Raw genomic sequence first — 43,050 nt, 5'->3', positions numbered from 1 at the left:
TTTACCGAAGGTATTTATACAATATCTGATTTTATTCCTTCAAAAAATGATATTTATGTATTTTCAAACGTTTCTGCAACAGATGATATCTACATGATTATTATGGATGAAAATAAAACTATACATCATTCTATAATACTACAACCAAATTCAGAAAAACACACTACAGTACCTGTCCTTCCTAATTACAGAGTTATATTATTTGGTAAAGGACAAATGTATTTTTATCCGCAGGAACCTAAATAGTGATTTTGTTTCATTATTGAAGTAGTAAAATAAATAATAAGTATAAAATATCGCATTATTTTCACTGTCTACTTGACAGGGTGCAGTTCAAAGTGAATTTGCGATATTTTTTTCTACGTAATTTTCGTAAGAGGTGTAACTTATAAGATTTTGTTGTTGTTATAACTCAAGCAATTATCCTCAATGTAAAAGATAAGAAAGATAAGAAAACTTTGATTAAGCTTTTTGTAGAGTATAACGTTAAGAATAAAGAGGCAGAGTCTAGGATAATAATGGTTCTGCATCCGTTTGGAAGAGATTTAAAAACAAATATGCATGTTCATATGTTATGACAGAAGGTGGATTAATAAAAGATCAAAACTTGATAAGCATGCCATATATTTACTATAAAGTTATAAGAAAGAAATGAAAGTATGAAACATTAACAGCAATTTAGATTGTGCAACTGAATAAAAAAATATCAAATAAACAATGTTGTTTTGTAGAAAAGAGGAGTATAATTTAACTCGTAGGTGGAAAATGTTAGCGTTACATAATCAAAGGTTAACAAAATTATTTAATGAGGAGGAATAGAAATGCCAGTAATTCATTGGATTGGAGCGGTAATTGGACTTATAATTGCGATAGTATTAATTTTTAAAAAAGTAAACCCTGTATATGCGCTTTTTGTCGGAGCAATTTTAGGAGGAGTTGTTGGAGGTGCATCGGTTGGACAGACAGTAGATATTATTATTGATGGTACTAATAGTGTTATGGGGGCAGTAGTTCGTGTAATAGCAGCAGGTGTACTTGCCGGTATCTTGATCGAATCGGGAGCTGCTGAAAAAATTGCTGAAACTATTGTTGAGAGTTTGGGAGAAAAGAAAGCTCTTATAGCAATTGCTTTGGCAACTATGATTATAACTGCAGTAGGTGTATTCATTACAGTTTCTGTTATAATAGTTGCACCAATTGCTATATCTGTAGGTAGGAAAGTAGGAGTTTCTAAAACTGCCATTTTCATTGCCATGGTAGGTGGGGGTAAGGCTGGAAATATGATTTCTCCAAACGCGAATACAATTTCAGCTGCAAAAGGATTTAATATAGATTTGGCTAGTGTAATGATTGCTGGATTTATACCTGCTGTTGCGGGATTGATAGTAACTTTTATACTTGCAAGTTTATTAAGTAATAAAGGTGTTCAGCTAAAGGAAATATATTCAGAAGTGGCTGCAACATCTACAAAGGAAAGACCAAGCCTTTCAAAAGCTATAGTTGCTCCAATTGTTGCAATTGTATTATTGGGAATAAACCCTGTTAGTAATATCCTTCATGTAAAAGCACTTATGGCATTTAATATAGATTCAATGATTATTCTTCCTGTGGCAGGTATAGTAGGATTATTGGCAATGGGAAAAGCGAATAAAATTATTGCATATACAACATCAGGCTTAAACAAAATGACAGATACTGTAATGCTATTAATTGGAGGTGGAGCAATAGCTGGTATTGTATCAAAATCAGACCTGGGTAATATTATTGTAGCGAGCATAAAAGCTGCAGGTATCTCGGGAACATTCCTTGCACCTATAGCAGGTATATTTATGGGTGGGGCTATGGCGGCAACATCGACTGGAGTTGTTGTAGCATCAGGTACTTTTGGAAAAGCGATCCTTTCAATGGGGATATCACCATTAGGTGCAGCAGTTATGGTGAATACAGGTGCAACTGTACTTGATCATTTGCCTCATGGAGGTTTTTTCCACTCAACAAGGGAGGCAGTTAAAATGAATATAAAAGAGAGTATGAAGATGATTCCATTCGAAAGCATTGTTGGACTTACTATGACCATAGTTGCAACAATCATTTATGGATTTTTAAGATAAAAAGTATACCCAAAAACTGCGTACCCAACGTCGTGAACTTAAGAAATAAGTAAAAAAAGAGAATTTTGAAAAAAACACTTGACAATAGAAGAAAAATTTGAAAGGGGCTGTTGCAAAATAGAAATATAAATTTTATTTTGGACAGCTCACTTTTTTTATTCTTTAGAAAATTATAATCAAGTCAAATCTGTGAATAACTTTTGAAAGTAGTATAAATACATGATTAGTAAAGCAATTTTAAATATGAATAAATTATTAACAAAAATTATTGCTAAAGAAAATAAGCAGACTCTTAGAAATGATTATTATTTAAAAATAGCATTTACACTTTATGAAGTATAAATAATAGGATAATATATACATTGACAATATACATTTCGATTTTTATGCACTCATTAATCCATTTTTATCTAAAATTTCAACATAAATGAATGTTATTCAATTCTATATCTCCTTATTATTGAAAAAAATACATCTTTAGTTATATTTTTTAATATATTGAATTTAACTGTCCGTAAGTCAGATGCTAAAGGTGAATGTAAATAAATATGAAAGAAGCAGAAAAGCAAGAAAAATATGTTTAGATCATTATGGATATAAATGTGCAGTTTGTGGATTTGATTTTGAGAAGGCTTATGGTGAATTAGGAAAAGGAATAATTGAAGTGCATCATAAAAAGGCCTTAAGTGAGATAAGAGAAAATTATAAGATTGATCCAATAAATGGTTTAATTCCTTTATGTTCCAATTGTCATACTGTAATTCATAGTAAAAATGATGATTTATCAGTTGAAAAATTGATAGAAGTAATTAAAAGATAAGTAAACAAGGGCTAAATTAATAGATTATTTAAATGTTACACTAATAACAAAGATCATTTAATATGAAAAATAGATGAATGCTTTTTCTCATACAGATAAAGCATTCAGAATATGAAAAATCTATATGTAATTAAGTTAAAGTTAGATTATGTAAAAATAAATGTTATAATTATAATAAAATATATAGTAGATAAATACAAAAGTTATACATAATGTATGAGTGGAGGAAACAAAATGGCTATTAAAAAGAGTGAATTATATAGTTCGCTATGGAAAAGTTGTGATGAATTAAGAGGTGGAATGGATGCCTCACAATATAAAGATTACATATTGACTTTACTTTTCGTAAAGTATGTTTCAGATAAAAGCAAAGTAGATGAAGATTTTTTAATAGAAGTACCTGAAGGTGGTAGCTTTGATGATATGATTTCTGCAAAAGGAAAGAGCAATATCGGAGAAGAAATGGATAAGATTGTTGCAAAACTTGCTGAAGCTAATGATTTAAGAGGAGTAATTGATTTAGCTTCATTTAATGATAGTGATAAGATTGGAAAAGGAAAAGAAATGGTTGATAAATTGACTAATCTTATTGCTATATTTCAAGATGATAAAATGAATTTTAGTAGCAATAAAGCAGAAGGTGATGATTTATTAGGTGATGCTTATGAATATTTAATGCGTAACTTTGCTACTGAATCAGGTAAGAGTAAGGGACAATTTTACACTCCTGCCGAGGTTTCAAGAGTACTCTCAAAAGTAATTGGAATTGGAAATTTAAAAGAAGGTTCAATTACAGTATATGATCCAACTTGTGGAAGTGGTTCATTACTTGTAAAAGTAGCAGATGAAGCTAATTGTAATGTTACAATCTATGGTCAAGAAATGGATAATGCAACTGCAGCTTTAGCTAAAATGAATATGATTATGCATAGTAAGGAAACAGCTGAAATATGGCAAGATAACACATTATCAACTCCATATTTTAAAGATGAAAATGATTCAAGTAAATTAAGAAGATTTAATTTTGCTGTGGCCAATCCTCCATTTTCTACCAAATCATGGAGTAATGGAGTAGATGTTGGTGGGGAAACATATGAGAGATTTAAAGAATTTGGAGCACCACCAGATAAAAATGGTGATTATGCATTTTTATTACACATAATTAAATCATTGAAAGCTGATGGAAAGGCTGCTGTTATATTGCCTCATGGTGTACTTTTTAGAGGTAATGCAGAGGAAGCTATAAGAACTAATATAATTAAAAAGGGTTTAATAAAAGGAATCATAGGATTACCTGCCAACCTTTTTTATGGAACAGGTATACCAGCATGCATAATTGTAATTGATAAAGAAAATGCAGAATCACGTAAGGGCATTTTTATGATAGATGCTAGTAAAGGATTTGTTAAAGATGGAAATAAAAATAGATTAAGAGATCAAGATATTCATAAGATTGTAGATGTATTTGAAAAACAATTGGAGATTCCTAAGTATAGTCGTATGGTAACTATTCAAGAAATAGCAGAGGATAATGAATATAATCTTAATATCCCAAGATATATAGATTCAAGTGAAGAAGAAGATCTTCAAGATATTTCATCACATTTATTAGGAGGAATACCTAATAGAGACATTGATAAGTTAAATGATTATTGGGAAGTATATCCGACCTTAAGGAAAGTTTTATTTTCTCAAGGCAATAGAGAAAATTATTCAAAATTGAATGTTTTAGAAGATGATATAAAAGAAAGTATATTTACACATAATGAATTTATAGAACATCAGGAAAAAGTTAATGATGTTTTTAATAATTGGAAAACAAATAATACTCATATATTAAATAACATTTGCGATGATAGTAAACCAAGAGAAGTTATAAAGGCTATTTCAGAAGATATATTAGAAAACTTTAAGAGTGTTAAATTGATAAATGAATATGATGTATATCAAGCATTAATGTCATATTGGAATGAAACTATGCATGATGATATTTATTTAATTGTTTCAGATGGTTGGAAAGCTGGAAATGAATTTGAGTTAATTTATACAGAGACCAAAAAGAAAGATGGAACTATAAAACGTTCAGACAAACCAAAGGATTATGAAGGTAAATTAATTCTAAAGAATTTAATTATAAATAGATATTTTGATGATGAACAAGAAAAAATAAATTGCTTAGAAGCAGAAAAAGATGAATTAGTCAGAAATCAAGAAGAAATGATAGAAGAACATGGCGGAGATGAAGGGTTACTTTCTGAAGTAATTAATGATAACAAAATTTCAAAGGCTAATCTTACAAAAAGAATTAAAGAAATTAAAAAGTTACATGGTTACGAAGACGAGCTTGAAGTTTTAAACAAATATTTAAAGTTTGTAGAAGAAATTTCAGGAAAAGATAAAAAAATTAAGGAATTAAAAGAAGCATTAGATAAAAAAGTTATGATTAAATATAAGGAGTTATCTGAAGAGGAAATAAAAGAGATTGTTATACAAGATAAGTGGATGAAAGTATTATCAGAAGCTATTGAAGAATTATTAGATGGCATATCACAATCTTTAACAGGAAGAATTGTTGAACTTGCTGAAAGATATGATGAGCCAATGTCACAAATAGAAGCAGAAGTAGAAGAATTAACAAGCAAGGTAGATGAACATTTAAAAAGGATGGGATTTCAATGGTAAGAGAAAAGAAAATTCCGGATGGATATAAGGAAACAGAAGTAGGGATCATACCAAGTGATTGGGATATTAGAAATGTGGATCAGTTTGCTGAAATAGATACAGGTAAGAGAAACACTGAAGACAAAGAAGATAGTGGAAAATATGATTTTTTTGTAAGATCCAAGCAAATCGAGAAAATAAATTCATATTCTTTTGATGGTGAGGCGGTATTAACAGCAGGAGATGGTGTAGGTGTTGGGAAGGTATTTCATTACATTAGTGGAAAATTTGACTACCATCAAAGAGTATATAAAATAAGTAACTTTAAAAATGTTAATGGTAGGTATTTTTATGAATATTTTAAGAATAATTTTTTAAACCAAGTATCAAAATATACAGCAAAATCATCAGTAGATTCTGTTAGACTTGAAATGATTTCTAAAATGAAAATTCCTATACCATTAGAAAAGGAGCAAAAAGCTATAGCAACAGCACTTAGCGATATAGACGATTTGATTTTATCTCTTGAAAAACTAATAAATAAAAAGAAGTTAATAAAACAAGGCGCTATGCAAGAACTTTTAACAGGGAAAAAGAGATTAGATGGATTTAGTGAAAAATCAGGAAGAAGATATAAAGAAAATAAAAATACTGAAGGATACAAAAAAACAGAGGTGGGAATTATTCCTGAAGATTGGAATTTAATGAGTTTAAGTTCTATATGTGTTCCAAATGGTCTTGTAAGAGGACCATTTGGTGGTAGCTTAAAGAAGGAGTTTTTTGTAAAAAAGGGATATAAGGTGTATGAACAAAGAAATGCTATATATAAGGATTTAAATATAGGAAATTACTATATTAACCAAGAAAAATATAATGAACTTATTAGATTTGAAGTGAATGTAGGTGAGTTTATTGTTAGCTGTTCAGGAACAATAGGCAAGATATATAAAATTCCTAATAATGCGCCAAAAGGTGTTATTAATCAAGCATTACTAAAAATTAAAATTGATAGTACTATAGTAGATGATTCTTATTTTAATTCTTATTTCAGTTGGTACAAATTTCAAAATAGAATAATAGATAGTACACAAGGTGGGGCAATGAAAAACTTAGTTGGAATGGATGTATTTAAAAATACACTAATACCAATTCCAACGATAGAAGAACAAAAAGCAATAGCAAACATCTTATCAGATATGGATAATGAAATAGAAAAACTAGAAACAAAGCTTGATAAATACAAGAATATCAAAAGAGGAATGATGGAAGAATTATTAACAGGAAAGAGGAGATTAGTTTAGATAAAGAAATAGAAGGAGAAGACTTTATGAATATTAAAAGTGTTAATATAAAGAATTTTACTGTATTTGATGATTTTGAATTAGATGTATCTTTAGGCATTAATATCATAATTGGAAATAATGGTACTGGAAAAACTCATTTATTAAAGGGGGTATATGGAGTTTGTGAAAGTGCAAATAATGTGAATAAAAGTAATGGAGCATATGATATATCTCAGCCTTATTTCAAAGTAAATTCAATGGATTTAGTTAGAGATAAAAGCAGTATAGATAAAGAAACATCGATAACAGTAAATTATTTAAAAGATAGTTATGCAAAATATGTGATTATAAAACATGAAGGTATGAAATTAGCCGGTGATGGTTCAGGATATAAGGACATTGATTTTGCTATTAATGATATTTTTATACCAGCAAAAGAAATACTATCTCATTCAAACGGATTTTTAGCATTAAATAATAAATACGATATGCCATTTGATAAAACTTATGTAGATATTATTACAAATGCTGAATTGCCAGAAGCTAAGGATGTATCTGAAATTAATAAGAAAATTTTAAAAATACTTTCAAAAGTAATTGATGGGGAAGTAGTTTGTGAATATGATAATTTTTATGTAGTTAAGAACGATGGCAGTAAAATAGATTTTTCAATTGAAGCTGAAGGTATTCGTAAGTTTGCTCTTTTGTGGAAGCTTATACGAAATGGATTAATTGATAATGAGACAATTTTATTTTGGGATGAACCGGAGGCTAATATTAATCCAGAATTAATGCCAATATTAGTTGATATATTGATAGAATTGCAGAGATGTGGCGTACAAATCTTTTTGGCAACCCATAGTTATAATTTTGCTAAATATTTTGAAATAAAGAGAAATTCCAATGATAAAGTTTTATTCCATAGTTTATATAAAACAGAACAAGGTGTTAAGTGTCAAAGTGAAGAGAATTTTGGTGAGCTTAAAAACAACTCAATTATTGAAGCTGATGCAAAGCTATTAGATGAGGTAATTGAGGGAAACTTTGAGGAGTAAATTTTATGGAATCAAAAATAGTAACTGATGAAAATAATCAATTTAAGTTTGATTTTACTAATTGCAAATATGTTATGGAATTACATGATTTGGCTAATAAAATGAAATTAAATGACGTAGACTTTATAACAGAATACAATAATAACATAATTTTTTTAGAATATAAGAATGCTAATATTAAAGATGCAGTTAATCCTAATGCATTTGTTGATAAAATAAAGAGAGATCCAGAGAAGTTTTATAAAAATATCGCAAAGAAATATTATGATAGCTTAATGATGCTTTGGGCAACTGGTGGAAATAAAGATGAATTTCCAATAATATATGTGCTATTAATAGAAGCACCAATTATGGATGCTAAAATAAGAAAACAATTAAGAATAAAAATAGGAAAGCAATTACCATTGAATTTAAAAGAGGATAGTATTGTTAGAGAAATGCTTTCAAAATTTGAAGTGCTTAGTATTGATGAATGGAAAGAAAGATTTAAAGAAATCAATATAGACGAAATATAAGTTGAAAGAAGCGATGAATATGAGTGGGGTAGGGGAAAGAGAACGTGTTACTCAAAATAATGTTATTAACTTGTTTGTTGAAAAGCTAGGATATAGTTATTTAGGTAACTTGAAAGAGTTTGAAAATACTAATATTAATGAAAAGTTATTGAGATTATATTTAAATAAAAAAGGTTATGATACTGAACTTATAACTTTAGCTATAGCTGAATTAATAAAAACAGCGGGAAATCAATCTAAAACTTTGTATGAAGTTAATAAAGAAGTTTACACATTGCTTAGGTATGGAGTTAGAAAAAAACTTAGTAGTAGTGATAAGCCTAAAACAGTTGAGTTTATTGATTTTGATGAACCGCTTAACAATGATTTTTATATAGCAGAAGAGGTTACTGTAAAAGGAAATAATATTAAAAGACCTGATTTAGTTTTATATGTTAATGGAATAGCTTTAGGAATCATTGAGCTAAAGCGCAGTACAGTTTCTATATCTGAAGGTATCCGTCAAAATCTTGATAATCAAAAAGATACTTTTATAAAATCATTTTTTAATACTATTCAGTTAGTTATGGCGGGGAATGATACTCAAGGGGTAAAATATGGAGTTATAAAAACTTCTGAAAAGTATTTCCTTACCTGGAAAGAAGATAAAGAAGCTGAAGATAATGTTTCTGTTCACGTGAAAAAACTTTGCGAGAATACCGAAAATTTATTACACAAACATTTAATTGGATTGTGCAATAAAGAAAGGCTTCTAGAAATAATTCATGATTTCATTGTTTTTGATAGAGGTATAAAAAAAGCATGTAGACCTAATCAATATTTTGGTGTAAGGGCAGCTCAAGCTAATGTTAAAAAACGTGAAGGTGGTATCATTTGGCATACTCAAGGTAGTGGTAAGAGTTTAACTATGGTTTGGCTTACAAAATGGATAATGGAAAATAAGAATAATGCCAGAGTTCTTGTTATTACAGATAGAGAAGAATTGGATGAGCAAATAGAAAAAGTATATAAAGGTGTAGAAGAAGATATTTATAGAACCATAAGTGGTGCAGACTTAATTGAAAAATTGAATGCTACAACACCAAGATTAATATGCTCCTTAATACACAAGTTTGGTAAAAAAGAAGACAAGGCTTATGATGATTTCTTAGAAGAAATGAAATTAAATTTACCTAAAGACTTTTCAGCTAAAGGAGATTTATATGTTTTTGTAGATGAATGTCATAGAACCCAATCAGGAAAATTGCATGAAGCTATGAAAAAGATATTACCTAATGCATTATTTATTGGTTTTACTGGTACTCCTCTTTTAAAAGAAGATAAGCAAAGCAGCAGAGAAGTATTTGGAGATTATATCCATAAGTATAAATTTGATGAGGCAGTTAAAGATAAAGTAGTATTAGATTTAAGATATGAAGCAAGAGATGTAGATCAAAATATAACATCACAAGCTAAAATTGACCAATGGTTCGATTCTAAAACTAGTGGACTTACAGATGTTGCGCTTGCCCAGCTTAAAAAACGTTGGGGTACATTACAGAGTGTTTTTAGTTCTAAATCACGACTTGAAAAAATTGCAGCAGATATAATTTTTGACATGGCAACAAAAGATCGTTTGCAAAATGGAAGAGGAAATGCAATGCTTGTAGCAGGTAGTATTTATGAAGCATGTAAATACTATGAAATATTTTTAAGCCATGGATTTAAAAAATGCGCAATAGTAACTTCATATACACCAAATATTAATGACATAAAAGGTGAAACTACTGGAGATGAAGGTGCAACAGAAAAACTAAAAAAATATGATATATATAATAAAATGCTCAATGGTAAAAAAACAGAAGAGTTCGAAAAGGAAGTAAAAGAAAAGTTTATTAAAGAGCCTGCTCAAATGAAACTATTAATAGTAGTAGACAAACTATTAACAGGATTTGATGCACCTCCAGCAACTTACTTATACATTGATAAAAGTATGCGAGATCATGGATTATTCCAAGCTATATGTAGAGTAAACAGATTAGATGGAGAAGATAAGGAATTTGGATATATTATAGATTATAAAGACTTATTTAATAGCCTTGAAAGTGCAATGGGTGATTATACTACAGATGCATTTGATAAGTATGAAAAGTCAGATGTAGAAGGATTACTTAAAAATAGATTAACACTCGCAAAAGAAAAACTAGATGAAGCATTAGAAAGTGTACAAGCTCTTTGTGAACCAGTTGAATATCCAAGGGAAACACAACAGTTTATTAAATATTTCTGTGCTAGAAATACTGAAAATAGGGAAGACTTAAAAGAAAATGAATCTAAAAGGGTTGCATTATATAAAATGGTATCTTCACTTATAAGAGCATATTCCAATATAGCTAATGAAATGATTAAGGCAGGATATACACCAGATGAAGCTAGGATGATAAAAACTCAAGTTACCTATTATGAAAAAATACGTTCTGAAGTCAAATTAGCAAGTGGTGATTATATAGATTTAAAAGCATATGAGCCAGCTATGAGACATTTAATCGATACTTATATTGATGCAAAGGAAAGTGAAGTTATATCAGCTTTTGATGATATGTCGCTTATAGATATTGTTGTTAGTAAAGGTGCAGAGTTTGTTGATAGCTTACCAAATGATATAAAGAAAAATAAGGAAACAGTTGCAGAAACAATTGAAAATAACGTTAGAAAATTAATTATAGATGAAACACCAACTAATCCAAAATATTTCGAAAAAATGTCGGAGTTATTAGATGAAATAATAAGAGAAAGAAAAGAAGCTGTAATTAACTATAAAGAATACCTTGATAAAATAGCTGATCTTACTAAGAAGTCTAAGCATCCTGAAAATTCATCACAGTATTCTGAATCAATGAAAAAATCTCCTGCACTAAGAGCACTTTTTGATAATATTGGAGATGAAGAAATTGCCGAAAACTTACATGAAGATATTGTTTCATATAGTCCTGATAGTTGGAGAGGCAATACAATGAAAGAAAGAAAAGTTAAAAAGTTAATAAAAAAACACATAGAAGATGATGAACTATTTGAAAAGATTTATGAAATTATAGTACAGCAAAATGAGTATTAGGCATATGAAGGAAAATAATAAGTCTATGATGTGATGTATATTTCCTGTCAGACAAGGAAGTATTTTTGCCTCATAGCGAGTCTATTAGGTAAAAATGCTGATAAGCAGAGAGCCAAAAGTGAGAGTCCAAATTTTATATTTGGCTTCTCGAACTTTCACACAGTGCAATCTGTGATTCTGAGTGAATCGCTTACTCAGGAAGTGTATGCGAGTCGAGCTTCCATGACGGGAAATAGACTATCATGCTGACTTATTATTTTTTGAATATACCTTAATAGAAAGGCATAACTTTATGATAGTAAATGGTATAGAGATACAGGTTTTAAAAAAACATATTAAGAATATCCATCTAGGAGTATATCCTCCTGATGGAAGAGTAAGGGTGGCAGCACCTATTCATACTACAGATGAAAATATTCGTTTACTAATTGTGTCTAAGCTTAGTTGGATAAAAAAACAAAAAGAAAAATTTATTTCCCAAGAACGACAATCGAAACGTGAATATGTTTCTGGTGAAAGTTACTATTTATGGGGAGAAAGATATTTGCTTAGAATAATAGAACACAATGGATATTCCAAAGTAGAAATAGAAAATAAAAGATATATAAATCTCCATGTAAAAAAAGAAACTACATTAGAACAAAGAGAAAGAATATTAAATAGGTGGTATAGAAATCAAATAAAAAACAGGATTCCAGAATTAATAAAAAAATGGGAGCCAATAATAGGTGTAGAAGTTAAAGCATGGGGTGTACGAATCATGCGAACTAAATGGGGAACCTGTAACCAAGAAGATAGTAGGATTTGGTTAAATCTACAACTTGTAAAAAGACCACCTAACTGCTTGGAATATGTTATTGTTCACGAGATGATACACTTAATTGAAAGAACACACAATGAAAAGTTTAAAGAACTAATGGATAAATATTATCCTAATTGGAGAATTGTTAGAGATGAATTAAACAAATTTATACTTGAGTCGTTAGGATAATGGAAGCTTTAATTGATAAAACTTCTGATTCATTATATAATCTTTTTATAAAATATTTTTGGTTTGCATAAAAAATATTTTATCATAAATCTCAGATTTATAGAATCTGGGATCTATTTTTTTGCACAAAAATGAGCTGTGCACTAATTGTTTAGTGCGACAGCCCCTTTGATATTATCATTCTATAGTATTTATTCTAAAGTATAATCAAAATAGCAGTTACCTAAGCCTCTAGAACCAGTAGTTGACATATGTCCTTTCCCAGCACCTTGTCCATTACCTCTTCCAGCACCGTGGTCAGTTCCTACTATACTTCTTCCTTGTCTTGGTATTCCTGTGCAATTATCAAGATTATTTTTTAAAGTTTCTTTTAGTGAAACACCTTCTTCATTTGTTATAGTTCCATCTGCAACTGCCTTATCAACAGCTTTATTTCTTTCTTCAAGTAGAGCTGCTTTAAATTGATCTTCTGTCATTCCTTTTTCTTCTGCTAAAGTATACATTGTTTTTCCAGAATTAAGCCCCGCTGTTATTTCTGCATCTGTCATACCAAGGTTATTCTTTAATATTGATTCTACATAATCATAACCTCTTACTCCTGTAATTCTTCCAAGTCCAGCTCTTTGGTGAGTAGCAGTTGATGATGTTGTTGTTATTTCTGTACTAGCTGCATAGGCAGTCACACCTAATCCCATTGTAATAGCCATAGTAAGTCCTAATATTAATTTCTTTGATTTCATTATATATTCCTCCTTGAATTTTAAGTTAATGTAAAAGTTTGTTAGACTGTTTTTTTAGTTTGATGTTGTCTACACCCTAATAATAAATCATTTCTAATATGTAAAAGTGTCTTAATTGTGAAATAAAAGTACACAAATAGGACACAATTTTAGCTACAGTTAATGATATAATTTTGCCATGGGCACATCAATAAAAGATGCGAGGTGATGAAAATGAGTAAAAATATTCTGATTGCTGATGATAATATGGAAATAATTAAAATTTTAAAACCTTATATAGAAAAGGAAGGTTTTAATGTGATTTTTGCTCTAGATGGAGAAGAAGCACTATTAAAATTTAAACATTATAAGCCGGAGTTAATTCTACTTGATATTATGATGCCATTAATGGATGGAATTGAAGTCTGCAATAGAATCAGAAAGGAATCAAATACTCCTATTATAATGATAACTGCTAAAAGTGAGGATGCAGATAAGATACTAGGATTAAATTCTGGTGCTGATGATTATATTATAAAACCTTTTAGCCCTGGGGAAGTAGTAGCAAGGATAAATGCAGTCCTTAGACGTATTACTCCAGTTCTAAATAATAAGTTGTCAATAATTAAATATTCAACACTTGAATTAGATATTAATAATTACTCTGTTAAGTTAGATGGAGTATCTATGAATCTTACCAAAAAGGAAATTGAAGTTTTATGGATGCTTGCAAGCTCTCCTAATAATATTATTAAGCGTGATGATCTTCTAGATAATGTATGGGGAATAGATTACTTTGGAGATCCTAGAACAGTAGATACTCACATAAAAAGGATAAGAGCTAAACTTGACCTTGAGGGTCAGTATAACTGGGATATTAAAACTGTTTGGGGCATGGGGTATAAATTCGAGGTGGAAGATGAAGATTAAGAAAAATATTACTTTTAAATTAACACTTGGCTTTTTAGCTATTGTTGTAGTTTCAACACTTTTTATAGGAATTATTGCCTTAAATATATTTAGAAATAATATTTATGAAGTTAAAAAGAATAATATGAAGAAACATGCTTTAGCAATTTCAGAAACGATTAAACCATATGTAGGTAATAGTTCAAATAATATAGAGTTTGTGAAAATTGTACACTTATTAAATGATATTGATAATGCAAAACTTTGGATACTTAATCCAGATAAAAGTATTATAACTGCATCAGATACTAATGATAACATTAGTTACGTTAATAATGTAGAGGTAAAGGATTTATATAATGATGTTAATAGCAAAGTATTAGAGGGAACAGAAGCATATGATGAAGGCTATAATCCTTATTATAATGAGGACATGATGACAATAGCAGTGCCGATAAAAGAGAATAAAATCATAATAGGAGCTGTAATTCTTAATTCTTCAATGACTGATTTATTAAATTCTATGAACAAATTCTTTATAAGTTTAATTTTAGCTGTTTTAGGTGAAATAATTATTGTAGGATTATTAGGATATTATTTTTCTAGGAATATTTCTAGACCAATAAAGAAAATTAATTCATCTGCCTTGGAATTAGCAAGAGGTCACTATGGAATAAAAACAAACATATATCAAAAAGATGAAATAGGAGAATTATCAAGCTCTTTTGATTTATTATCTTTAAAGCTTAAGTATATTATTAGTGAGCTTTTTGAAGAAAAAAATAAATTAAGTAATATTATAACGAGTATGAGCGAGGGAATTTTAGCTTTGGATAGAAGTTCTGAAATTATAAATATAAACGAAGCGGCTATAAATCTTCTTTCAAATAAAAGGGTAAAAGATAATATGGAAATAATTAAAATATTATCAGAATTAAATATAATTCAAGAATTTAATTCTGCTATATCCATCAATGATAAAAAATTAATTATAAGGGAGCATGAAGGAAAAATATTGGAATTCTCAGTGTCTCCCATAAAGAGTAACTTAAATGAGATTATAGGTGGTGTAATTCTTATTCAAGATATAAGTGAAAAAGAAAAACTTGAGCAAATGAGAAAAGACTTTATTTCAAATGTTTCTCATGAGTTTAGAACTCCTTTAACAATTATAAAAGGTAATTTAGAGTCAATTTTGGATGGAATGACAAAGCCAGAGTATATACCTGATACCTGTACTACACTTATTAAAGAAACAAATAGACTTGAAAGAATGATTAAAGATTTGCTTAATTTAAGTAAATTGGAATCAGGAAAATTAGAGGTTGAGTTTAATAAAATGGATGTTAATATGCTCATTAATGATACTACTAGAAGCCTTAAACCTTTAATACGTGGTAAGGCTATAGATTTGCAATTATCTTTGGAAAGTAATTTACCTACCATATTAAGTGATTATGATAAATTAAAACAGCTAATCATCATATTTTTAGATAATGCAATTAAGTTTTCTGAAAATAAAGGTGTTTTAGAGGTAACAACATATACGGATAACAAAAATATTTATATAGCTATAAAAGATAATGGAATAGGTATACTTAAAGATGAAATTCAGTATTTAGGTGAAAGATTCTATAAGGCAGATAAAGCAAGAGTTTCCAATGTAGGTGGAACTGGACTTGGACTTTCGATAGCAAAAAGGTTAGTAAAAGTTTTAAATGGAAATGTCTCAATAGAAAGTGATTTAGGAAAAGGCACAACAATAACTATTTCATTTTTAATTATATAAGCGGAGGTGATTTTAGTGAGACATGGATATCATATGGGAAATGGGTATGGTTACAATAATAGATATGGATTTTATGGTTCAGATATCTTAATATTTATTTTAATAATTTTTGTTGCCTTAGTATTTATATTAATAAGAAATAAGAAAAGAGAAAATCCATTTGTAATAAGTTTAATTGATATTCTTAAAGAAAAATATGCTGTAGGTATAATTAATGCTGATGAGTATATAGAAAGAAAAGCTATTATTGAAGATACAGAATACTCCAATACTTATACAACTATACTTCTTAAAAGATATGCTAAGTGTTCCATAGGCACCAAGGAATTTTTAAATATTAAAAATGAAATTGAAAGTAATAATATTAACAATTCATTGCAAGAAAAACTTGCAAAGGGAGAACTATCCTATGATGAATTTAAATCTAGAATGGGTAGCAAAATATAATAGAGAGCCTATAAAGTTATAAAAACAGATAAATTGAAATAAATTAAAAAGTATTAGGGGGAAGATACATGAAAAATAATAAATTATTAAAAAATATACGTTATGTTTTACTAGCAATATTTTTGATACATAGTACTGTAGAAGCATATCTTCATCAGCTTCTAGGAGGCGGAAAAGTTCCATCCATACATGCATTATGTCCTTATGGAGGCTTGGAATCATTATATGGCTTAATATTTGGAGGAACATTTATACAAAAGATATTTTCAGGAACTCTCATTATTCTTATCATAACATTGATAATAGCATTAATTTTTAAAAGAAGTTTTTGTGGACTTATTTGTCCTTTCGGAGCTCTTCAAGAATTCTTTGGACTTATAGGGATAAAATTATTTAAGAAAAGATTTACTGTACCGATAAGTGTGGACAAGCTATTGAGATATCTCAAATACGTTATATTTATACTTACAATATTTTTGGCTTGGAAGACTGCTGGATTATGGGTGAATCCATATGATCCTTGGGCTGCATATGGGCATATGTCTGCAGGAATGGAATCACTTATTGAAGAATATTCAATTGCACTTATTATACTAATAGTTACTATAGTTGGATCTTTGTTATATGATAGATTTTTTTGTAAATATCTTTGTCCTATGGGAGCATTTTATGGGATGATTTCAAAATTAAGTCCATCAAAGATCACAAGAAATGAAAATACGTGTATTAATTGTGGTTTATGTAATAAAAACTGTCCTGTTAACATTAAAGTTTCAGAGCTTAAAGAAATAAAATCTGCTGAATGCATTAATTGTCAAAGTTGTATACTTTCTTGTCCTAAAAATAATACATTAGAATTTAAGGTTAAAAGTAAATCAATAAAACCAGTATTTATTGCACTATTTGTATTTGTAATATTCTTTGGAGGAATAGGAATTACAAAACTTATGGGAATATATGAGCTTACACCACCACCTATAACTTCTGAAACAAAAATTACAACGGAAGAAATAAAAGGTTATATGACTTTAGAGGAATTATCAATAGGCTTAAAAATGGATTTAAATGAAGTGTATAAAAAACTTGATTTACCTACATCTATTCCAAAAGAAACTAAATTAAAAGAGATCAATAATACCATTCCTGATTTTGATGTTGAAGGAGCTAGAGAAAAATTAAAATAATTCAAAATGTCAGGGGCTTTTTTTGCTTGAGCTAGGGATGTTAGCATCTGAACGCACCCGTAATAAGTTCCTATCATAACAGAAAAGGTAGATATTAATATGGCTACATTTATTAAAGAGGAAGCCCAGCTGTAGCCTATATTATTAAAACTTTGAACAAAAGGGGATACACCAGTATTGATTGAATTCCAATCAACTGTACAAATAATAACAAACATAGAAAGTACATATAAGGATACAATTCCAAGTGTCATAAGTATTGTTGCTTTAGGTATTTCAAGGCAAGGCCGTCTTACTTCAGAGGTGGCCATAGCAACTGTGCTAATTCCGCCATAGGTAAAGATTACTATTAACATTGACTGCAAGAAACTTGAAATTTTATTTGGAAAAAATGAAGCAAAACTACTAAAGGGATTTTGTTTTATAGAAATATTAGTTTTAGTAATTATATAAATTCCTAAAGCTATAAAAATAATTAGAATAATAATTTTTATAACAGATATTACAGATTCTATGTATCCAAAATGCTTAGTACCAAGTCTATTTATTCCTATTACTATAATTAAAGAAATTAAGGCAAATAAAGATAATGAAATATTAGGAATCCAGTATTTTAAAAATATCCCTGTTGCAATTGCTTCAGAGCCTAATGATAAAATTCCAGAAGTAAATAATGCCCATCCTAGTAAGAATCCCATGAATTTACCAAGATATTGTTCTGTGTATACACGAAAAGAACCTTTCACAGGTCTATTTATACTTATACTTGTCATTGCACCAAGTACCTGAGACATAATCAAACCACCAAATAAAAATGCCAATATTACCGAAGGACCTGCTTGATTAATTGCCAAGCTTGAACCAAGAAAAAAACCTGCTCCAATTATCCCTCCAATACCAATGCCTGCCAAACTATATGCATTTAAATGATTTTTAGATGCATTTTTAGTATCATTTATGCAATTTTTTTGTTTCAAATAAATCCCTCCTAAGTACAAAATCATCTCTCAGCAATCGTCAAGGTTTGAGTTTCAAGGCTTTCCTCAAAACTCTTTTATATCAATCCGCCTACTTTTGTAGGAGGATTTTTGATTTTATGAAAGTGATTTGAGTTCTATTTTAACTAGAGGAAGTATAAATTGCCAAAGTACGTCAGTAGCAAATGTTATATCAAATAAATATAATATCTTAAGAAAAAATATAAAGAGGGAAAATATGGAGAATGAAAGTAATGTAAATCTCATGAACAGAACAGGTAGATTAAAAATTCAATGCTTTAGAGGTAGTGATTATATTCCAATTGATAGAGCCAAGATAACTGTAAAGGCAACAGAAGGAGCTGAAAGTTTAAGAATCATTGACTTAGTTACTGATTCGGTAGGATTAACACAGGAAATAGAGTTAGCAACACCACCATTGGAGTATTCCTTAAATATATATAACGATAAGATGCCGTATAGTTTATATGATATAACTGTTGAAAGGAATGGATTTAAACCAATATTAATAAGGGGATGTCAAGTGCTTCCTACACAAACTGCATATCAAATATGTAATTTGGAGGTTAGCCTAGGAAGAGGAGATATGAGGCAGGAAGTTATAGATATACAGCAGAATACGCTATACGGAAATTTTCCACCTAAAATACCAGAAGAGGTAGATAAACCATTACCACCGCCAACTTCAGGTGTTGTATTGCCTACGCCTATAGTTCCAGAATATATTATTGTGCATCAAGGCGGACCAAATGATCCATCAGCGCCAAACTATAAAGTACCATTTAAAGATTATATTAAAAATGTTGCTTCATGCGAAATATATTCAACTTGGAATAATTCAGCATTGAGGGCAAATATTTTTTGCATTGTATCTTTTACATTAAATAGAATTTTTACTGAATGGTACAGAGGAAAAGGTAAAAACTTTGATGTTACGAGCTCTACTGCTTATGATCAGGCATTTAGTTATGGTAGAAACATTTATGATAATATAAGTCAAATTGTAGATGAAATTTTTTCTACTTATATAAGAAGAATTGGGAAGAAACAACCGCTTTTTTCTCAATACTGTGATGGAAAGAGTGTTACCTGCCCGGAATGGTTAAGTCAATGGGGAAGTCAACAATTAGGAACTCAAGGTTTGGGACCATATGATATATTAACACATTATTATGGAAATGACATTGAATTAACTACAGCTGAAAAAGTTGCTGGAAGTCCAATGTCATATCCCGGAGAAGAGCTAATTATTGGATCATCTGGACCAGCAGTAAGGGCAATTCAAGGTCAATTAAATAGGATTGCAAGAAATTATCCATTAATCCCTAAAGTTGTTGAAGACGGAATATATGGACCAAAGACAGAAAAGGCAGTAAAAACATTTCAGCAAATATTCACATTGCCACAAACAGGCATAGTTGACTATGCAACATGGTATAAGATATCAGATGTTTATGTTGGAGTAACTAAACTCGCAGAACTTAAAACTACTGAATCAAGTAGGGCTAAAGGAAGACGTGAATTTATACCGCCAATTATACAAGGATTAGATGATAAAAGGAATATTCCAAAGTTTTATTATTAGATAGTTTTAAAAATAGTAGTTCGATTAGAATGAGCTGCTATTTTTGTTCACATATTTATTTTGAAAACATGTGGAAAGAATTCAGTATCATCGTTTTAAGGACTAGTTTATGCAGTAAGTTTAATATATTTAAATTTAGAATATATATGTTTTGTGTTATATTTTTAAAATAGAAAAATGAACATAAAAATATTAAATTAATATAATATAAGTGAGTTAATTATTTTTAGGAGAATCAATAGGAGTTATGGAACAAAAAAATAAGCCAATGATTAATGACGAGCAGTTACAGATTGCGCTTAATGACATTAGAAAAGCAGTTCAAGGAGAACGAGAAGATGAATTGTTTTATGATTACCTTATTAGGCAGGCACCTACTACTGATGAAAAGACAATAATATCATCTATAAGAGATGATGAGCGTAGGCATAATAGAATATTTAGAATGATTTATGAAGATTTGACAGGAGAGAATCTTCCAGCAGGTGAAGAAGAAGCTTTTGAAAAACCTGAATCATATTTAGATGGTATTAAAAGAGCTTTATTTGGAGAATTAGCAGCAGTAGAAAGGTATAGAACTATTAGAAGAATGCTTCCTGGTCCATATAGAGACGTATTATTTGATATAATTACTGATGAATTAAGACATGCTTCAAAATATAATTATCTATTTACATTAAATAGTACCATGAAAAATTCATCTATAAATGGAAGTTTAATGAGACAAAATGCAACAACTACAACTGATACAAGTAAATTTACTCCAGACGATTGGGTTAAATATATTGCACCACTAGTTAATCGTGCTTTGGCGGAAGCTAAAGTAGGTATTAATCCTGAACATTTATATCAAGAATTTATACTTTCAGGTGTACTTGTTGGCTTGGGAAAAAAACCTCAAGAAGCCATTGAACAAGTTGAAGAATGGGAGCAAAATGGAACTTCTAAGCTGCTCGCTATGAGTAAAATGAGTAGGTATTTTAATTATTAAGATAATAGTAAAATAACTTGAGGTTATAGATAATAAAAAATAAGAGATATTATTTAAAATACTAAAAGCTAATAATTATGCTGACAATGATTTGAATAATATAAGATAAGTATATGCTAAATAGTTGTGATTAGTTGAAAAAGAGGGGAGACTAGAAAGTAGTTTATCTCCTCTTTTTGGTTGAATCATATGAGAAGTTTTCAACGAGAAATTGAATATATATTAACGTTGAGGTAAATATATATATGAAAATATTAACATAGGGAGTATATAATGAAATGATAGGAAAAATAATTGAAATAGTTCTTAGAAGTACTTCTACTTACATTATTCTATTAATATTAGGACGATTAATTGGAAGAAAACTAATATCAAGGATAACTTTTTTTGATTGACTGTATTACCCAAAGTAAATAAACAACCAGTTACAACTGGCGACTTAAATATTGCAGCAAAATATAATGGATTAATAACAGACATAATTATTGATGGCAAAATAATGTATGATAATTTACAAAATACAAATCATGATGAGCAATGGGTTAAAAAGCAACTCAATACTCATAATGTTTCTGATGCAAAGGAAGTTTTCTATGCTGGTTTAAATTCGGCAGATGTTTTTTATGTCTCAAAAAAAACAAAAAAGAAAGATTGAGTATTACAACAAATTATCATGAAGATATAATAAAATTCTTTAAACTAACAATGCTATATATTTATAAATAGGTAACATTTCTAATTTGAAGAAAAGTAAATAGTTGAACATTTTTTTATTAATATAGTCATACACTTTATAGATAGAAATATTAAGGGGTATTTATGTCCATGCGTTTTGAATTCAAAACTATTAGTGAAGTTATAGGAGATAATTATTGCAGACAAGAAAAGCAATTTACATTAGAGGAATTATCACAATATGATGGAAGTAATGGAAAACCTGCTTATGTGGCAGTTGAAGGTATAGTTTATGATTTGAGTAAAGTAGCAGCTTGGTCTGGAGGAACTCACTTTGATCTTAAAGCGGGTAAAGATTTAACAAATGAATTTAATTCCCATCATGGAGTGATTAAAAAACTCAGTAGTATACCAAAAGTTGGAATACTTACAGTAACTAAAGATAAGAATATTGCATCTGTAACTAGAGTTGCGTTAGTAGATACATATGATTTTAGTCCTGATGATTGGATTCAGTATATTACTCCATTAGTTAATAGTGCATTAGAAGAAGTTAATTCTGGAATAAAATTACAACATGTATTTCAGAAATTTATTTTAATAAGTATATTTGTAGGGCAGGGAAGAACTTTTCAGGAAGCTACTAGTCAAGTGGAAGATTGGGAAAGGACTGGTATATCTCAGTTATTAAATGAGAGTAGGTAAATTAAGATTATTATCAACATAATTGATCATAAATAAACCACCTTTCTTATGTAGATTGGCTTTGCAAATCAATTTTACACTAGAAATGGTGGTTTTTCATTATTTTTAAATCGAATTTTTCCTTAGAATTGATTTTGAAAATTATATGGTTATTAACTGTCCGTAGGTCAGGTCTTGTAGCTACTTTATGTTAAGGATTGCCTATATGAGAAAATTGATATCAAGGATAATATTTTTTGATTTTATAGTAGGAATTACCATGGGATCTATTGCAGTAAGAATAGCATTATAAATAAATTAATGGCGCAATTAAGAGAAAAAGATATATTTAGTTTTGATGATGTAGCAGTTGCAATTATAGAGAGTGATGGAGAATTGACTGTGTTACCAAAAGCAAATAAACTTATTACTTAGAATTCCTTAATGAATTCTCATCTACTATTGTAATAGAATATGCATCATATTCTATTAATTCATCTTTACGCATTTTATTTAATTCACGAGATAGAGAAGGTCTTTGTACTCCAAATTTTTCTGCCAATTGTTTTTTAGTTAAGGTTAATTTTATAACATTACTTTTTTGAATATATTTTTCGTATAATAAAAAATCAACAATGCACTGTCTAATGGATTTTAAGGATAATGTTTTTATTTTATCTGTTAGGATTAGAGTTTTATCTGAAATTTCCTGAAGAAATCTAAAGAGGAAATTAGCATTATATTGGCATAGTTTTAGAACTAGGTCTTTTTTTAGTTTTAATACAGTCACATTAGTTTTAGATAAAATCATCATTGGATAGAAGTTATTGCGGGAAAATATCAGGTTGCCACCAATGATATCGCCAATATTGAAATCACTTATAGAAATATAATTTCCCTTGTCATCAATTCCGTGTACAGTAATAACTCCGCGAATTACTATATCTAATGTTACGCACTTCTCATTTGGAAAGTATATTACAGAGTTTTTCTTATAATTTTTTATTTCATAAGAATCTTTCTTAAGTACAGTATCAATATCTTCTGTAGTAAATTCTTTAAACAAATCGATACTTTTTAGAAGAGGAATGAAATTAGGCATATATAATGTATCTCCTTTTTGAAAATTAGTAACCTAGGTAACTTATTATAATATTAAAACCAATTATAATTCAAGTAAAGATACTGAAAGGAGAAAATGATATGAATATTTTTATTCTAAGTATTTGGATGATCACAATAATTTGTTTTGTGATATCTATAGTTAAAAATAGAAAGAAAATCTATAATGCTATTAAAATGTCAAGCACATCATTAGAGATATGATAGAAGAAATTATATAGGAATTAAATAAGATAAGGAATGATAGACAGATGAATACTATAAAGAAAGAATCTTTTTTTAAGAAAATATTATTTATGCCTTCTCGGAATACTGCTTCAGTTATACCAATAGTCTTAATCGTAGGATTTATAACAGGTTTGATATTAGATACTTCTGGTTTGAAGAACTTTATTCTTCCAGTGACAGTACTTATGATTTATCCAACAATGATTGGCTTTAAGCTAAATGAAGTTTTTAATCTTAGTCATGGAAAGCTTCTTTTAACATCAGAATTTATAAATTTTATAATAATACCTTTAATAGCCTATATATTAGGAAAAACCTTTTTAATGAATAATCCTCAATTTTTTGCTGGTTTAATTATTACCTCGCTGCTTCCTACTAGTAACCTTACAATTGCTTTCACAATGTTAGCTAAAGGTAATGTGCCAGGAGCTGTTAAACTTACTACCATAGGATTGATTTTAGGATCTTTGCTGACACCAGTATATCTTTCAGCATTAATAGGAAAGTACTTACCTGTAGATATTTTAGGTACATTAGTAACAATATCACAAGTAATTTTAATTCCGCTAATTTTAGGGATACTATCTTATAAATTTTTGTTAAAAAAGTATTCTGCAGAAGAATTTCAAAAAAATATAAAACCTTATCTGCCAGCTGTAAGTTCATGGGGGATGGTCTTTATAGTTTTTAGTAGTATTAGTATGAATGCTTCACGTATAGCTTCCCACTTGGATGTTTTTGCAGTTGCTCTATTGGTTCAAGTATCTTTTTTCTTCATTAATTACATAATTTCAGCATTCGTTGGTGGTGTTTTATTTAAACCTCAAGATGCTATAGCCTTTGTATTTGGTACGGCTTTACGTAACCTTGCAATTGCTATGGGACTAGCAGCTACTGCATTTGGGCCAAATGCAGCTCTGATGGTTTCTTTAGCATTTATTATACAACCTCAAGCAGCAGCATGGTTTGTTAAGTTAAATGAAAAATATAAATTTTTTTATAAGAATGCTACAGTATAAATCAAATAAATTAGTAACCATATTTACTGTTAATTAGTATTAAACAAATTATAATATAACCCAAATTAATATTGAAAGGAATTTTATATATGATTGAAAAGACTTATAAATTTAACAAAACAAATGAAAAACTAATTGAGAAAGTAGTAGATAACGATAATTTGGCTTTAAATCACATGATTCTTACTAAGGGAACAGGACTTCCTGAACATTATTCAAATTCAAATGTATATATGATTATAGTTAGAGGAACAATGACAATAAAATTAGGAGAACAAGAGCCTCAAAAATATAAAGAAGGTCAGACTTTAAATATTCAATACAATATAAAAATGAATGTTAATAATTTTGATGATGAAATATTAGAGTTTTTTGTGGTAAAGGCACCAAATCCAAGGTATTTTACAGGTAAATAAAAGGGTTGGAAAATTAGGCACAGATATTATTAAATCAACAAATACAAAGCTTAGAGATATCACAATACAAGCAGATTAGATATGATGGTAGAAAATGAGTATAAATCTCAAGTTCTACCATCTATAAATTTATAATTTTTTATATTTAAAATTTATGATAGTTCGTGATAAAGTTACAGAGAATTATAGAATAATTTAATAGAATAAAGAAGAAGTGTTCGAACAATATAAAATTTATATGAAATAATTATAGTAAATTCAGGGGGATAATAATGGAAAAAGTTTTGAAATTATGGAAGAAGTATTCATTTACACTATTAATCGCTTTTATAGTATTAGGTATGTTTGATTTAAGATTTGCAGTGGTAGCAGCTATTTGTATGATAGCACCAGTAATTGTATCTATCTTTAAGGGGAGATTTTGGTGTGGAAATCTATGTCCAAGAGGAAATTTTTATGATAATGTAGTTTCTAAATTTAGTAATAAAAGAATACCACCTAAGTTTTTTAAGTCCTATTATTTTAGAGCTATAATACTAACAATTATGATGACAGTATTTATTTCAGGAGTAAGTAAAAACTGGGGTAATCTTTATGGTATAGGAATGGTATTTTATAGATTAATTGTTGTAACAACTATAATTGGTATAGTATTATCTTTATTCTATAATCATAGAACTTGGTGTAATTTCTGTCCTATGGGAACTATGGCATCAGTTATATCAAAATTTAGAAAAAATAAAGATGTATTACAAGTATCATCTTCATGTATTTCATGTAAAGTTTGTGAAAAGAAGTGTCCATTAGGATTAGTTCCTTATGATTACAAAGGTAATATATTAAGCCATCCAGATTGTATACAATGTGGTAAATGCGTAACTGCATGTCCTAAAAAAGCAATAGGATATAATAAAATCACTATAAAATAGTTATGATTAGTTGAAAGAGAGGAGATTAGAAAATAGTTTACCCTCTCTTTTTGTTATATTATATGCATATGTAACTAAGTCGCATAACTTTGCAAAAGATTAATCTATAATAAAGGAAACAGGAAAAATAGATATTAATTTGAATAATCTCATATTAAAAATAGAATGAATTTTTAGTAAGTGCCCATTTTTTATATTATTTTAACGTGTACATAGGCACTTAACAGAACAAATTTTAAATTGCTGTTTTTTATTATTATGCTAACATAAATTGTTATATTTTTCGTACTCCTGAGTAAATAATTTAAGATGAAGTTCTTCATCAAGAATTATTCTTTCAAGTAATCTAATGATATGTCTATCTTGTATCAAAGTAATATGATATCTGTAATTTTCTATTGCATTCTTTTCAGCTTTAATATCTTCCTTAAGCATTGCCATTATATAAGTAGTATAGTTAACATACATAGGACTCCAAAGCTTTCCATGAGGTGAAGCATTATCAATATACATCGGTTTAATTCCTTCTAATTTAATAGTCTTACCTAGAAGTTCCAAATGTTTCATTTCTGTAACAGAGACTCCACCGATAAGTTCTGCATAATCCTTATATTGGCCTTCGCTAACAAAATGTTGATACACATATAAACTAATAGCAGTAAATTCACTAACTGCTCCAGCATAGTCCTTTAAAAGAAGGTTAGCGTACTCTATATTTTGCATCTCTATCATTGGTTCTGGATATGGTAAATTTATGGAGTATTTATTATGTTTTGATATATCACTGTGCATATTTATCTCCTAAATAATTTAATACACAATATTATATTTATTATATATATAAATATGCAGCCAAAATAATAATGATAGTACAAGGATAATTTATGTTTCTACAACTTATTTTATTTAAGTCTGCAAATCATAAATATACTTTAAGGAACTTTTTCGAAGAGCAATTTTATATATTTTATACGTGCAAATGATTAAGAGGTATCTATGGTAATAAATGCAAAAGATTAATCTATAATAAAGGAAATAGGAAAAATAGATATTAATCAATATTATTAGATTATATATTAAAGCATTTTTATACTATTATAATCATACACTTTATACATAGAAATATTCGAGGGGGTTATGTCTATTTATTTTGACTTTAAAGCTATTACAGAACTTATAGGCGATAATTATTATAGGTAGCCAAAAGAGCTTAATTATTAATAAGTTGCAATACTTGCAGTAAAGTAATATCTATTGGAGGAATTAAGTTGACTAGTGAGGAAGGATGTCCACTTACAGAAGTTAAAATTCATACCTCAAAGAGAATTGCGGATGATGTTGTTGGAATGGTTAAAAATAAAAACACTAAAAAGATGAATGCTATATGGCTAGAAGTAACAGGCTGCTCGGGAAATATAATTTCTTTACTCAATAGTCAAAATCCTGGACTTTATGGCATTTTAACCGATATTGTGAATTTTACTTTTAATAATACACTTATGGGGGGAGAAGGAGATTTTGCTTTTGAAAAGTTTTTAGATACATTAGATACAGAATTTATATTACTTATTGATGGTGCAGTTTCAACAGAAGAAAATGGACGTTATAACATTGTAGCAAATTATAAGGGGAAAAAGATTACAGCTTTAGAAGCAGTACAATTGGCTGGAGGAAAAGCAAAATATGTGGTTGCAGTAGGAACTTGTGCTTCCCATGGTGGAATTTCAGCGGCAAAGCCAAACCCTTCAGAAAGTAAGAGTGTGCAAGAAGTATTAAATAGGCAAGTAATTAAATTACCAGGGTGTCCTTGTCATCCAGATTGGGTAGTTGGTACTTTATCGCATTTGGTTGGCTATGGTATTCCTGAATTAGATGAGGAAGGAAGACCATTGCTTTTTTATGGAGTTACAATTCATGACAATTGTACAAGAAGAGGATTTTTTGATAAAGGTATTTTTGCACAAAAGTTTGGAGAAGAAGGATGTATGTTTAAAATAGGTTGTAGAGGGCCAGTTACAAAAACTGATTGTCCTAGACGAAAGTGGAATGGCTATGTGAATTGGCCTATTGGAGATAATACTAACTGTATTGGTTGCGCACAATCACATTTTCCAGATGGAATGGAACCTTTTGTAAGGTACAAGGAGGACTCATGAGTAAAACAATTACTATTGATCCAGTTACAAGAATTAGTGGGTTTTTAGAAATAAAAGCAAAAGTAAAGAAGAATACAATTGTAGAAGCAAATGCAAGTGGATTGCTTTTTAGAGGATTTGAAAAAATGTTAAAAGGAAGATCACCTTTAGATGCTGTATATTTTACAGAGAGAATTTGTGGAATATGCTCTACAGCTCATGCCATGGCTTCCACCTTAGCATTAGAAGATGCATTAAAAATAACAGTTAGTTTAAATGATAGTTACATTCGAGATATTATGCATGGTTTTGAATTCGTACAAAATCACTTAAGACATTTTTATCTACTTTCTATGCCAAGTTATGTGAAAATTTCTAATGTAAAATTGGTAGGAGCAGAGCAGTATAGTGATTATAGACTTTCAGAAAAAATAAATAAAAAAATAGAAGAACATTATGTTAAAAGTATTGAGCTTAGTAGATTAGCTCATGAAGGACTTGCAATTCTTGGCGGAAAAGCTCCTCACAGTCATGGCATTTTTGTAGGGGGAGTTACAGTAAATATAGATGCATATAAATTAGAAAAGGTAAAAAGCATCATTAAAAATATACAATCTTTTGTAACAACTACAATGAAAGAAGATGTAGAAATCATCTCTAAATATTATCCTGATTATTTTAAAAAGGGAATATCTTATCCATATTTCATGAGCTATGGTGTTTTTGATAAATATGAAGATCCAGAGATTACTTATGTTAAACCAGGAGTAATCAAGGATAATGTTAAATATCCTTTAGAACCAGATAAAATTACAGAACAAATTCATTATTCATGGTATAAGAAAGATGAAGAACTAGAGGAAGTGGATTTATCTAAATTAGATGCATATACTTTTATAAAAGCTCCTCGTTATTTAGGTATGCCTATGGAGGTTGGTCCTTTAGCGCGGTTAATCATCAGTGGAGAATACACAAATGGACATTCCTGTATGGATAGAAATATTGCAAGGGTGTTAGAAACAGGAAAGATACTAGAAATAATGAAGAATCTTACTGAGAGAATAGAGCTAAAACCCAATAATCAAAAGGTCTATGATATTCCAGAAAAGGCTTATGGGATAGGTCTCATAGATACTACTAGAGGTGCCCTTGGACATTGGATTGCAATTGAAAATAAGGTTATTAATCATTACAATATCATAACACCTACTGTATGGAATTTATCGCCTAAAGATCAATCAAATCTTCCTGGAACTATTGAAAGAGCTTTAATTAGAACTAAATTAAATAATATTAAAGAACCCATAGAAATTGGACGGATTGTAAGATCATTTGATCCTTGTGTATCTTGTGCAACTCATTTAATTGGAAGCACAGGTGATACAGAAATAGTAGAGGTTTTAGTTTGAAAACATATGTATAGATAAACAAGTTGAAAATCATACTTATGTGATAACTCGCCGAAAGAAGGAATACTCTGTAGTGGTATATATTTCGAAGTACAAATTAAACTTATAATTGGTGTATCTATAGAAAGTGGAGAAATAGATATTATGATAAATAGAAACTCTAATATTAAGGTTATAGCGATGGGAAATGTTTTAATGAAAGATGATGCTATAGGAATTGAAGTAGCAAAAGGTATAGAAGAAAGACTTTTAGAAAGAGGAATTGAAGTTATTTACGCTGAAACTGATGTTCAATATGGAATTTCTAATATACAAGAAGGTGATTATATTTTTGTTTTAGATGCAGCATATTATGGAAAGGAGTCAGGTGAAATTACTTGCTTGCCATTGAATACTTTTGTTTCTAAGAAAAAAGGAAATTCACAGCATAATTATAGTTTTATAGATTTATTAAAACTTTATTATCCTAGTGTTAAAGGAGAAATTTATGCAATTGAGGTTAAAGAAGTTGAATTTGGTTTTGGATTAAGTTCTGTGTTACAAGAAAAATTAGAAGTCATCTCTAAAGAGATTTTAGATAAAATAAAAAAATCTATGATAAAAAATAAATGAAGGGATAGTGAAAAAATATGCATGATACTATTTTATTAAGTAAGATTTCTGAGGAATTAAAGGAAATATGTACAGCTAATAATATTAATAAAGTTAATACATTTACTGTTATTGTAAACCATAGAAGTCATGTACATTCGGACAATCTTTATGACCATCTTCAACATGCTTATGGAAATTTAGTTGGAGAATGGACAAAGATTAATGTACAGAGGGAAGATATACAGGATCAAACTGCTATTCTTAGAAGCATTCAAGGAGAACAAAGTGAAAATTAGAATAACATAGAAGAAGGTCTTTAAAATATGAGATATATAGTAAAAATTTATGGGATTGTACAAGGGGTTGGATTTCGCCCCTTTGTATATAAAAAAGCAAATGATTTCAAAGTCTATGGATATGTTAAAAATGTAGGTGGTGCTGTATTAATTGATTGTTCAGGTAAGAGGGAGAATATAAAACATTTTATATCAGATGTTATAAAAAAGCCGCCTAACCTTGCAAAGATAGAAAAGGTTCAGTGTATCCCTATTAAAAATGATTTATTCATTGGTAAATATATTAATAAAGGCAAATTTGTGATTAAGGAAAGTGTTAATCAGAAAAATGAAGTAAAATTTATTTCACCTGATATAGCGACTTGTCCTAAGTGTTTAGAGGATATTAAAAAGAAAGGAACATCTCGCTTTCGATATGCTTTTACAAATTGTACTCAGTGTGGTCCAAGGTATTCGATTATTACAGCTTTGCCATATGATAGACAAAATACCACCATGGAGGATTTCTCTATGTGTGAAGATTGTAAAAAAGAATATGATAATCCACTAAGCAGGAGATTCCATGCGCAGCCAAACTGCTGTGAAAAATGTGGTCCTAAACTTTTTCTGACAAATAATAAAGGTGAGCAAATTCAGTGTGAAGATCCTATTAAAGAAACTATTAAACTTATTGAAGAAGGAAAAATATTAGCAATTAAGGGAATTGGGGGATTTCATCTAGTTTGTGATGGAAGGAATGAACAAGCTATTAATCTCCTTAGAAGTAGAAAACACAGAAAAGATAAACCATTAACTTTGATGGTAAAAGATATTGGAATTGTTAAAGAAATTTGCTATATATCTGATACAGAAGAGGAGGTGTTAAGTAGTAATAAGAGACCTATTGTAATATTAAAAAAGAAATATCCTTCTTCATTGCCAGAGATTATAGCACCAAGGCAAAATAATTTAGGAGTGATGTTGCCTTATACACCACTTCATCATTTCCTGTTTAATGAAAATCTAAATCTTTTAATTATGACTAGCGGAAATATAAGTGGGATGATAATGGAATATAAGAATGAAGAAGTAGTAAAACATTTAAATAAAGTTGCAGATTACTTTTTAATACATGATAGAGAAATTTATGTTCCAGAAGATGACTCTGTTGTAAAAGTTATAAATGAATCAGAAAGGGTTATTCGAAGAGGTAGAGGGTATACTCCATATACAATAAAAATTAATACAAATAGACAAATTATAGCTGTTGGAGGTCAACAGAAGAATACAATATGCATTTCTAAAAATGGATATGCATATTCAAGTCAGTATTTAGGTGATTTAGGAGAACTTGATTGTTATGAGAATTTTAAATATATGATTAGACATTTTAATAATTTATTTGATATTAATGTAGAACTATTAGTACATGACATGCATCCATCATATTTAAGTACTAAATATGCAAAGGAGCAGAAAATAAGAAAAGTGGAAGTTCAGCATCATCATGCTCATATGGTTAGTTGCATGGCTGAGCACTCTATTTATGATACTGTAATTGGAATTATATTTGATGGTACTGGATTTGGACTTGATGGAGCAGTATGGGGTGGAGAATTTTTTATTGGAAATAGAAGCTTTTTTAAAAGAGTAGGACAATTAGAATATGTAAATATTCAAGGAGGAGAACAAGCTATAAAAGAGCCTTGGAGATGTGCTGCAAGTTATTTATATGCTTTGGGTTATGATCCATTAGGAATAATTGGAAATGTAAAAAATGAAAAAATTGAAGTAATTAAACAAGCCTTAAATTCCAATGTAAATTGTTTTTTATCTTCTAGTGTTGGAAGATTGTTTGATGCAGTAGCAGCACTATGCGGAATTAGAAGTAATATATCTTATGATGGGCAAGCAGCAATAGAATTAGAGCATGTTATTGACGATGAAGTTGAAGAAAGTTATTTATGGAATATTAAAGAGGATAATGGTATTTTTAATATTCAATATAAAGGAATTATAGAGGGAATATTGAAAGACGTTGAAAGAAAAGAGTTAATATCTAAAATATCTTCGAAGTTTCACAACTCACTTATTGAATCTTCATGCGCCCTAGTATGTAAGTTAAGAGAAAAAGAATATATAAATAAGGTTGTTCTTAGTGGTGGTGTTTTTGAAAATGAATATCTTTTAAAAAAAATATATAAAAATTTAATTAAGTATGGATTTAAAGTCTTTTATAATGAACAAATTCCTACTAATGATGGAGGAATTTCTTTTGGACAACTTCATGTTGCAAGTGCAATTATGGAAAACAATGAACAATTTACAGTGTAAGGCAGATGGACTTGTTATTTTTTTGAATGTGCCTAATTATAGAGAAGGAAGGGAGATATATGTGCCTTGCAGTGCCAGCTCAGATTATAGATGTAAATAATTATAGTGCAATAATAGATATTATGGGATTAGAGAGTAAAGTTAATGTTCAACTTATTGAAGACCTAAAAGTAGGAGATTATGTTTTAGTTCATGCAGGATGTGCTATTCAAAAGATTGATAAGGATTATTTTGAAGAATTACAGAAAATATTTCAATCAATACTAGATAGTGAGGAAAAAGATGAATAAACAAACCTTGATTAAAGGTATGATTAAAAAAATTCAGCAATCTCCAATTAGAGGTTTTAATGTTATGGAGGTTTGCGGAACTCATACCCAAGCTCTCTCAAAATTAGGAATCAGACAATTAGTTGAACCCAAAATACACTTACTATCTGGGCCAGGATGTCCAGTTTGTGTTACTTCAGAAAGTTATATAGATGCAGTTATAGAGCTTTCTAAACATCAAAATGTTATTTTGAGTACCTTTGGAGACATGATGAAAGTAAATGGAAGCAGAGAAAATTTAATTGAGCAAAGAGAAAAGGGAAAAGACATTAAAGTGTTATATTCTCCTTTAGATTCAATAACACTTGCAGAACAAAATAAAGATAAACAGATAATTTTTCTTGGGGTAGGATTTGAAACCACAACTCCTCTAATTGCTCTAGCCATAAAGATGGCACAGGAAAAGGGTATAAAAAATATTTCCTTTTTAATAGGAATGAAGAGAATGGAGCCAATCTTGCATCATATACTTAAAGATCCTAATCACAATATACAGGGATTAATTTGTCCAGGACATGTCGCAGCAGTAAAAGGAGCAGACTATTTTAAATTTATTGTAGATAAATATAATATTCCAGCAGTAGTAGCAGGTTTTGAAGGTTTAGATATTGTTGGAGCTTTATATTTTTTAATGAAACAACAAGGCGAAGTTAAAAAGAATTTTAAAAATTTATATAAAACTTGTGTAACCCTAGAAGGAAACAAAAGAGCAAATAAACTAATGGAAGAAGTATTCACATATTGTGATGAAGAATGGAGAGGAATAGGAACTATTAACGATTCGGGATTTTCTTTAAGAGAAAAATATAGAAATTATGATGCTACTGAAAAATTTGGAATAAATTTAGAAAAAACTTTAAAAAAAAGTAAAATTAAAACTTGTATATGCAGTGAAATTTTATTAGGAAAGAAATTGCCAAACAAATGTGAACTTTTTGGAAAAAGTTGTACACCAGAGCATCCAATAGGACCTTGTATGGTATCCTCTGAGGGATCATGCTCTATTTTTCATAAGTATAAGGGAGTGGAATAGATGAATGAAGTGATTAAGCTTATTCATGGTGATGGGGGAAAACATACAAAAATATTAATTGAGCAACTGTTCTACAAATATTTTAATAATAATATTCTTTTACAAGAGCAGGATTCAGCAACATTTACAACAATACAAGGAAAAATGGCTTTTACCACAGATTCTTTTGTGGTAAAGCCACTGTTTTTTTCTGGAGGAAACATAGGCAAGCTTGCAGTTTGTGGAACTGTTAATGATTTAGCTGTATCTGGAGCAAAACCACTTTATTTAAGTGCGAGTTTTATAATTGAAGAAGGATTTTCAATGCAAATGCTTGAAAAAATTGTGAAATCTATGGGGCATACCTGCCTAGAATGTGGGGCTAAGATTGTAACAGGGGATACAAAGGTAGTGGAAAAAGGGAGTGTAGATGGAGTCTTTATTAATACTAGTGGAATTGGATATATAACAAATGGATATGAAGTGAAACCCATCGAAGCAGGAGATAGAATTATAGTAACAGGGGGAATTGGTGAACACGGAACAACAATTGCTGTAGAGAGATATAACATCAAAGTAAAAGGTGATTTTAAAAGTGATTGTGCAGCATTATATCCTTTGATAGAAAAACTTAAAGAACATTTTACTTCTATAAAGATAATGAGAGATCCGACTCGCGGGGGATTAGTTACTGTATTGCATGAGTTTTCTTCACTTTGCAAGCTTGGAATACACCTGATTGAAGAGGAAATTCCTATTAGTGAAAGTGTTAAGACTATCAATAAGCTTTTAGGATTGGATCCATTATATATGGCATGTGAAGGAAGAATGGTATTAGTTGTTAAAGAGTTCGAAGCACAAAACGTACTAAAGATAATTCAATCAATTGATCAAGGGAAAGGGGCAAGAATTATAGGCAAATTTGTTGAGGGGGTTACTCGGAATATATTTATAGAAAATGGTTTTTGTGGAAAGAGAATATTAGCACCTTTAGAGGGAAATATGTTACCTAGAATATGTTAAGGCACGTGAAAAATGTGAATCTAATTGAGTACCTAAAATAAAGGATGTGAGTGAACACATCTTTTTTTATAATAACAATTCAAAGATGTAACCTATATTCTGCATCTGGTGTGGACCATGTAATATGTTCAGCAGTTTGTGGTGGAGCATATGGTGCACCAGGTGTAATTAAAATTTAGGCCATTGGAAAAGTTGCTAAATTAATTTGAAGAATTTAGCGACTTTTTCAGTATTTTTTTATAATCAAATGATATTAGTGTGTAACATTCTTCTTGATTAATTCCATAAATGTTTCTGGGATGACTATTTTCACTTTAGGGTTTTCATTTAGCTTATTTACAACTTTTTCAATATTACTCAAGCTTTTGCTCCAAGAATGAACATAAACAAAGGTGTAACTATTAGAATTATGAATATCTACTTGTCCGGAGTCAATTCGATGATTAATATTTTCAACTAACTCATCTTCACTTTCTAAATTATTCCAAAGCAAATCTCTACAGGACACTATGGGTTTATTATTAGACCAAATAATTTCTCCGTGATAGTTGTCATGTCTATGATAATCAAGATAAAATAATCCATGTATATTAGGCTTAATAGTGAATTTATCCCAAAGATTATCATTATGAAAAGAGGAGTCATCGATAATTGCTATATATTTCTCATCTACTTTTTTCATATAATCATTTAATCTATTAATATAAATTCCTAAGGTATTCTTATCAAATTTGCTTGGGTACATATAGCCATTTCCAGAAGGTGATACTATAAAATAATCATTAGCAGGGCTATGAGCTGTACTTTTATAATATAAGTTAAAAACAGTAGGAGCTAGATAATATAAAGATGGGCTTAAGGACCAACCTAAATTAAATTTACCTCTATAAGAAGAACCAAACCATTTAGGAGAACCATAATTAGTTCCAAGATTCCACTGTTGATTATCTCCATCAGACATAATTAATGTTACATAATGAACATTTTTTTCTTTAGGAATGTTCATTGAAGCCTTTTGAGATATGGGTAATGATGGAAATGAACTTAATAAAGTTAAATTATAAGACCAATCTGCAGCAACCATACTTATACCATATTTTGAAGCTGTACTTACATTAATAAACTCATCTGGTCCCCAACCTAAGCAGGTGGAGTCACTTTCCATGGATGAAAATATTTTATCTCTAAGAGAAGTGTCCTTTATACTATCTTCATAAAACACTAGGGATTTGCTCATTATACCATAGTCTCTTAAAGCTGTGTCTTTATCAGGGGATAACTCTATTATTAAGGAATGATTCAAGCCAGAATTCCATAAATTATTGTAAGCCCAGTTATTATCTGTATTTCTACAATCACCTTTAATCTTTGTTATACCATGGATTTTTACTTTATCTTCGATAGATTCATTAACTGCAATGCAATTATTTAAGGAGGGTGACAATGGAGCAGATGTTTTAGAGGTACAAAGAAAAATGAAAGAAAAAGGATACTATTCAGGAAAATTAGATGGAATATATGGAGAGGGAATGAAACAGTATGTAATTAAATTTAAAAAAGACAATGATCTTATAATTAACCATAATATCAATTATAAATTTTATCAAAAACTTGGAATAGCATTAGTAGATTAAAATACATACATATAAATTAAACAGCCTACGCCTACAAAGAAATTTCTAAGCATCTCTACCTTTAATGTTAAAGATGATGTGGTTTTAGCAAAAGAGGAAATAAATGGGGGAAAGTATTTAATTAAAAAATATAGAAACTAGTGATTGCCACTAGGTATCTGGGGTATTTGAACGCCTTAGGTGTATTTGTTTGCTAGTAAGTATGTATATAGATAGATAAGATAACACATAATATGTAGAGTATATAGGCTGGATTTTGAGTGGTAGCAGGAAATATCATCCATTGGAATTATAATCTTTGATTATAATTCTTCAGCTTTTTTGAATTTGGAGGAGGGATTTGTTTATGCTTACTTCTGATAGGAAAGTTAAAGTTGCTCTTTTGTCAATTGTATCAAATACAACACTCATAATTTTTAAGATTATAGCCGGTACTTTAAGTGGTTCAGTAAGTATTGTTTCTGAAGCAATACATTCAGGGATGGATTTGGTAGCATCAGTGGTTGCATTTTTCTCTGTTAGACAGTCTTCAAAGCCTGCTGACAAGAAACATCCCTACGGACATGGAAAAATAGAGAATATATCCGGTATGGTTGAAGGAATTTTGATTTTTATAGCTGCTGGAATGATCATTATTGAAGCTTTTAAGAAAATATTTGAGCCTGTTGAAATAGAGCAAGCAACTATAGCAATTGTGGTTATGATTGTTTCGGCATTTATAAATTTTGTTGTGTCAAGAAAGTTATACAAGGTTTCTCAGGAAGAAGATTCGATGGCTCTTGAAGCAGATGCTCTTCACTTAAAAACTGATATATACACATCATTGGGAGTAGGTGTTGGAATTTTTCTTATCAAGGTTACAGGACTACTTATACTTGATTCAATTGTTGCAATACTTGTAGCACTACTAATAATTAAGGAGGCATGGGAACTTTCCAAAAGCGCCTTTGATCATCTTCTTGATGCAAGGTTATCTGATGAAGAAGAAGCTGAGATAGAAAAAGCTATAAGAGAACACAGTCATCAATTTATAGATTACCACAAGCTAAAAACAAGAAAATCAGGAAATGTTAAGCATATTGATTTTCATATTACCGTTGATCCTAATCTTACAGTCGAAGAAACACATGATATTATTGGAAATTTGAAAAAAGATATGAATGAAAAATTTAAAAATACTCGGATAAATATTCATATAGACCCCTATAAAAAAGAACAAAATTAGAAAAGCATACTGACTTGTTATTTTTTGATAGTGCCTTAACATGAATAATTTTAGATTAAATGATTTAAGTTAATTTATATAAAGAGTATCCACAATGAATTTGTGGATACTCTTTACTATGGTTAAAAGAATAAAATGCATTTAATATGTGTATAATTAACAAATATTATTTAATTTTCATTTTTATCTTCTTTAAACATAAGTTGGGAGATATTATCAACTATATTATATTATCAATTGATAATAAGTTTTGCTAAAAATGTTTTTACAAAAGTGTTGACACATATTGGTTTGTAGCATATTATAAAAATATAAGATGTATTACTAATTGATAATAGATTAGCATATATTTAATAAAGTATATTTTGAAAAGAGGTGTATTTAATGGGTTTTTTCTCAAGATCATCAGGAAAAAGACACTATGGAGATAAGCATCAAGGTAGCAATCATTATAAAAGAGAAGGATTTTTAAGTCGTATATTAAAAATGTTTGGCTCATTTTCAAATTCAGACAGGAGATATAATAACCATCATTCCCATCATTCCCATGATTCTCATCATTTGCATCAAAATCATTATTCTGACCAAAGACATTATTCAAATCAAAACCATCATAGAAGAAGATATAAAAGTTCGTGGTCATGATATCAATTTTTAGAAAAAAGATATATTCACCAGGTTATTTAATTGGTGAATACAAGGTTATAAAATTAATAGGTGAAGGACGGTTTGGTGTATGCTATTTGGTTGATTTAGATGGCAAACAATATGTCCTAAAAGAGATTAAGCCTAAAGCTATTAAGAAAAGTGGTAACAAAATCATATTTGAACAGGAAATACTTTCATCTATTGACCATCCATCAATTCCTAAAATAATTGATACAATAAAAAATCATAATACATATGCTTATATTTTAGAATACAAAAGTGGAAAGACAATAGAAGACATTCTTTTCGGCGATAATCATATATTTACCTCTTCTGAAATTTATAAAGTAGGAATTAAGGTTATAGGCATAATAAAGTATCTACATGAAAGAAGTATTGTGCATAGAGATATAAGAGTACCAAATGTAATTATTGAAGAGGAAGAAGTTTATCTTATTGATTTTGGTCTTGCAAGATTAATAAATAACGAAAGGTATACGCCTTCTGTAGACTTTGCATATTTAGGTCACTTACTTCTTCATTTATATTATTCTTCTTTCAAAAAAACTAATAAAAAATCAGAACCTTGGTATAATGAACTTGAATTATCCTTAGGTGAAATGAATCTTCTGAAAAGGTTGTTAGGTTTAGATGATATATATCAAAGTATATATGATGTAGAAAAGGATTTCTTAAAATTAGAAATAGGAAAGTTATAAGATGAGTACAATAAACTTTACTAATTGAAAGTAGGGGATAAGAGACAACCTTAGAAAGATAAAAAATCACTATTAATGGTATAAGTGATTATATCTAATAAAAATCTTTGCACTACATATAAATCTACAGTATAAACTGAGCAGGCGATGAACTTATATAAGTTCTTTGTGCCGGGCCTTCATTGGCAGCAGGATAATTTTGCACCTGTGGGACAGTAATATGTTCTATAGGTTTTTTTATACTCATTTCTAGAACATTTCTGAAGATTTCAATGCCATAGAACTATCTTAAATATGCTTAAAATAAGCAAGATGGAGGTAATTATTTATGATTGAACAACAAATCAAAGGGCTTACTACTTTAGAGACAAAACAACTCCAAGAAAAATTCGGAAAGAATGAAATTGTGGGTAAAGAAAAGGAAAGTTTTTTACACAAGATTTTTCACGTTATTAGCGAGCCAATGTTTTTATTGCTAATTGTTGCAGCTGTAATCTATTTTATTTTAGGAGAACCTAAAGATGGTGCTATTATGCTTGTTTTCGTTGTTGGAATTATTAGCATTGAGGTAATTCAGGAATGGAAAACTGACAAAACTTTAAATGCATTAAAGGATTTATCAGCTCCCCATATTACAGTACTTCGAGATGGAATTGAAAAGGTAATTAATAGTGTAGATTTAGTACCTGGCGACATTATGTATATTGCTGAAGGTGTTAAGGTGCCAGCCGATGGTATAGTTTTAAAATCAAGCACTCTTTGTGTTGATGAATCATCTCTTACAGGAGAGGCAGAGGGTGTATGGAAGGTTGCTAAAGATAATAGTAATGAAGCTAGTGCTGATTATTGGCGTCGTGATTATTGTTATGCAGGAACTCTTGTTACACAAGGGACAGGCACTATATTAGTAGACAAAATAGGAGCAACAACTGAATATGGAAAAATTGGACAAAATGTTGTGTCTGCTCCTGATAATCCAACGCCACTTCAAAAACAAACTGGGAAGTTAGTAAAACTATGTGCGGGAATTGCAGCTGTTCTATTTATTTTTGTTGGTGTTGTTACGTATTTTAATATACCAGATCATGTCCTTAGAGATAGAGTTATAGAAAGTATTTTATCAGGAGTAACCCTTGCTATGGCTATGATACCAGAAGAGTTTCCAGTTATTCTAACCGTATTTTTATCAATGGGTGCGTGGAGACTTGCTAAAAAATACTCCCTCGTTAGGAAATTACCATCAGTGGAAACTTTAGGTGCTGTTTCGGTTCTTTGCGTTGATAAAACAGGAACAATAACAATGAACAAAATGACAGTTAGAGACATTTGGAGTATAAAAAATGACACAAAAAGATTGACACAAATAATGGGAATGGGTTGCAAATCAGATGCTTATGACCCAATGGAAAAGGCTATGATATCTTATAGTGAAGAACAAGGAATCACAAGAGACATTCTTTTTGGTGGACAACTTATAAAAGAATATGCATTTACTGATGAGACAAAAATGATGGGGCATGTTTGGGGAAATGGCGATAATATTGTAGTTGCAGCAAAAGGTTCACCTGAACGTATTTTAACAATATGCAAATTAATGGATGATGAAAGAAAAATAGCAGAAAACAAAATAATAGAAATGTCTAGTAAAGGGCTTCGAGTTATTGCTATTGGACAAATTGTATTAAATAGCGCAAATGATATACCTGATACACTTATGGAATGTAGTTTGCAGCTTTGTGGAATGGTTGGCCTTGCTGATCCTCCAAGAGAATCAGTAAAACAAGATATTAAAACCTGTACTAAAGCTGGGGTTCGGGTGGTGATGATAACAGGAGATAATGGAATAACTGCCAGCTCTATTGCAAAACAAATTAATATGCCAAATAGTGACAAGATTATTACTGGCGATGAGCTTAATTTGATGACTGATGAAGAACTTCGTGAAAGAGTTAAAGATGTTAATATTTTCTCTAGAGTTGTCCCAGAACATAAAATGAGAATAGTTAAAGCTTTCAAAGAAAATGGGGAAATAGTTGCAATGACTGGTGATGGTGTTAATGATGCTCCTGCTCTTAAATATGCAGACATCGGTATTGCAATGGGAAAACGTGGATCTGAAGTTTCAAGAGAAGCGGCAGATTTAATTTTACTTGATGATAACTTTTCTACAATTGTAGACACTATAAAGGATGGTAGAAGAATTTATGATAACATCAGAAAAGCAGTTGGATATGTATTCACTATTCATATTCCTATTGCCTTTGGGGCATTATTTGCTCCAATGCTTGGAATAAATCCTTCAAGTCTTTTATTACTTCCAATACATGTTGTTTTACTTGAACTTGTAATTGACCCGACTTGTTCAATTGTATTAGAACGTCAGCCGGCTGAACAAGATATTATGGACCGATCACCTCGTGATCCTAATGAAAAACTACTAACTGCAAAAAATCTTTTCAAAAGTGTGATGCAAGGTTTTTTGATATTTGGAGCATCCTTTGGAACGTATTTTTTATTTTTAAATCAGTATCCAGATAATGCACCTCTTGCAAGAACAATGGGAATTGCTATTGTATTACTAGCTAATGTTCTATTAGTTCAAGTAAATAGCTCAGATTCTGAATTTGCAGTTCAATCATTTATTAAACTTATAAAGGACAAGATAATGTGGACAGTTAATTTAGGAACAATTATAGGATTGATAGTAATACTATATACACCTCTATGTGGCTTTCTGAAGCTTTCACCTTTATCTTTGAATCAATTAATTATAGCAGCTTCAATAGCAGTAGTCTCAGTTAGTTGGTATGAAGTTATAAAGATAGTGAAATATATTAGAAAATAATGGATTTAAGGTAAAAGGTAATGTTATACGTGCAAAAACTTTAAATAGCAACAAAAACTATTCCAGTTTTTGTTGCTCAAGAATAAAGAAAATATCTAAGTGATTTTATTTAGTTAATGTGTCTCTCATCAATGTTGCTCCATTATAAAATAAATTGAAGGGGGTGTTGCAATATCATAAATGTCTAGATATAAGGAGAAATAAAGTGTATTTCGAAATAAAATATTAAGTGTCTGATAATCTTTATATATCAATGGAATTAAAGTCTATTTCAAGATTGTCATAAATATCAACTTTAATTTTATCCTGAAATGTGTAAGATATAGGAGCATCACTGACCTACGTACAGTTGTTTTGTATAAATTTAAATTAAACCATAATATCTACTAATTTAACTTATTATGGTTTTATTTGTTTTTATAAAATGTAACATTATATTATAAATGGGATTAAATGTAATTATATTCTTTCAGTTATGGCAATGTATCTTGTCAATGTAAATTTTAAGCATTAACTTTCATAGAGTGTGAAGCAAAATTTTAAATAATAACCACTTCTACAAGAATAATAACATCTCTTAAACTATTTGACTCTGGATCTAAATAAACTGTAAATTCTAACTGGCCATATTACAGATATAATT

The 43,050-nt window shown here is 29.5% G+C and carries 38 protein-coding genes, 3 pseudogenes and 1 riboswitch; of the genes and pseudogenes, 36 read left to right on the top strand and 5 right to left on the bottom strand.

Annotated features, from left to right (window positions below; genetic code table 11):
• The 10 genes from LLF98_RS00600 to LLF98_RS00555 form a co-directional block, all read left to right on the top strand.
• The coding region (locus tag LLF98_RS00600) for a hypothetical protein (RefSeq protein WP_291699806.1) at positions 1-246 on the top strand (246 nt) is incomplete at its 5' end.
• A gap of 575 nt (positions 247-821) precedes the next feature.
• Entirely contained in the window at positions 822-2,111 is a 1,290-nt protein-coding gene (locus LLF98_RS00595; RefSeq protein ID WP_291699804.1) for a Na+/H+ antiporter NhaC family protein, read from the top strand.
• A gap of 219 nt (positions 2,112-2,330) precedes the next feature.
• Positions 2,331-2,453 (top strand): hypothetical protein, encoded by a 123-nt coding sequence (locus LLF98_RS00590; RefSeq protein WP_291699802.1) that lies wholly within the window; start codon positions 2,331-2,333, stop codon positions 2,451-2,453.
• Between the two features lie 190 nt (positions 2,454-2,643).
• Positions 2,644-2,931, top strand: a complete 288-nt coding sequence (locus LLF98_RS00585) for an HNH endonuclease (protein WP_291699800.1) — start codon at positions 2,644-2,646, stop codon at positions 2,929-2,931.
• 234 nt (positions 2,932-3,165) lie between these two features.
• The gene (locus LLF98_RS00580; RefSeq protein WP_291699798.1) at positions 3,166-5,613 is read left to right on the top strand and encodes a type I restriction-modification system subunit M; all 2,448 of its coding nucleotides are present in this window, start codon (positions 3,166-3,168) and stop codon (positions 5,611-5,613) included.
• Positions 5,607-6,893 (top strand): restriction endonuclease subunit S, encoded by a 1,287-nt coding sequence (locus LLF98_RS00575; RefSeq protein ID WP_291699797.1) that lies wholly within the window; start codon positions 5,607-5,609, stop codon positions 6,891-6,893. Before LLF98_RS00580 ends, LLF98_RS00575 begins: the two co-directional genes overlap by 7 nt.
• Before the next feature lie 26 nt (positions 6,894-6,919).
• A complete protein-coding gene (locus LLF98_RS00570; protein WP_291699795.1) occupies positions 6,920-7,930 on the top strand; it encodes an AAA family ATPase in 1,011 nt (336 codons plus the stop codon).
• Positions 7,931-7,935: 5 nt separating this feature from the next.
• Complete coding sequence (locus LLF98_RS00565) at positions 7,936-8,445, top strand: hypothetical protein (RefSeq protein ID WP_291699793.1); 510 nt, start codon at positions 7,936-7,938, stop codon at positions 8,443-8,445.
• A 19-nt stretch (positions 8,446-8,464) separates the two neighbouring features.
• Positions 8,465-11,539, top strand: coding sequence for an HsdR family type I site-specific deoxyribonuclease (locus tag LLF98_RS00560; protein ID WP_291699791.1), 3,075 nt, complete (start codon positions 8,465-8,467; stop codon positions 11,537-11,539).
• Positions 11,540-11,831: 292 nt separating this feature from the next.
• Complete coding sequence (locus tag LLF98_RS00555) at positions 11,832-12,530, top strand: SprT family zinc-dependent metalloprotease (RefSeq protein ID WP_291699789.1); 699 nt, start codon at positions 11,832-11,834, stop codon at positions 12,528-12,530.
• A gap of 191 nt (positions 12,531-12,721) precedes the next feature.
• Here LLF98_RS00555 and LLF98_RS00550 read toward each other — a convergent pair whose 3' ends face one another.
• Positions 12,722-13,270, bottom strand: coding sequence for a hypothetical protein (locus tag LLF98_RS00550; RefSeq protein ID WP_291699787.1), 549 nt, complete (start codon positions 13,268-13,270; stop codon positions 12,722-12,724).
• Positions 13,271-13,483: 213 nt separating this feature from the next.
• On the opposite strand from LLF98_RS00550, the gene LLF98_RS00545 reads away from it, so the two are divergent.
• The 4 genes from LLF98_RS00545 to LLF98_RS00530 all read left to right on the top strand — a co-directional run bounded on the left by LLF98_RS00545 (position 13,484) and on the right by LLF98_RS00530 (position 17,578).
• Positions 13,484-14,179, top strand: coding sequence for a response regulator transcription factor (locus tag LLF98_RS00545; protein WP_291699785.1), 696 nt, complete (start codon positions 13,484-13,486; stop codon positions 14,177-14,179).
• On the top strand, positions 14,169-15,947 hold the full coding sequence (locus LLF98_RS00540; RefSeq protein ID WP_291699760.1) for an ATP-binding protein: 1,779 nt from the start codon (positions 14,169-14,171) through the stop codon (positions 15,945-15,947). Before LLF98_RS00545 ends, LLF98_RS00540 begins: the two co-directional genes overlap by 11 nt.
• 15 nt (positions 15,948-15,962) lie before the next feature.
• Entirely contained in the window at positions 15,963-16,394 is a 432-nt protein-coding gene (locus tag LLF98_RS00535) for an SHOCT domain-containing protein (RefSeq protein WP_291699758.1), read from the top strand.
• Between the two features lie 68 nt (positions 16,395-16,462).
• Positions 16,463-17,578, top strand: a complete 1,116-nt coding sequence (locus LLF98_RS00530; RefSeq protein WP_291699756.1) for a 4Fe-4S binding protein — start codon at positions 16,463-16,465, stop codon at positions 17,576-17,578.
• Between the two features lie 44 nt (positions 17,579-17,622).
• Here LLF98_RS00530 and LLF98_RS00525 read toward each other — a convergent pair.
• Positions 17,623-18,582 (bottom strand): annotated as a pseudogene (locus tag LLF98_RS00525) (amino acid permease); the annotation flags it as partial.
• Positions 18,583-18,676: 94 nt separating this feature from the next.
• Here LLF98_RS00525 and LLF98_RS00520 point away from each other — a divergent pair.
• The 5 genes and pseudogenes from LLF98_RS00520 to LLF98_RS15370 all read left to right on the top strand — a co-directional run.
• Positions 18,677-20,161 (top strand): annotated as a pseudogene (locus LLF98_RS00520) (peptidoglycan-binding domain-containing protein); the annotation flags it as partial.
• Between the two features lie 247 nt (positions 20,162-20,408).
• Complete coding sequence (locus LLF98_RS00515; protein WP_291699752.1) at positions 20,409-21,152, top strand: ferritin-like domain-containing protein; 744 nt, start codon at positions 20,409-20,411, stop codon at positions 21,150-21,152.
• A gap of 391 nt (positions 21,153-21,543) precedes the next feature.
• Positions 21,544-21,807 carry a YetF domain-containing protein gene (locus LLF98_RS00510; RefSeq protein ID WP_291699750.1) on the top strand — a complete coding sequence of 88 codons (264 nt, stop codon included), beginning with the start codon at positions 21,544-21,546 and terminating at the stop codon, positions 21,805-21,807.
• 164 nt (positions 21,808-21,971) lie between these two features.
• A complete protein-coding gene (locus tag LLF98_RS00505) occupies positions 21,972-22,532 on the top strand; it encodes a cytochrome b5 domain-containing protein (protein ID WP_291699748.1) in 561 nt (186 codons plus the stop codon).
• A gap of 300 nt (positions 22,533-22,832) precedes the next feature.
• Positions 22,833-22,946: a YetF domain-containing protein gene (locus LLF98_RS15370; protein WP_366512054.1), complete on the top strand. Its 114-nt coding sequence runs from the start codon at positions 22,833-22,835 to the stop codon at positions 22,944-22,946.
• On the opposite strand, the gene LLF98_RS00495 is transcribed toward LLF98_RS15370, so the two are convergent.
• The gene (locus LLF98_RS00495; protein WP_291699747.1) at positions 22,939-23,613 is read right to left on the bottom strand and encodes a Crp/Fnr family transcriptional regulator; all 675 of its coding nucleotides are present in this window, start codon (positions 23,611-23,613) and stop codon (positions 22,939-22,941) included. The two genes, LLF98_RS15370 and LLF98_RS00495, sit on opposite strands and share 8 nt — an antisense overlap.
• 271 nt (positions 23,614-23,884) lie before the next feature.
• Between LLF98_RS00495 and LLF98_RS00490 the strand changes: the two genes are divergently transcribed.
• The 3 genes from LLF98_RS00490 to LLF98_RS00480 all read left to right on the top strand — a co-directional run bounded on the left by LLF98_RS00490 (position 23,885) and on the right by LLF98_RS00480 (position 26,225).
• Entirely contained in the window at positions 23,885-24,880 is a 996-nt protein-coding gene (locus tag LLF98_RS00490; RefSeq protein ID WP_291699744.1) for a bile acid:sodium symporter, read from the top strand.
• Positions 24,881-24,969: 89 nt separating this feature from the next.
• Positions 24,970-25,296 (top strand): cupin domain-containing protein, encoded by a 327-nt coding sequence (locus LLF98_RS00485; RefSeq protein WP_291699742.1) that lies wholly within the window; start codon positions 24,970-24,972, stop codon positions 25,294-25,296.
• A gap of 272 nt (positions 25,297-25,568) precedes the next feature.
• A complete protein-coding gene (locus tag LLF98_RS00480; protein ID WP_291699740.1) occupies positions 25,569-26,225 on the top strand; it encodes a 4Fe-4S binding protein in 657 nt (218 codons plus the stop codon).
• A 261-nt stretch (positions 26,226-26,486) separates the two neighbouring features.
• Here LLF98_RS00480 and LLF98_RS00475 read toward each other — a convergent pair whose 3' ends face one another.
• A complete protein-coding gene (locus LLF98_RS00475; RefSeq protein WP_291699738.1) occupies positions 26,487-27,017 on the bottom strand; it encodes a ferritin family protein in 531 nt (176 codons plus the stop codon).
• A gap of 476 nt (positions 27,018-27,493) precedes the next feature.
• Here LLF98_RS00475 and LLF98_RS00470 point away from each other — a divergent pair, with 476 nt between their 5' ends.
• The 9 genes from LLF98_RS00470 (at position 27,494) to LLF98_RS00430 (ending at position 35,515) form a co-directional block, all read left to right on the top strand.
• Positions 27,494-28,381, top strand: coding sequence for a hydrogenase small subunit (locus LLF98_RS00470; RefSeq protein ID WP_291699736.1), 888 nt, complete (start codon positions 27,494-27,496; stop codon positions 28,379-28,381).
• The gene (locus tag LLF98_RS00465) at positions 28,378-29,769 is read left to right on the top strand and encodes a nickel-dependent hydrogenase large subunit (RefSeq protein WP_291699735.1); all 1,392 of its coding nucleotides are present in this window, start codon (positions 28,378-28,380) and stop codon (positions 29,767-29,769) included. Before LLF98_RS00470 ends, LLF98_RS00465 begins: the two co-directional genes overlap by 4 nt.
• 144 nt (positions 29,770-29,913) lie before the next feature.
• Positions 29,914-30,381 carry a hydrogenase maturation protease gene (locus LLF98_RS00460; protein ID WP_291699733.1) on the top strand — a complete coding sequence of 156 codons (468 nt, stop codon included), beginning with the start codon at positions 29,914-29,916 and terminating at the stop codon, positions 30,379-30,381.
• A gap of 17 nt (positions 30,382-30,398) precedes the next feature.
• Positions 30,399-30,659, top strand: a complete 261-nt coding sequence (locus LLF98_RS00455; protein ID WP_291699731.1) for a hypothetical protein — start codon at positions 30,399-30,401, stop codon at positions 30,657-30,659.
• 27 nt (positions 30,660-30,686) lie between these two features.
• Entirely contained in the window at positions 30,687-32,972 is a 2,286-nt protein-coding gene (hypF, locus tag LLF98_RS00450) for a carbamoyltransferase HypF (RefSeq protein ID WP_291699729.1), read from the top strand.
• 59 nt (positions 32,973-33,031) lie between these two features.
• Positions 33,032-33,262 (top strand): HypC/HybG/HupF family hydrogenase formation chaperone, encoded by a 231-nt coding sequence (locus LLF98_RS00445; protein ID WP_291699728.1) that lies wholly within the window; start codon positions 33,032-33,034, stop codon positions 33,260-33,262.
• On the top strand, positions 33,255-34,334 hold the full coding sequence (gene hypD / locus LLF98_RS00440) for a hydrogenase formation protein HypD (RefSeq protein WP_291699727.1): 1,080 nt from the start codon (positions 33,255-33,257) through the stop codon (positions 34,332-34,334). The genes LLF98_RS00445 and hypD overlap by 8 nt, the downstream gene beginning before the upstream one ends.
• Complete coding sequence (gene hypE / locus LLF98_RS00435; RefSeq protein WP_291699726.1) at positions 34,335-35,336, top strand: hydrogenase expression/formation protein HypE; 1,002 nt, start codon at positions 34,335-34,337, stop codon at positions 35,334-35,336.
• Between the two features lie 50 nt (positions 35,337-35,386).
• Positions 35,387-35,515 carry a hypothetical protein gene (locus tag LLF98_RS00430; RefSeq protein ID WP_291699725.1) on the top strand — a complete coding sequence of 43 codons (129 nt, stop codon included), beginning with the start codon at positions 35,387-35,389 and terminating at the stop codon, positions 35,513-35,515.
• A gap of 74 nt (positions 35,516-35,589) precedes the next feature.
• Here the strand turns inward: LLF98_RS00430 and LLF98_RS00425 are convergent.
• Positions 35,590-36,771, bottom strand: a pseudogene (locus LLF98_RS00425) (hypothetical protein); the annotation flags it as partial.
• A gap of 40 nt (positions 36,772-36,811) precedes the next feature.
• On the opposite strand from LLF98_RS00425, the gene LLF98_RS00420 reads away from it, so the two are divergent.
• From LLF98_RS00420 to LLF98_RS00400, 5 genes are all read left to right on the top strand, one after another.
• The gene (locus LLF98_RS00420) at positions 36,812-36,970 is read left to right on the top strand and encodes a peptidoglycan-binding protein (protein ID WP_291699723.1); all 159 of its coding nucleotides are present in this window, start codon (positions 36,812-36,814) and stop codon (positions 36,968-36,970) included.
• 346 nt (positions 36,971-37,316) lie between these two features.
• Positions 37,317-38,195, top strand: coding sequence for a cation diffusion facilitator family transporter (locus tag LLF98_RS00415; RefSeq protein WP_291699721.1), 879 nt, complete (start codon positions 37,317-37,319; stop codon positions 38,193-38,195).
• Between the two features lie 384 nt (positions 38,196-38,579).
• The gene (locus tag LLF98_RS00410) at positions 38,580-38,840 is read left to right on the top strand and encodes a hypothetical protein (RefSeq protein ID WP_291699719.1); all 261 of its coding nucleotides are present in this window, start codon (positions 38,580-38,582) and stop codon (positions 38,838-38,840) included.
• Positions 38,837-39,562 (top strand): protein kinase family protein, encoded by a 726-nt coding sequence (locus LLF98_RS00405; RefSeq protein WP_291699717.1) that lies wholly within the window; start codon positions 38,837-38,839, stop codon positions 39,560-39,562. The genes LLF98_RS00410 and LLF98_RS00405 overlap by 4 nt, the downstream gene beginning before the upstream one ends.
• A 126-nt stretch (positions 39,563-39,688) precedes the next feature.
• Positions 39,689-39,780, top strand: a riboswitch (NiCo riboswitch).
• Between the two features lie 110 nt (positions 39,781-39,890).
• Complete coding sequence (locus LLF98_RS00400; protein ID WP_291699715.1) at positions 39,891-42,407, top strand: cation-translocating P-type ATPase; 2,517 nt, start codon at positions 39,891-39,893, stop codon at positions 42,405-42,407.
• Positions 42,408-43,050: the final 643 nt, after the last annotated feature.

It is taken from the genome of Clostridium sp. (assembly GCF_021372645.1).
GTDB lineage: Bacteria > Bacillota > Clostridia > Clostridiales > Clostridiaceae > Clostridium.
This window is presented reverse-complemented; position numbering and strand designations above follow the sequence as displayed.

Excerpts from the sequence above, each read along its gene's own strand:
- LLF98_RS00475 (WP_291699738.1), bottom strand. The coding sequence starts at position 27,017 with ATGCACAGTGATATATCAAAACATAATAAATACTCCATAAATTTACCA.
- LLF98_RS00420 (WP_291699723.1), top strand. The coding sequence starts at position 36,812 with ATGAAAGAAAAAGGATACTATTCAGGAAAATTAGATGGAATATATGGA.
- LLF98_RS00495 (WP_291699747.1), bottom strand. The coding sequence starts at position 23,613 with ATGCCTAATTTCATTCCTCTTCTAAAAAGTATCGATTTGTTTAAAGAA.
- hypE (WP_291699726.1), top strand. The coding sequence starts at position 34,335 with ATGAATGAAGTGATTAAGCTTATTCATGGTGATGGGGGAAAACATACA.
- LLF98_RS00575 (WP_291699797.1), top strand. The coding sequence starts at position 5,607 with ATGGTAAGAGAAAAGAAAATTCCGGATGGATATAAGGAAACAGAAGTA.
- LLF98_RS00455 (WP_291699731.1), top strand. The coding sequence starts at position 30,399 with ATGCATGATACTATTTTATTAAGTAAGATTTCTGAGGAATTAAAGGAA.
- LLF98_RS00540 (WP_291699760.1), top strand. The coding sequence starts at position 14,169 with ATGAAGATTAAGAAAAATATTACTTTTAAATTAACACTTGGCTTTTTA.
- LLF98_RS00405 (WP_291699717.1), top strand. The coding sequence starts at position 38,837 with ATGATATCAATTTTTAGAAAAAAGATATATTCACCAGGTTATTTAATT.
- LLF98_RS00545 (WP_291699785.1), top strand. The coding sequence starts at position 13,484 with ATGAGTAAAAATATTCTGATTGCTGATGATAATATGGAAATAATTAAA.
- LLF98_RS00515 (WP_291699752.1), top strand. The coding sequence starts at position 20,409 with ATGGAACAAAAAAATAAGCCAATGATTAATGACGAGCAGTTACAGATT.
- LLF98_RS00505 (WP_291699748.1), top strand. The coding sequence starts at position 21,972 with ATGTCCATGCGTTTTGAATTCAAAACTATTAGTGAAGTTATAGGAGAT.
- LLF98_RS00480 (WP_291699740.1), top strand. The coding sequence starts at position 25,569 with ATGGAAAAAGTTTTGAAATTATGGAAGAAGTATTCATTTACACTATTA.
- LLF98_RS00570 (WP_291699795.1), top strand. The coding sequence starts at position 6,920 with ATGAATATTAAAAGTGTTAATATAAAGAATTTTACTGTATTTGATGAT.
- LLF98_RS00565 (WP_291699793.1), top strand. The coding sequence starts at position 7,936 with ATGGAATCAAAAATAGTAACTGATGAAAATAATCAATTTAAGTTTGAT.
- LLF98_RS00445 (WP_291699728.1), top strand. The coding sequence starts at position 33,032 with ATGTGCCTTGCAGTGCCAGCTCAGATTATAGATGTAAATAATTATAGT.
- LLF98_RS00530 (WP_291699756.1), top strand. The coding sequence starts at position 16,463 with ATGAAAAATAATAAATTATTAAAAAATATACGTTATGTTTTACTAGCA.
- LLF98_RS00485 (WP_291699742.1), top strand. The coding sequence starts at position 24,970 with ATGATTGAAAAGACTTATAAATTTAACAAAACAAATGAAAAACTAATT.
- LLF98_RS00400 (WP_291699715.1), top strand. The coding sequence starts at position 39,891 with ATGATTGAACAACAAATCAAAGGGCTTACTACTTTAGAGACAAAACAA.
- LLF98_RS00460 (WP_291699733.1), top strand. The coding sequence starts at position 29,914 with ATGATAAATAGAAACTCTAATATTAAGGTTATAGCGATGGGAAATGTT.
- LLF98_RS15370 (WP_366512054.1), top strand. The coding sequence starts at position 22,833 with ATGGCGCAATTAAGAGAAAAAGATATATTTAGTTTTGATGATGTAGCA.
- LLF98_RS00490 (WP_291699744.1), top strand. The coding sequence starts at position 23,885 with ATGAATACTATAAAGAAAGAATCTTTTTTTAAGAAAATATTATTTATG.
- hypD (WP_291699727.1), top strand. The coding sequence starts at position 33,255 with ATGAATAAACAAACCTTGATTAAAGGTATGATTAAAAAAATTCAGCAA.
- LLF98_RS00560 (WP_291699791.1), top strand. The coding sequence starts at position 8,465 with ATGAGTGGGGTAGGGGAAAGAGAACGTGTTACTCAAAATAATGTTATT.
- LLF98_RS00580 (WP_291699798.1), top strand. The coding sequence starts at position 3,166 with ATGGCTATTAAAAAGAGTGAATTATATAGTTCGCTATGGAAAAGTTGT.
- hypF (WP_291699729.1), top strand. The coding sequence starts at position 30,687 with ATGAGATATATAGTAAAAATTTATGGGATTGTACAAGGGGTTGGATTT.
- LLF98_RS00415 (WP_291699721.1), top strand. The coding sequence starts at position 37,317 with ATGCTTACTTCTGATAGGAAAGTTAAAGTTGCTCTTTTGTCAATTGTA.
- LLF98_RS00590 (WP_291699802.1), top strand. The coding sequence starts at position 2,331 with ATGATTAGTAAAGCAATTTTAAATATGAATAAATTATTAACAAAAATT.
- LLF98_RS00550 (WP_291699787.1), bottom strand. The coding sequence starts at position 13,270 with ATGAAATCAAAGAAATTAATATTAGGACTTACTATGGCTATTACAATG.
- LLF98_RS00465 (WP_291699735.1), top strand. The coding sequence starts at position 28,378 with ATGAGTAAAACAATTACTATTGATCCAGTTACAAGAATTAGTGGGTTT.
- LLF98_RS00410 (WP_291699719.1), top strand. The coding sequence starts at position 38,580 with ATGGGTTTTTTCTCAAGATCATCAGGAAAAAGACACTATGGAGATAAG.
- LLF98_RS00555 (WP_291699789.1), top strand. The coding sequence starts at position 11,832 with ATGATAGTAAATGGTATAGAGATACAGGTTTTAAAAAAACATATTAAG.
- LLF98_RS00595 (WP_291699804.1), top strand. The coding sequence starts at position 822 with ATGCCAGTAATTCATTGGATTGGAGCGGTAATTGGACTTATAATTGCG.